At 42.6% G+C, this 57,671-nt stretch carries 51 protein-coding genes (1 of these 51 running past the window's edge); 17 read left to right on the top strand and 34 right to left on the bottom strand.

The annotated features are described in order from the left end of the window. The first annotated feature begins 33 nt into the window (after positions 1–33). On the top strand, positions 34–702 hold the full coding sequence (locus tag C5749_RS10665; protein WP_245893715.1) for a peroxiredoxin family protein: 669 nt from the start codon (positions 34–36) through the stop codon (positions 700–702). 41 nt (positions 703–743) lie between these two features. Here the strand turns inward: C5749_RS10665 and C5749_RS10660 are convergent, their stop codons facing one another. Continuing rightward, positions 744–1,607 carry a DUF808 domain-containing protein gene (locus C5749_RS10660; RefSeq protein WP_105725880.1) on the bottom strand — a complete coding sequence of 288 codons (864 nt, stop codon included), beginning with the start codon at positions 1,605–1,607 and terminating at the stop codon, positions 744–746. Between the two features lie 153 nt (positions 1,608–1,760). Between C5749_RS10660 and C5749_RS10655 the strand changes: the two genes are divergently transcribed. Beyond that, on the top strand, positions 1,761–3,137 hold the full coding sequence (locus C5749_RS10655; RefSeq protein ID WP_245893714.1) for an arylsulfatase: 1,377 nt from the start codon (positions 1,761–1,763) through the stop codon (positions 3,135–3,137). Positions 3,138–3,186: 49 nt separating this feature from the next. Here C5749_RS10655 and radA read toward each other — a convergent pair whose 3' ends face one another. After that, the gene (gene radA, locus C5749_RS10650) at positions 3,187–4,572 is read right to left on the bottom strand and encodes a DNA repair protein RadA (protein WP_105725876.1); all 1,386 of its coding nucleotides are present in this window, start codon (positions 4,570–4,572) and stop codon (positions 3,187–3,189) included. Positions 4,573–4,663: 91 nt separating this feature from the next. Here radA and C5749_RS10645 point away from each other — a divergent pair, with 91 nt between their 5' ends. Together C5749_RS10645 and C5749_RS10640 are read left to right on the top strand one after the other, a co-directional pair. Then, complete coding sequence (locus C5749_RS10645) at positions 4,664–5,170, top strand: RNA polymerase sigma factor (RefSeq protein WP_105725874.1); 507 nt, start codon at positions 4,664–4,666, stop codon at positions 5,168–5,170. Beyond that, complete coding sequence (locus C5749_RS10640; RefSeq protein WP_105725872.1) at positions 5,170–5,796, top strand: hypothetical protein; 627 nt, start codon at positions 5,170–5,172, stop codon at positions 5,794–5,796. Before C5749_RS10645 ends, C5749_RS10640 begins: the two co-directional genes overlap by 1 nt. Positions 5,797–5,935: 139 nt before the next feature. Here C5749_RS10640 and C5749_RS10635 read toward each other — a convergent pair whose 3' ends face one another. The 5 genes from C5749_RS10635 to C5749_RS10615 form a co-directional block, all read right to left on the bottom strand. Then, positions 5,936–7,591, bottom strand: a complete 1,656-nt coding sequence (locus tag C5749_RS10635) for a RagB/SusD family nutrient uptake outer membrane protein (protein WP_219847963.1) — start codon at positions 7,589–7,591, stop codon at positions 5,936–5,938. A gap of 41 nt (positions 7,592–7,632) precedes the next feature. After that, positions 7,633–10,674, bottom strand: a complete 3,042-nt coding sequence (locus C5749_RS10630) for a SusC/RagA family TonB-linked outer membrane protein (protein ID WP_105725870.1) — start codon at positions 10,672–10,674, stop codon at positions 7,633–7,635. Between the two features lie 9 nt (positions 10,675–10,683). After that, on the bottom strand, positions 10,684–11,772 hold the full coding sequence (locus C5749_RS10625; RefSeq protein ID WP_105725868.1) for a FecR family protein: 1,089 nt from the start codon (positions 11,770–11,772) through the stop codon (positions 10,684–10,686). A 176-nt stretch (positions 11,773–11,948) separates the two neighbouring features. Beyond that, the gene (locus tag C5749_RS10620; RefSeq protein ID WP_105725866.1) at positions 11,949–12,473 is read right to left on the bottom strand and encodes an RNA polymerase sigma-70 factor; all 525 of its coding nucleotides are present in this window, start codon (positions 12,471–12,473) and stop codon (positions 11,949–11,951) included. Positions 12,474–12,523: 50 nt separating this feature from the next. Beyond that, complete coding sequence (locus C5749_RS10615) at positions 12,524–14,242, bottom strand: serine hydrolase domain-containing protein (RefSeq protein WP_105725864.1); 1,719 nt, start codon at positions 14,240–14,242, stop codon at positions 12,524–12,526. Between the two features lie 203 nt (positions 14,243–14,445). On the opposite strand from C5749_RS10615, the gene xseA reads away from it, so the two are divergent. Further along, positions 14,446–15,696 (top strand): exodeoxyribonuclease VII large subunit, encoded by a 1,251-nt coding sequence (gene xseA / locus C5749_RS10610; protein ID WP_105725862.1) that lies wholly within the window; start codon positions 14,446–14,448, stop codon positions 15,694–15,696. 17 nt (positions 15,697–15,713) lie between these two features. Beyond that, entirely contained in the window at positions 15,714–15,965 is a 252-nt protein-coding gene (gene xseB / locus C5749_RS10605; RefSeq protein WP_105725860.1) for an exodeoxyribonuclease VII small subunit, read from the top strand. A gap of 63 nt (positions 15,966–16,028) precedes the next feature. Here xseB and proB read toward each other — a convergent pair whose 3' ends face one another. The 8 genes from proB to flxA all read right to left on the bottom strand — a co-directional run bounded on the left by proB (position 16,029) and on the right by flxA (position 22,924). Continuing rightward, entirely contained in the window at positions 16,029–16,805 is a 777-nt protein-coding gene (gene proB, locus C5749_RS10600; protein ID WP_105725859.1) for a glutamate 5-kinase, read from the bottom strand. Then, a complete protein-coding gene (proC, locus tag C5749_RS10595) occupies positions 16,798–17,619 on the bottom strand; it encodes a pyrroline-5-carboxylate reductase (protein WP_105725857.1) in 822 nt (273 codons plus the stop codon). Before proC ends, proB begins: the two co-directional genes overlap by 8 nt. Positions 17,620–17,858: 239 nt before the next feature. Beyond that, positions 17,859–18,287, bottom strand: coding sequence for a hotdog family protein (locus C5749_RS10590; RefSeq protein WP_105725855.1), 429 nt, complete (start codon positions 18,285–18,287; stop codon positions 17,859–17,861). Then, positions 18,284–19,156 (bottom strand): lysophospholipid acyltransferase family protein, encoded by an 873-nt coding sequence (locus C5749_RS10585; protein WP_105725853.1) that lies wholly within the window; start codon positions 19,154–19,156, stop codon positions 18,284–18,286. Before C5749_RS10585 ends, C5749_RS10590 begins: the two co-directional genes overlap by 4 nt. Before the next feature lie 12 nt (positions 19,157–19,168). Continuing rightward, the gene (locus tag C5749_RS10580) at positions 19,169–19,420 is read right to left on the bottom strand and encodes an acyl carrier protein (RefSeq protein ID WP_105725851.1); all 252 of its coding nucleotides are present in this window, start codon (positions 19,418–19,420) and stop codon (positions 19,169–19,171) included. After that, positions 19,413–20,639: a beta-ketoacyl-[acyl-carrier-protein] synthase family protein gene (locus C5749_RS10575; RefSeq protein ID WP_105725849.1), complete on the bottom strand. Its 1,227-nt coding sequence runs from the start codon at positions 20,637–20,639 to the stop codon at positions 19,413–19,415. Before C5749_RS10575 ends, C5749_RS10580 begins: the two co-directional genes overlap by 8 nt. A gap of 9 nt (positions 20,640–20,648) precedes the next feature. Continuing rightward, positions 20,649–21,380, bottom strand: coding sequence for a flexirubin biosynthesis SDR family reductase FlxB (gene flxB, locus C5749_RS10570; RefSeq protein ID WP_105725847.1), 732 nt, complete (start codon positions 21,378–21,380; stop codon positions 20,649–20,651). 23 nt (positions 21,381–21,403) lie between these two features. Further along, positions 21,404–22,924, bottom strand: coding sequence for a flexirubin biosynthesis tyrosine ammonia-lyase FlxA (gene flxA / locus C5749_RS10565; RefSeq protein ID WP_105725845.1), 1,521 nt, complete (start codon positions 22,922–22,924; stop codon positions 21,404–21,406). A 136-nt stretch (positions 22,925–23,060) separates the two neighbouring features. On the opposite strand from flxA, the gene C5749_RS10560 reads away from it, so the two are divergent. Next, positions 23,061–24,296, top strand: a complete 1,236-nt coding sequence (locus tag C5749_RS10560) for an NAD(P)/FAD-dependent oxidoreductase (protein ID WP_105725843.1) — start codon at positions 23,061–23,063, stop codon at positions 24,294–24,296. A 33-nt stretch (positions 24,297–24,329) separates the two neighbouring features. Here the strand turns inward: C5749_RS10560 and C5749_RS10555 are convergent, their stop codons facing one another. The 3 genes from C5749_RS10555 to C5749_RS10545 are packed head-to-tail and all read right to left on the bottom strand — an operon-like array spanning position 24,330 to position 26,694. Then, the gene (locus C5749_RS10555) at positions 24,330–25,007 is read right to left on the bottom strand and encodes a hypothetical protein (RefSeq protein ID WP_105725841.1); all 678 of its coding nucleotides are present in this window, start codon (positions 25,005–25,007) and stop codon (positions 24,330–24,332) included. A 9-nt stretch (positions 25,008–25,016) separates the two neighbouring features. Next, positions 25,017–25,742, bottom strand: a complete 726-nt coding sequence (locus C5749_RS10550) for a YebC/PmpR family DNA-binding transcriptional regulator (RefSeq protein WP_105725839.1) — start codon at positions 25,740–25,742, stop codon at positions 25,017–25,019. A gap of 4 nt (positions 25,743–25,746) precedes the next feature. Continuing rightward, on the bottom strand, positions 25,747–26,694 hold the full coding sequence (locus C5749_RS10545; protein ID WP_105725837.1) for an NAD-dependent epimerase/dehydratase family protein: 948 nt from the start codon (positions 26,692–26,694) through the stop codon (positions 25,747–25,749). Between the two features lie 215 nt (positions 26,695–26,909). On the opposite strand from C5749_RS10545, the gene C5749_RS10540 reads away from it, so the two are divergent. Next, complete coding sequence (locus tag C5749_RS10540) at positions 26,910–27,899, top strand: aspartate-semialdehyde dehydrogenase (protein WP_105725835.1); 990 nt, start codon at positions 26,910–26,912, stop codon at positions 27,897–27,899. A gap of 380 nt (positions 27,900–28,279) precedes the next feature. Continuing rightward, complete coding sequence (locus tag C5749_RS10535; RefSeq protein ID WP_105725834.1) at positions 28,280–29,023, top strand: DeoR/GlpR family DNA-binding transcription regulator; 744 nt, start codon at positions 28,280–28,282, stop codon at positions 29,021–29,023. Positions 29,024–29,030: 7 nt separating this feature from the next. Here C5749_RS10535 and C5749_RS10530 read toward each other — a convergent pair whose 3' ends face one another. Both C5749_RS10530 and C5749_RS10525 read right to left on the bottom strand, forming a co-directional pair. After that, the gene (locus tag C5749_RS10530; RefSeq protein ID WP_105725832.1) at positions 29,031–30,398 is read right to left on the bottom strand and encodes an asparagine synthetase B family protein; all 1,368 of its coding nucleotides are present in this window, start codon (positions 30,396–30,398) and stop codon (positions 29,031–29,033) included. Beyond that, positions 30,395–31,849: a lipopolysaccharide biosynthesis protein gene (locus tag C5749_RS10525; protein ID WP_105725830.1), complete on the bottom strand. Its 1,455-nt coding sequence runs from the start codon at positions 31,847–31,849 to the stop codon at positions 30,395–30,397. Before C5749_RS10525 ends, C5749_RS10530 begins: the two co-directional genes overlap by 4 nt. A gap of 204 nt (positions 31,850–32,053) precedes the next feature. On the opposite strand from C5749_RS10525, the gene C5749_RS10520 reads away from it, so the two are divergent. The 6 genes from C5749_RS10520 (at position 32,054) to C5749_RS10495 (ending at position 38,341) form a co-directional block, all read left to right on the top strand. After that, positions 32,054–32,695: an O-methyltransferase gene (locus tag C5749_RS10520; protein WP_146113735.1), complete on the top strand. Its 642-nt coding sequence runs from the start codon at positions 32,054–32,056 to the stop codon at positions 32,693–32,695. Positions 32,696–32,749: 54 nt separating this feature from the next. Next, positions 32,750–33,658, top strand: a complete 909-nt coding sequence (locus tag C5749_RS10515; RefSeq protein ID WP_105725826.1) for a glycosyltransferase family protein — start codon at positions 32,750–32,752, stop codon at positions 33,656–33,658. 9 nt (positions 33,659–33,667) lie between these two features. Next, the gene (locus C5749_RS10510; protein ID WP_105725824.1) at positions 33,668–34,426 is read left to right on the top strand and encodes a glycosyltransferase family 2 protein; all 759 of its coding nucleotides are present in this window, start codon (positions 33,668–33,670) and stop codon (positions 34,424–34,426) included. After that, positions 34,407–34,643 (top strand): DUF3820 family protein, encoded by a 237-nt coding sequence (locus tag C5749_RS10505; RefSeq protein ID WP_105725822.1) that lies wholly within the window; start codon positions 34,407–34,409, stop codon positions 34,641–34,643. The genes C5749_RS10510 and C5749_RS10505 overlap by 20 nt, the downstream gene beginning before the upstream one ends. A gap of 442 nt (positions 34,644–35,085) precedes the next feature. Further along, positions 35,086–36,084, top strand: a complete 999-nt coding sequence (trhO, locus tag C5749_RS10500) for an oxygen-dependent tRNA uridine(34) hydroxylase TrhO (RefSeq protein ID WP_105726987.1) — start codon at positions 35,086–35,088, stop codon at positions 36,082–36,084. A gap of 148 nt (positions 36,085–36,232) precedes the next feature. Further along, on the top strand, positions 36,233–38,341 hold the full coding sequence (locus C5749_RS10495; protein ID WP_105725820.1) for an ATP-binding response regulator: 2,109 nt from the start codon (positions 36,233–36,235) through the stop codon (positions 38,339–38,341). A gap of 25 nt (positions 38,342–38,366) precedes the next feature. Here the strand turns inward: C5749_RS10495 and C5749_RS10490 are convergent, their stop codons facing one another. From C5749_RS10490 to C5749_RS10470, 5 genes are all read right to left on the bottom strand, one after another. After that, positions 38,367–39,131, bottom strand: coding sequence for an exodeoxyribonuclease III (locus C5749_RS10490; RefSeq protein ID WP_105725818.1), 765 nt, complete (start codon positions 39,129–39,131; stop codon positions 38,367–38,369). Next, a complete protein-coding gene (locus tag C5749_RS10485) occupies positions 39,131–39,895 on the bottom strand; it encodes a peptidylprolyl isomerase (RefSeq protein ID WP_181151354.1) in 765 nt (254 codons plus the stop codon). Before C5749_RS10485 ends, C5749_RS10490 begins: the two co-directional genes overlap by 1 nt. Before the next feature lie 9 nt (positions 39,896–39,904). Further along, positions 39,905–40,255 carry a hypothetical protein gene (locus C5749_RS10480; protein ID WP_105725814.1) on the bottom strand — a complete coding sequence of 117 codons (351 nt, stop codon included), beginning with the start codon at positions 40,253–40,255 and terminating at the stop codon, positions 39,905–39,907. A 20-nt stretch (positions 40,256–40,275) separates the two neighbouring features. Next, complete coding sequence (locus C5749_RS10475) at positions 40,276–40,713, bottom strand: low molecular weight protein-tyrosine-phosphatase (RefSeq protein WP_105725812.1); 438 nt, start codon at positions 40,711–40,713, stop codon at positions 40,276–40,278. Between the two features lie 78 nt (positions 40,714–40,791). Further along, the gene (locus C5749_RS10470; RefSeq protein ID WP_181151352.1) at positions 40,792–42,330 is read right to left on the bottom strand and encodes a Do family serine endopeptidase; all 1,539 of its coding nucleotides are present in this window, start codon (positions 42,328–42,330) and stop codon (positions 40,792–40,794) included. Between the two features lie 283 nt (positions 42,331–42,613). Here C5749_RS10470 and dapF point away from each other — a divergent pair, with 283 nt between their 5' ends. Continuing rightward, a complete protein-coding gene (gene dapF / locus C5749_RS10465) occupies positions 42,614–43,411 on the top strand; it encodes a diaminopimelate epimerase (RefSeq protein ID WP_105725808.1) in 798 nt (265 codons plus the stop codon). Positions 43,412–43,837: 426 nt separating this feature from the next. Next, complete coding sequence (locus C5749_RS10460; protein ID WP_105725806.1) at positions 43,838–46,714, top strand: DEAD/DEAH box helicase; 2,877 nt, start codon at positions 43,838–43,840, stop codon at positions 46,712–46,714. 418 nt (positions 46,715–47,132) lie between these two features. On the opposite strand, the gene flxY is transcribed toward C5749_RS10460, so the two are convergent. From flxY to C5749_RS10415, 9 genes are all read right to left on the bottom strand, one after another. Continuing rightward, positions 47,133–48,407: a flexirubin biosynthesis putative acyl-CoA ligase FlxY gene (flxY, locus tag C5749_RS10455; RefSeq protein WP_105725804.1), complete on the bottom strand. Its 1,275-nt coding sequence runs from the start codon at positions 48,405–48,407 to the stop codon at positions 47,133–47,135. 39 nt (positions 48,408–48,446) lie between these two features. Further along, positions 48,447–49,967 (bottom strand): phytoene desaturase family protein, encoded by a 1,521-nt coding sequence (locus tag C5749_RS10450; protein ID WP_105725802.1) that lies wholly within the window; start codon positions 49,965–49,967, stop codon positions 48,447–48,449. Continuing rightward, positions 49,964–53,614 carry an MMPL family transporter gene (locus tag C5749_RS10445; protein WP_105725800.1) on the bottom strand — a complete coding sequence of 1,217 codons (3,651 nt, stop codon included), beginning with the start codon at positions 53,612–53,614 and terminating at the stop codon, positions 49,964–49,966. Before C5749_RS10445 ends, C5749_RS10450 begins: the two co-directional genes overlap by 4 nt. After that, positions 53,614–54,798 carry a DUF2062 domain-containing protein gene (locus tag C5749_RS10440; protein WP_105725798.1) on the bottom strand — a complete coding sequence of 395 codons (1,185 nt, stop codon included), beginning with the start codon at positions 54,796–54,798 and terminating at the stop codon, positions 53,614–53,616. The genes C5749_RS10445 and C5749_RS10440 overlap by 1 nt, the downstream gene beginning before the upstream one ends. 122 nt (positions 54,799–54,920) lie before the next feature. Next, complete coding sequence (locus C5749_RS10435) at positions 54,921–55,298, bottom strand: ApeI family dehydratase (protein WP_219847962.1); 378 nt, start codon at positions 55,296–55,298, stop codon at positions 54,921–54,923. Between the two features lie 10 nt (positions 55,299–55,308). Further along, a complete protein-coding gene (gene lolB2 / locus C5749_RS10430; protein WP_105725796.1) occupies positions 55,309–55,938 on the bottom strand; it encodes a flexirubin biosynthesis protein LolB2 in 630 nt (209 codons plus the stop codon). Beyond that, positions 55,916–56,542, bottom strand: coding sequence for a flexirubin biosynthesis/transport protein LolA2 (gene lolA2, locus C5749_RS10425; protein ID WP_181151349.1), 627 nt, complete (start codon positions 56,540–56,542; stop codon positions 55,916–55,918). The genes lolB2 and lolA2 overlap by 23 nt, the downstream gene beginning before the upstream one ends. After that, entirely contained in the window at positions 56,532–57,269 is a 738-nt protein-coding gene (locus C5749_RS10420) for a polysaccharide deacetylase family protein (RefSeq protein ID WP_181151347.1), read from the bottom strand. The genes lolA2 and C5749_RS10420 overlap by 11 nt, the downstream gene beginning before the upstream one ends. Before the next feature lie 29 nt (positions 57,270–57,298). Further along, a protein-coding gene (locus tag C5749_RS10415; RefSeq protein ID WP_105725790.1) for a beta-ketoacyl synthase chain length factor crosses the window boundary here: on the bottom strand, positions 57,299–57,671 show its 3' portion. The gene runs 692 nt beyond the window's last position; the window shows 373 of its 1,065 coding nt (coding positions 693–1,065); its start codon lies off the right edge, out of view; the stop codon is at positions 57,299–57,301.

Here is a 57,671-nt window from a genome sequence, read left to right as displayed (position 1 = left end):
TCTTTACTTTTGATAAGATAAATGATATCAATAATGAAGAACTACATATTTACTTTCCTTTTAGCCATTCCGACGCTTCTTTTTGCGCAAACGAAGGAAGAACTAATCGCACAAGTCAAGGCCAACCCTTCCAGTGTTGAAACATTAAAAACAATACAGCGAGTAGGTGGATACGATCCCGATTATAAAGAACTGGAGACGTTATTTAAAGGCCTAGACAAGTCTGTGCGAAAATCTAAGCAGGGCAAGCAGTTTGGCTATTATCTCAAGCGACTGGAAAATTCTTCTGTGGGGAAAAAAGCACCTGCTATTACCCAACTCACTCCAGAAGGTGACCCTTTCTCTCTTTCGGATCTCCGAGGCAAATATGTGCTCATTGAATTTTGGGCGTCTTGGTGTCCAGATTGCCGTAAGGCAAATCCCGATTTAGTAAAAACATATGCCAAATTTAAAGATAAGAATTTTGAAATTCTAGGCGTTTCGTTTGACCGTAAGCTTGACGATTGGGTCGCTGCTATTGAAAAAGATAAATTAACCTGGAAACATATCTCTGATTTACAATCGTGGCAGAATGCAGCAGGAACGTTATACGGCGTGCGTGCGATTCCACAGAATATTCTAGTAGACCCCGAGGGCATTATAGTGGCACGGAACTTACATGGAGAAGAACTGGACTCAAAACTAGGGGAGCTATTGAAATAAGGAACAGGGGAAGGTTACACAAACGATACTACACGTATCAGTTAGCGCTCTTTCTTCAAAATGCCCTTAATCCCCTTTGCAATCGCAACCACCAATACCCCCGCAATCAACCCCACCATAAACTCCTTAATAATAGCGGGAACCGCTGGTAAAAGATGATGGATATAATCAATATTATGTACAAATATACCACCTGAAACCAGTATCAGTGCGATAGTACCGATAATCGCCAAAGTTTTAATAATCACTGGCAAGGATTTGACCAACAAATTTCCGACGTTGAAAAAGAATCCTCTACCGTTACTATACTTAATCAACCGGAACCCAGTATCATCCATACGAACAATAAGTGCAACAATACCATAAACACCTACTGTTGCTAACAGAGCCACGACAGAAACAGTCAGAATCTGTATGGTCAAGGTCCTATCGAGAACTGTTCCTAACGCGATGATAACAATCTCCACTGAAAGGATAAAATCGGTTGTTATCGCTGATCTGATTTTTGCTTTTTCCACGTCCAAACTTTCTCTCTCTTTTTCTTTCACGATGGCACCCGTATCTTTTGGCCGGTGAAAGAAATATTCGATAATCTTTTCCGCCCCCTCATAAGCAAGATAAAAACCGCCCAAAATTAAGGCGATCTTTATAGCGATTGGAAAAAAGGCGTTCAGCAATAAAGCTATTGGAACAATAATAAGCTTATTGATAAACGAGCCCTTTGTAATCGCCCAAAGCACTGGCAGTTCCCGAGAGGACAAGAAGCCTGTTGCTTTCTCTGCATTGACAGCCAAGTCGTCCCCCAGTATACCTGCGGTTTTACGGGTAGCGATCTTCGCCGTCACCGCTACATCGTCCATTAACGCCGCAATATCATCCAAAACCGCAAAAATACCTGATGCCATATTCTTCTGTTCTATATAATTAGGGAATAAAAATAGAAAATAATCTTATATTTAAGTTGTAGTTTTAGATTTTCAATTTTTTGTTTCGCGTTTAATAATTTCGATCATATGAATTTACAAACCGTTTCGTTAATTGTTCTATTATTAAGCTGTATGATGATATCTTCCACGGCACAACAACGGAAACCAAATATCGTCTTTATTCTAGCCGACGATCTGGGTATCGGCGACATCGGTTCTTACGGACAGGAAAAAATTAAAACACCTAACCTCGACAAACTCGCCAGCCGCGGTATACGATTTGAAAATTTCTACTCGGGCACCTCCGTATGTGCACCTTCTCGTTCCGCATTGATGACGGGACAACATACGGGGCATACCTACATTCGCGGAAACAAAGAAATCCAGCCGGAAGGACAGGAACCGCTGGCCGATAGTATCACAACGGTTGCCACATTGCTGAAAAAAGTCGGTTACACAACAGGTGCATTTGGTAAATGGGGATTGGGTATGGTCGGCACATCAGGAGATCCACTAAAAAAAGGGTTCGATGAGTTTTACGGCTACAATTGCCAACGTCAATCCCATCGCTACTACCCCACCCACTTATGGCATAATAATAAAAAGATCGTGTTGGAAGGCAATAATTTGCAACAAAAAATACACTATGCACCTGAGCTCATCCAGCAAAAAACACTAGCTTTTATTGAGGAAAACCAGCACGAACCTTTCTTCCTTTTTGTGCCTACTGTACTTCCGCACGCAGAATTGGCAGGACCTAACGATGAATTCTATCAACAATATAACGCTAGCTTTCCGGAGACGGCACATAAGGGAAATGATTATGGGCCAAATGCCTCGGTTCCCGGCTATGCTTCGGTCGAGAAACCTCGTGCTACATTTGCAGCAATGGTTAGTCGGTTAGACAACTACGTCGGTGAAATCGTCGACAAACTGGAACAATTGGGACTATCCGAGAACACCTTGATTATCTTCACCAGTGATAACGGCGCGCATCGGGAAGGCGGAGCTGATCCTCGATTTTTTAACAGCTCTATCGGATTAAAAGGCTACAAACGCGATCTCTACGAAGGTGGCATTAAAGTTCCTATGTTAGCGGTTTGGCCAGGCAATATAAGCCCTGCAAGTACGACGTCACTTCTCGCTGCTTTTTGGGATGTATTGCCGACGCTTGCGGAGGTCTCTCGCGTTTCAATACCCGATTTCACAGACGGGATTTCGATATTACCGACTCTCACTGGGAAAGGAAAACAACATAAACATCGGTATTTATACTGGGAGTTCCATGAAGACGGAGGAAGACAAGCTGTTCGCTCGGGCGACTGGAAATTGATAAGGCTCAACGTTAAAGATAGCAATCAAATCATCGAAGAACTATACAACTTGAAAGACGATCCGACAGAGAGCGATAATATCATCCGCAAGCATGGCAAAATAGCCAAAAAACTCGGAAAATATATCGATAAGGCCCATCGGGAGAGTCCTATTTTTCCTTTGATAAAGCAATAAAATAACTGTCGTTTATCTTCATGAAAGGTAAATGGCAGTTATTCATTTTTTAACCAAACAAAGCGCTAAATAAATTCTCTAATGTTGCTAACGGGCGAATAGCAATATCGTACTTCTTAGCATCTAGCCCTTTTGTGTTATATTTTGAAATAAAAATGCCGTCAAATCCCAACTTTTCAGCCTCTGTTATCCGTTGTTCGATACGATTTACAGCTCGAATTTCGCCGGACAGCCCTACTTCTCCCGCAAATGTAACCTGCGACGGCAATGGGATATCCTGTTGAGAGGATATTAATGCCGCAATAACCGCCAAATCGATAGCAGGGTCTTCTACACGCAATCCGCCAGCAATATTTAAGAAGACATCCTGTGCGCTGAGCCGGAAACCAAAACGCTTTTCCAAAACAGCCAATAGCATACTTAGACGTTTCGTATCGAATCCTGTAGAGGTTCGTTGTGGCGTTCCAAAGGCCGAATTGCTTACCAAAGCTTGTACTTCAATCATCAATGGACGCACCCCTTCTAACATAGCAGCGATGGCAACCCCGCTTACCGGTTCATCTCGCTGTGAAATCATGATTTCAGAAGGGTTGGAAACTTCCCGGAGCCCCGAGCCCTGCATCTCATATATCCCTAACTCGGACGACGAACCAAAACGATTCTTAACGGCGCGCAGGATTCGATACACATGGTTGCGATCACCTTCAAACTGCAACACCGTATCGACCATATGTTCTAATACTTTGGGTCCCGCAATAGAGCCGTCTTTGGTAATATGGCCTACGATAAATACTGGTGTACTTGTCTCTTTTGCAAAACGCAGGAGTTCCGCCGTGCATTCACGTACCTGGGAAACCGAGCCTGGAGCCGATTCGATCTGTGACGAATGTAAAGTCTGTATAGAGTCAATGACAACGATATCAGGTTGCACAGTTTCTATTTGCTTAAATATCTGCTGGGTAGAAGTTTCTGTCAAGATGTAGCAATTTGCTTTTGAGCTCTGTGACAGCCTTTCCGCACGCATTTTAATTTGTTGTTCGCTTTCTTCTCCTGAGATATAAAGCGTTTTTACTTTCGGTATACCCAGCGCTAATTGCAACATCAGCGTCGATTTTCCGATTCCAGGTTCGCCACCGATCAACACGAGCGAGCCTGGCACAATCCCTCCGCCAAGCACCCGGTTAAATTCGGTGTCGGGAGTAGCTAATCGCTGTTCGTCCTGATAAACGATTTCGTTGATAATCGCGGCTTTATTCGATCGTCGTGATGTGGTTGGTGTGGACGTACTACGCCATTCGGGAACTTTAGAACTCCCCTTTTCTACCACCTCTTCGACAAAGGTATTCCACTGTTTACACGATGGGCACTGCCCTAGCCACTTGGCTGATTCGTATCCACACTGCTGACAGAAATATGTTGATTTTGCTTTAGCCATTGAACGAAATTAAGAAAAACAAAAAAACTTTTGCCAAAATAAATTCTCCATTTTGTAACATCTTCTCGTTATCTTCGACATATAGGGTATCATGACCAAACATTTGGAATCAAGCTTCGTCAATCTCCTAGAGGAAAATCAAAATATCCTCCATAAAATCTGTTCGCTTTATACCGATGACAAGGAAGCACACAAAGACCTATTTCAAGAAATGGTGATTCAATTGTGGCGATCCTATCCTAAGTTCACAGGTGATTCAAAATTTTCGACATGGGCTTATCGCGTTTGCTTAAACACGGCAATCTCTTTATACCGAAACAGAAAGAAAACCATATCCACCGTAGAGTGGGACTGTTCTTTACACTATATACGTTATGAGGAATATGATCCGCAGTATGAGGAACGGTTGAAACATCTCTATATATCTGTCAGACGTCTCAATGATATCGAAAAAGCGATCGTATATATGTATCTAGAAGATAAAGGTTATCAGGAGATAGCGATTACACTGGGAATTACCGAAGGAAATGCCCGTGTAAAAATGAATCGTATAAAAGCAAAATTAAAAAATATTTTAAATCAAAAAGGAGGGTTATAATGCACGGATTAGATTTATTGAAACAACATTGGAATAACGACGGCAACTTCTTAAAAATAAACAAAGACGAAATAAAACATATGCTATACCGGCGGTCTTCCACCATAATAAAATGGATTTTTATCATTAGCGTTATCGAGTTGTCCGTCGGCGTATTACTGGGCTTTTTCCTGCCTATAGACCAAGAGCCTACGTCATCCCTCGAGTCCTTATTAGAACTGATTTTTGGCATAGCCTTTAAAGCAATCATTCTTTTCTTTATTTACAATTTCTTTAGAAACTACAGAAAAATAACAAACACTGCTGATACAAAGACGCTTCTAAAAACAATATTAAAGGCACGTCGATATGTGGATTATTATATTAAGTTCCATATCTACACTTTCGTGATTTACATGACGTTACGGGGGCTAAAACATATCATCACAGTTTTTGTCGATAAGTCGATTGGCGAAGGAATCTTGGTGACCTTTATCGTCGTTATTGTCACTACCCCGATTATATTTATCGTTCTTTACCTAATGAAACTTTATTATCAAATTCTGTATCGCAGACTGATCAATAAGTTAGACAAGAACTATGAAGAGTTAATTCGCGTCGAAAAAAAGACGGCGGAGGTTTTCTAAAATTATCTCCCCTCGAAACGATAAAATGTAAATCGTAGTTATTTTTAAGTGCTAAACCCACAAAGAAACAGTCGAAAGTTCAGCACCTCGGGCTGTGCCCAAGGTGCTTTTCATAAAATCCCTTCTTTTCCTATATCCCTTAATTCGGATAACCGGGATTCTGTGTCCAGTGTGTGTTCACATCAAGAACGGTTGTCGGCACCGGAAATATACGACGGAAGCGCTCGGAGTAACCGGCAGGATATAGCGATTTGAAGCCCCAATCATCTTCAAACTTGCCAAAACGGATCAGATCGTTACGACGCCAAGATTCGTCAGAAAACTCACGGGCACGCTCATCCAACAATTCGCTTAACGTAGGTGCTGTTGTCAATTCTGGTGCATTAACATAAGTCCGGATTTGGTTAATAAGCGATTGCGGAGAATCACCGTTGGTTGCTGCTGCTCCACGAAGGATGGCTTCTGCTTTCATTAAAAGCACATCAGCATAACGAAAAATCGGCACATCATTACTTTGGTTACGCGCATTCGCCGACGTTACAGCTACGTCCATGTAGAATTTAATCGATCGATAGCCCATGGAGCGCCCTTTAAGATCGTTACCTACGTTCAAAGTAGCCTCGCCACCCGGGCGCAACTCAATCTCGCGCACGGTTTCTAGTTGCCAGTCAAACTGATCGTCTGCATCAGGGCCATCATAGTCCTGATCAATACCTCGTTTAGATGTGCGGATTAAGAAAGGGCGATCGAGATCTTCGGTATAGTTAGACCAATAATACTGCAAGCCACCAATATAAGACGCATTGCGCTCATCGCCTTCTAAATTAAACTTATCCAAGTAGCTCGGTAGTGCGCGAAACGTTCCTCCCACACTCTGCGGAAGTGGCCCAAACTGGTTCTGAGCACTACGGTGAATCCAGAAACGCGTGTAAGTCATCCCGTGTTGCCGTTCGCGATCATAAGGCATCGCAAAAATGAAGTCCCGAATATGCGCGCCGTTATCGGGACGAAATTTCTCCAGAAAGCGATGGCTATCCACATTAAATTGACCGGAATTAATGATTTCGTCGCACATGGCAACCACCTGATCCAGTTTCTCATTGCTAGCTGCGGGTGTATAGCTGCTGACATCTCCGGATGTATACACTGCCCAGTTCAAGTAGAGTTTAGCAAGTAAAGCCTCTGCCATATACTTGGTAGCCTTTCCATACGTCGCTGGGGTCACTTGGTTCGGCAACTCGTCCTTAACTTCCAACAGCTCCTGTTCAATAAATTCCGCAATTCCAGCTCGGTTTGTCCGCTGCGGCACCTCATCTACCGGCTCCGTGAGCAGCGGTACATCACCAAAATTATCCATTAGGACAAAGTAGTAATAAGCGCGGATCGCACGAGCCGGCGCGGTTAAGTCCGGGTTTGTTTCGTTCAGCAAAGCAATCGCATTGTTTGCCAGCGTAATGCCGGTGATTGCTGAATTCCACATGCCGGGTAGCAAGCCATTGTCGGCTGTCCAGTTATGCACATGAAACTCCCGATAACGGCCTCCGTCAAACCAGTCGGTTCCCATAGATACGCTCACCGCTTCATCTCCCGAAAGTGTTTGCGCCATCCAGTGATCGCGTCCTAAGGCACCGCGATACGCGGCATACACGTCGGCCATAATGGCCTCGGCGGCGCGCTCAGAATCCGGAAATTCCGTAAGCTGCGACTTAATATCTACATCCAGATCCGTGCACGATACCAGCGCCAAGCTTAGTGCAGACATCGAAAAAAATCGTTTTACTATTTTTGCGTTCATCTCTTTATTTTTTTGCTAATTCAGTATAAATCCTTCTCGGATTACAAATTAAAGTTCAGTCCAAACATGAGTGTTCGTGTACGTGGGTAAGTCTGCCGGTTATCAATACCCGGCGTCAGCCCACCTAAACCTACTTCCGGGTCATTTCCCGAGTAGTTGGTAATCACAAATGCATTATTCACGGTAGCGTAAACCTTTAGGTTTTTGATCGGAAGGTTTCGAACCGGCACCTTATAGCCCAAAGTAATATAGGCCAAGCGCATAAAGCTTCCGTTCTCCAAATAACGATCCGATAAGTAATGTGCGTTTCTGTCTGTCATCAGTTCTGTATCGAGCACGCTTGCTAATACATTTTTCTCGCCGGCGTTGCCCACGATATTGGAATGTCGTGCGCGAGTACCGTTCATTATTTTTTGTCCGAATGCACCTTGGAACATCATATTCAAGGAGAAATCCTTATAACGGAAGCTATTGTTCCAGCCCATGACAAGTTTCGGTTGCGGACTTCCGGTTACAGCCTGATCTTTACGTTCCGGCGTGTCGGTTGTCTCGCCCGTACGTTCACCGGTTTCGGCATCGCGCACGTAGAACACGGAGACGCCTTCGTCATTATATCCGGCCCACTCCCAAGTGTAGAACTGCCCGATTGGAGCACCCGGTGTCAAGCGTTGCTGGAAGATATTCGTCTGTCCGGCTCCACCGAGATCCGATAATTCAATAAAATCACGCGTAAATTCTCCCTTGGAGATGCTGACCACCTCATTCTTATTATGTGATAAAACAATGCCGGTATTCCATCCAAAATCAGGCTGAGCTATCGCCTTGGCATCCAAGGTAAACTCTATACCCCGATTCTTGATTTCGCCCACATTAGCGGTTAACATGGCGTGACGATAACGGGCAGTACTCACCGCATAGTCGTAAATCAAATCGGTTGTTTTCTTTTCATAAACTTCTACGGAACCGGACAAACGGCTATTCAGCAGGGCGAAATCTACACCGAGGTTCAACATGGCTGTTGTTTCCCACTTCAGGTCTGGATTGGCGTTTCGTAGCGCCGTCAAGGTACGTAACTCCCGTACAGAACCATCGGCAGTTATATAGTCGAAAAATGAAGAAGTAGTGCCGTATACCGGTTGCGCGATGAACGCATCAAAGCCCAACGAGTTTCCGCTGACACCAAAACCTGCACGCAGTTTCAGATCGTTCACTACGGTTGATCCGCTCAGAAAATTCTCCTCCGACAGGCGCCACGCAGCAGATACTGACGGGAACGTTGCCCAACGGTGGTTTTCTCCGAAAGCGGAGGAACCATCGCGGCGAACGGTAGCCTGAATCAAATACTTATTATCGTATCCGTAGTTCACCCGACCGTATACGGAAATCATCCGCAAAGTAGACAGAAAATGTCCGCCTGTCGCCAAACGATCGATTACATTCGCCATACTTGGGTTGTAGTAGCCCAGGTCATCGTTATAGTAATCGTTTGTAACCAACTGAAAACCATCACCATTATTATTCTCTTCCCAAGAATAACCCGCCAAAGCGGAGAACTTATGCAAACCGTTGAAGGTTTTGTCATAACTCAGATTCATCTCCATCACGCGGCGTTCATCCTCTGAGGAAGAGCGCAGTGCACGCCCATTTTGATTACGAGCCGCCATGGATAAACTGGAAAAATATTCCGCATTATTGTATTGCGTATTTTGTAGTGACAAATCGATGTTGTAGGTCAAGCTTGGTAAAATCTGATACCCCACTTTTGCATGCGCTTGCAAGACCTTTGATTTTCTTACATTCTGCGCCTCTTCGATCAAGGAAACGGGGTTAGCATACTGCGAGCGGTCTGGAACTTCAAACCACGACCCATCAGCGTTACGTATAGGCGACACCGGCAAGTAGTAATACATCGCATCATATACACTCAAGCCTTCCCCCCAAGCCAATACATCGTTCCGTTTGGTCATACTCGCGTTGATATTAAAAGAAGCTGTCAAACGGTCGTCTAAAGCCTTCGTCTGTAAAAAGCCTCGTCCGATCTGACGTCCCATATCGGTACCCTTGATGACCCCATTATTTTGAATGGTGTTCAGACTGGCGTGGTATTGCGTTTTTTCTGTTCCACCTACAATAGAAATATTATGATTGTTTGAATTTCCGGTACGTTCTACTGCCCGCTGCCAATCCGTATCTGCACCGGTATCATCCGTGGGCTGCATCGAGAACTCGGCATTATCCGCGATCAATTTACGGTACTGATCGCCGTTCATCATGTCATAATGATTAGCCACCTTATCCATCGCGACGTAGCCGTTGTAGGAAATATCGGACTGCCCTGTTCGGCCACTTTTTGTGGTCACTATAATCACCCCGTTGGCCGCTTTAGATCCGTATATCGCTGTTGCTGAAGCGTCACGAAGCACATCAATCGATTCAATATCATCCGGGGCAATCAAGTTGAGCGATGCTCCCGGCACGCCGTCGATGACATAATAAGGCTCCATCGCTGCACCGGAGCGCAAAGTAGATGCCCCACGCAAGCTCACTGCTGGGCCCGCATTCGGATTACTATTGTTCGTGGAAATCGTCAGACCTGGAACTTTCCCTTGTAACATCTGCGCGGGCGAGGTAAACACGCCCACATTCATATCTTCTGCCTTCACCGTGGTGATGGAACTGGTTACATCTTTTCTCGAAACGCGACCGTATCCGATAACCACTTCTTCCAATGCGGTGCTTATGGGCTGCAGCTTTACGCTCAAAGCCAGTGGTTGCCCTGCTTGAATTCTATAGCCAGAAAGTGTATCGGGCTGGAAGCCGACATAACTGAAAATAAACTGATAGGGGCCGCCTTCGGGCAAACCGTTGAAGCTGAACAATCCCCTGTCAGAGGAGCTGGTAGTGAAACTTTTTCCGGATGTTCCGTGAACAGCTTTGATACTTACTCCAGAAAGAAATTCGCCGGATTGGTCCTGGGTCGCGCCCTTTACTTGCTCTTGCTGTGCTTGTGCCGAAGCTAAACCAGCCAAGAGCAGCGCAAAGCAAAGCACGCTTTTTTTTCTCAATTGATACGTGTTAAACATGGTTTTTTATTATGGATTAATTTTATGCGTATGATTTTCTTGATTCTGCCGGTAAACGTTATAAGAACCATCAGGTTTTTCTTCAAACCGGAGATCGTTAATTAGGCAAATGACGGTTAAGACATCGTTGATAGCTTCGCGTTGCGGATCAATAACGCCCGTATAAAGGATATCGTTGATGTTATTATCTCGGATCCGTATGGTCGTTTGATAAACTTCTTGTAACATCACAAACACATCCTGCAATGGGATGTTGTCTAATTGCAGCAGGTTTTTATTCGTTGCCACCGCTTTAATCTGCGTTGATTTTTCAAATTCTGACGCGTCACCTTTGCGGTGTTGAACAACTCGCATGTCGGCGTCAAATAAGAGATTAGCACCTTTACGATCCAATAACACACTTTCAAAAGCCGGTATACCGGCCGTGGAAGCTACCAGAACCTTTCCCGTATGAAGCGCTACGCTGGTATGTCGATTTTCGACATACGTATCGATAGTAAAGGAAGTACCGAGCGCTGTAGTTTTTGTTTCTCCCGCAAATACGCTAAACGGCCTTTTTGCATCATTTTCTACATCAAAAAAAGCTTTGCCATCCAGGTGTATTTCACGTGTCGCTTCCGAAAAATCGGATAAATATCGGATACTGCTCTTCTCATATAAGTGTACGGTAGAACGGTCAGGTAGCCGAATGGTGTCCACGCGTATAGACTCGTTAGTAATGACTACCCACTCTGGCTGTGATGTGGTATCCCGGAATACCAAAACCGATTTGTCAGATGGAAGGGATGCTTCCCAGAAATGAAACGAGATAAACAGCAGTAGAGCCGCCGCGATACCTACCTGTACTATTCGATTGGAACGCCGAAGATGGTGTTCCCGTTTTAGGATTCTTGCATTTTCACGTAATATCTCTTCATCGATGTGCTGTGCCATTTTTCGAGACGGCACATGATCACGTGTCGTACCATCATATTGCTGCCATTCGGCATCCTTAAAGATGTCTTCGATAATCGTAGGATCTTCCCAGATTTTTCTACGTGCCTGTTGCTTTGCTTCAGACATGCGGCCTTTACCACCTCGTTTTCTTCCGAACTTCATATTAGTATTACGTCGCCCGAAGAGGTATCCCTAGTGACTTAATAATTATTTAATAATGGCAACCGTAATTCTTATTGGATTAGTTCGATCAAATGAGGCATGGCAGCCCCATGAAGACAGCGCTCCCGCGAGATAATCGCGATTCTTCTTGATAAACAGACAAATACTTTTCACAATTACAACATCACCGAGTAGAGATGCTGTTTTAACTGCAAAAGGGCTTTACTGATATGGTATTCAACAGCTTTGGGCGAAATGGAAAACATATGGGCAATTTCTCTGTGGGATAAGCCCTGTTTGCGGCTTAACTCAAAGACCAGCCGTCTCATTTTAGGCATATTCTCAATGTCCTTTTCCATAATCTGCAACAGATCTTTGCTTTCTATCGCTTCGACCAGACTGTCGGTAAGGGGTGTTTCAGCGGACTCTCCTTCATATTTAAAGCGGGTAGCTTCTTTCCGTAGCACGTCAATCATCACCTGCCGGGCCATACCAAACAATTGCACATCGATACCCAGCTTCTCGCTGAGTATCCCACGTTGCTTCCACAGTTTGATAAAGGTGAGCTGGGTAACCTCTTCAGCCACATATGCCGACTTCGTACGTTGCAATATAAAGCCGTAAATCTGCGGATGATAACGGTTAAAAACATGCTGGAACGCGTGTTGATCGTCCTTTTTTATTGCCTTGATATGCTCCATAAAGTGCACAAATTTAGTCGGTTTACAAGTAGCACATGGTTAATCTGATGTTACATTTTTATGAATTCATAAATAACATCCTGTATTCGGCTTCTTATATTTAAATCCAGTAGTCTTGTTGAGACCTGAGGATGAACCCTATTGGACAAGAAAATATATACCAGCTGATTTTTTGGATCGATCCAGACACAGGTTCCGGTATAACCGGTATGCCCAAACACGGACGCATTTGCCAACCGGGATGGGTATTCTTTTTTCTTATCCGGATCTGTACGATCAAACCCTAGCCCACGTCTGCTACTTGACGACTGCCTAGAGGTGAATAAATCGATCGTCTCCGGTCTAAAATACCGAATTCCCCCATATTCACCTCTATTTAACAATAATTGACCGTAGATAGCCAGATCATTTGCTGTACCAAAAAGCCCCGCATGCCCAGCCACACCACCGGCCATTGCCGCTCCCTCATCGTGTACATATCCTTGCAATAGCTCTTTTCGAAAAACGGTATCGTGCTGCGTTGGTACGATCCGGCCCTTTGCAAACCGCTGACGCGGATTGTAGCCTGCGGTTTTCATGCCTATAGGCTGATAAAGCAGCTCCTGTACGTAGTCCTCCATGGGCTTAGACGTCATACGTTCCGCAATTTCTTTCATCACGTACATACTGATATCGCTATATACATAGTTACCAGCAGGTTTTACGGGAGATTCCATCATTTGCGGCCACATGACATCTCTGTAATAGTTGTTCCGGAGGTAGGCTCTATCCGCCACACGTACTTGATGAGCTGTATCTGGTTCATAAACTAAATCCCCCGGTTTCAGATTTCGATAAAATGGGATAAAAGGCGTAAACCCTGCTTCATGCAACAGCACGCTGCGAAGTGGAATATTCTTTTTATTGGTTTCTTGAGCCTGTCCCAGATAGCACCCCAGTGTGCTGTCTAGACTAATGATATCCCGCTCCTGTAAATGCATCACCACCGGAGTCGTTCCTGCTATTTTACTGACGGACGCGAGATCGAATATATCCGAAGTTTTCGTCGTTACGTTTCCGTGATAGGTATGTGTACCATACGCTTTATCGAAAATAACTTGCCCATTTTTCACCGCCATAACGACTAGCCCTGGTGTCGCACGCTTCCGAATAGCCTCCGTGGCAATGGCGTCAATCTTTTTCGTCATATTTTCAAGATCCAATCCGCAGGAACTTTCCGTAGCATACTGTAAGCGAGTCTGTTCGGTTTTATTCTGCCCTTGCGTAATGGCTAGCCCACCGAAAATCGACATTGCGGCATACTGCTGCGCTTCCTTATTAAATTCGGGGTAAACCAATTCCGAAAACTTACCTTGCAAACGATCAGGCGACCAGCTGGAAGTTGTTTTCCTATTTTCAAACCGCACGACAATAATCTGCTTTTTGTGCACCATCGATTGCTGAACCATCAATAATAAGTCGTTTCGAAGATCTTCTCGCGTACCGACTACAATGATGGTATTGTGATATTTCGTGTGCTCTTCATATTGGTTAAAATCAAAGCTTTTTACATCAGCATAACGTTCTACCATGTTCACAAAGTGAGCATATTTATTTGGAAAAGCCGTAACTACCGCTATACGATGTCTATCCAAACGTTTGAGAGGCACTAACCCTCCCGCATTTTGGATCATAGTCACTTTATTAACAACGGGCTGTTTATATTGAGCGACACTACGCGACGTATATAATAATAGTAATAAGCAAAAATAAGTTAGTAGACTTTTCATTTCATTACTGATTTAAACCATAAATGTATAAAAATATACGCAAGATTTGTACCTTCCCCTCATTTACATTAAAGGTCGCCTCCGGATATTTGAGTCATGTAGAAACATTCCTTAGCACTATCCCTTATTTTAAATATCCGCAGCGACGATTTTTTGGTTCTTTTCTGAGGTAAAAAAGAACCAAAAAATTCTATATTTGATTTATGCCTGAAGTAATAGACAATAAGACTATTTTTTCTCTTTTGGAGGTATCCCGTAGTATTCAAAAAACCATCGCGGAACGATACAAAAGTCTATATTGGATCAAGGCCGAGATGAACAAGTTAAACCATTACAGCCATTCGGGCCACTGTTATCCAGAACTGGTCGAGAAAAGAGAGGGTAAGGTGGTAGCAGAAATGCGTTCTATACTTTGGAAAGCTGATTATCACCGTATCAACGATCAGTTTCGTTCGCTGTTAAATGAACCATTACGGGATGGCATCACCATTTTATTCCAAGCAGCCATTTCTTACGACCCATTATATGGATTTAGCCTTAAAATCGTAGACATAGATCCTACATTTGTGTTGGGCGAATTGGAAAGGGAGAAACGAGAAAGTATCCGGAAGCTTCAGACAGAGGGCATATTCAGTGCAAATAGAAATTTACGTTTTCCTCGCCTGCCCAAACGTCTTGCCATCATCTCCGTGGAAACAAGCAAAGGGCTGTCCGATTTTTTTAAAATCATTGATCGCAACCCATGGAAGTACAAATTTGAATACACATTGTTCCCCGCACTATTGCAGGGTGACAAATCCGTTCCATCTATTATTAGACAATTGGCAAACATTGCCGAGAAAACCGAGGAATTTGATACCGTAGCAATTATTCGTGGTGGCGGAGGAGACGTGGGCCTTTCCTCATACAACAACTATCAACTGGCCAAGGCTATCGCTATTTTTCCGATTCCAGTTATTACGGGTATCGGCCATTCCACCAATGAGACAGTAAGTGAAATGGTTGCGCACCAAAACGCCATTACTCCTAGTGAACTAGCCGATTTCTTGATACAAAAATTTCATCAATTTGCTATTCCGGTTGATGAAGTGCAAAACCGTATTATACAAGCTTCGAAAAGGCTATTTGAACAGGAAGAGCGTTTGTTAACGCAATTCAGTCAATCCTTATCCTGGAACGCTAAAACTGTACTTACTACCCAACAGCACAAATTGACGACATTAATGAACCATTTACAACTTTTTAGTATGCAATTGCTGAAAGACCGGCAGACAGCCATTAACAACATACAGCGGTTAATGCAATTAGCAGATCCAAAGCAACTGTTAAAAAAAGGATTCAGTATTACTAAAATTAACGGTCATGCCATTACACAAGATACTGCTGTGAAAGCGGGCGACGAAATCGAAACCACCCTATACGAAGGAACAGTGCGCAGTAAAGTAACGAGATAAAATTATGTCCCAGCAATATGACGGAAAATACATACACCTATAACGATGCATTCGAAGAGCTTCAATTAATTGTCTCGGAAATTGAATCTGGACAAACTAATGTTGACGAGCTTACAGAAAAGATACGTCGAGCATCCCAATTAATAGCCATTTGTAAGGCCAAGCTGACGTCCTCTGAAGAGGAAGTAGAAAAATTGTTGGCGAAACTGGCAGAAACCACAGTAGACAGCACCGGCCAAGAAGTCACGGGGAGTCATGAAGAGGAATAAACAGATTAAAACATAGCCCAATGAGGTGTCCTAGTGTTGGGCTATGTTTAATGGATAATAAATTTATACCGTGACTTTAGTTCCGACAGGCTTGCCCGCTATGATATCTAAGATAACGCGATCTTTCTTGCCGTTGGCAATATATGTTGGTATACCTTTGGCTGCTGTATTCTTCGCAACTTTAAGTTTGGATTTCATTCCACCACGACCGGAAGTCTCTCCTTTATTTGTCTTAGCGACATATTGCTCTACTTGTTGATCAACCTTGATTTCGCTGATGAGTTCCGAACCTTCATCTGCCGGATGCCCTGTATAAAATCCGTCAATATCGGTTAATATGATGAGCATATCAGCATGGATTAATTCCGCAATTAGACTGGCCAGCTCATCATTGTCCGAAAACATAGAATGTGATACGGATACGGCATCATCCTCGTTTGCTATTGGGATAACGCCTTCTGCCATCAATCCCTCATAGCAATTAATCATATTAGTACGGTGTTCCCCCGGATTAAAATCGCGTTTAGTGGCTAATACCTGCGCACATCGCATACCGTAATTCTGAAAAAGCGTATAGTAATGTCGCATTAGCCGAGGTTGGCCTATAGCCGAATAAACCTGTCTGCGCTGGGATTTATCTTCTATCACGCTATCGCCTAAAATCTCCCGGCCGGCATTTACCGAACCGGATGAGACCAATACCGTCATAATATCTTCTTCGTATAATTCCGCTACTTGATCAACCAATTTATTCAGCGCCGGTTGCATAATACGATTGTCCCGATTGGTCATGACACTTGTCCCTATCTTAACGACAATTCTCTTTTTATACTTATGCATGTTGTTTATTATTCTCCTTCCCCAGCTGTACGGCCCGGTCGAACGCGGCATAAGCTGCATCTTTAATTAATTCTTTGACATTATTTTCTTCCATGGAATCCAGCGCTGCACGAGTTGTACCGCCTTTGGATGCGACCCTATCCATCCATGCAGTAGGATTTATGTCTGAACTGTTGAACAACTCAACGGCTCCTTGGAATGTCTGTGCAACCATCAAACGTGCATCTTTCTCACAAAAGCCCATTTTTACAGCAGCCTCCATCATCGATTCCATAAAATAGAATACATAAGCCGGTCCTGAACCGGATATCCCTGTGGATTTATCAATTTCCATTTCGTTGGCAAGCTTAATAGACCGTCCTGTGGTATCAATCAACTTTTCCACGGTCAATAACTCCAATCGTGAAACTTCTTTAGAGCCTACAAAGGACGTGAATCCATGTCCTACCTGCGCAGCAAGATTAGGCATTGCACGGACTACCTTCTTTATGCCCATAGCTTCCTGCATGGTCTTTATCGTAACACCCGCCATAATAGACACGAAAATTTGGTCCGGTTTTTTGTGCTCTTTAATTGCTTCAAAAACTTCGTCACTGTGGTAAGGTTTCACAGCAATAAATACGATGTCTGCTTTCGGCAAACAATCTGCTAGTCTCTCGTAGACATCGAACGTGCCTTCCGCCCGTAATTCGGCAATTTTTTCTGCCGAATTGTCTAAAATCATCAAATCTTTTTCTTTCAATAAGTCTGATTGGGCCATCCCTTGAGCATACGTTAGCCCCATGTTTCCGGCGCCAATTACTAGAATCTTCATTTAATTATTTTTTTAATAGATAACATTAGTTCGCTAATAACCCCACAAGGAACGTGCTGAAAATTAAGATGATGCAAAATCAGCAGATATATTCTTTAAAATAAACTGTACAAAGCGCTGTTAAGTAGGGGCTTAACCTACTTCGAAACTTTTTTCACATTTTTTCCAATATAACAAATGTCAGTCCTGTCAAAATGACCAGAAAAGCCGACACATTTTGGCATGAAGAGAATATGTACTTATCTTGCCAGCACCGTTTTCATGCGAGCGCGGGCTATAACTTTGTTTTCAAGTTTTGTTTCTATTTCTACCAGCGTAACACCCATGAATTCTTGTAGGATCGTTATGGTAGAAAAAACCGTTTCTCCTATTTTGGGCAGCCCATGAATCGCTACATTCTGCATAGAACCGATATAGCCCATCGGTGCGTTTTCGCCCTTCAGAAAATGGCTATATCCCGTGTGTAAAGCAACCGACTGCGCCATATGCTCAAGCAAACCGCTTTCGGCTAATTTTTCATCATCGACGAACACGCCGCCTGCTTTTACAAAAAACGTCGATTCCAATCCGCTATCGTAATAACTTTCTAAACTCGAAACCATCACAATAGGTGCTCGTTGGGGAATGAGTTTTAATAATGCTTCGTCTGAAATAGGAAGAGACATCATTTCCAAAAATCAAAAAAGTTAAACCATTGTAGTGGATATTTCTGCAAGATACGTTCCACACTGTTTGTATAGGCCGCAAGAAACGAATGAGGGTCGCGCTGTTTTACATCTAAAGCTCTACGCGCATAAAGATGATAACGAAGTCCGGGCTCGCGCATTACATAGACAAAAATAACGGGAGCAGCTAAGCGCGAAGCGATACGAAAAGGTCCTGCAGGAAAATACGCTTCTTTACCAAGTAAGGGAGCAGTCAGCGTCTTAGTGCCATCAAAATACCGATCCCCTGTGAAACAGATAAGTTCATTATTCGACAAGGCTTCGTTTATCGCAAAGACGTGGGACATATCTTCTTGAATATGGATGAATTTAACACCGGGTTTTTCAGAAATACTTTCGATATATTCTTTGATAATTGTGCGCTCTTGGTCAACCGTTACCAAATTGATCTGAAGGTCCAGATCAATATCAGCAAAAAATTTATCCGCAATTTCAAAATTGCCCACATGTGCCGATATAAGTACCCCCCCATTTTTATTCGTCAAAACTTCTTTTAAGATGTCTATTCCATCAAATTCATAAGTAAACCGATCCCGCAAGCCGGAAGAAATCGCGACTTTATCGATGATGGTCTGGCCGAATACAAAATAGGTTTGATAAACTTTCCAAAATGCTTTCCAAGCACCGTAACCCTGCCGTTGACGCAAGTAATAATAAATAGCTCGAAAACTTATAGGAGAGAAAAGAAAATAGTAAAATGCTACAAAAACGAGTAAACTATAGGCCGCACGGACACCTAGTTTTTTGATTAAAAAGACAAATATCCTGTAGCCAAGGACTGTTCCTTTTGATTTTCCGTCCCATTGGCTCATGTCCCCCCCTATTTAGTTCCTTACCACCATTTTTTGTTCTACAACATTATAGAAATCCTGGAAAGTAACCACGCTTTCGAAATCTGCTTCCACTAATTTAACACCGAAGTTGGATTCGATAATAACAACCAAGTCCACATAGTCTAAACTATCTAGGTCAAGAGATTCTTTTAAAGACGCTTCCGGACTGATAATCTCCTCATCTACCTCAAACTCATCCACCAAGATTTCATTTATCTTTTGATATATACTCGCTTTATCCATCGTTAAATTTCTTGACCACCAATGCGGAATTGGTCCCACCAAATCCGAAAGAATTAGACAAATATATATCAAATTCTTGTTTTATGGCATGAGAAACAAAATTTAATTCCTTGATATCATCATCTGGCTCATCCAAATTAATGTTGGGCGCTATAAATCCATGCTGCATCATCAGGGTAGAATATACGATTTCCGACGCTCCTGCCATCCAACATTCGTGTCCCGTCATGGATTTTGTAGAACTGACATACGGTTTATTCCCAAATACCTCTAAAATTGCTTTAGCTTCATTTGCGTCACCAATCGGTGTCGACGTCGCATGAGCATTGATATAGGCAATATCCTCTGCTCGTATATTGGCCTGCGCAAGTGCTCGTCGCATGGCTTTTGCCGGTCCTTGGATATTAGGGGTTGATATATGGCCGCCATTAGAAGAAAAACCGTAGCCTATTATTTCTGCGATGATTGGCGCGCCTCTATTTATGGCTGATTCATAACTTTCCAGTATTACCGTTGCTGCCCCTCCACTAGGAACCAAACCAGTACGTCTTTTATCGAAAGGCCTTGAAGCCTGTTGTGGGTGGCCAATTTCCGTTGCAAAGACTCCCAGACCATCAAAACTCGCCATGGCATAGGGGTTAATTTCCTGCGCACCACCACAGATAATCATATCCTGCAGCCCTTGCTGAATAAACATGTAGCCTAGACCAATGGCGTGCGAGCCGCTAGCACAAGCAGCACTAATCGTCATGTTAATCCCAGATAATCCAAAAATAGTAGCCAAATTCATGGTTACGGTAGAATTCATGGATTTGAAGATAGCTCCAGAGCCGATAAGCTGGGTATCTTTCTTCTCGCGTACAATATCCGTTGCTTCAATAACCGCCTTAGAGACACTGTCGTTGCCGAACAAAATACCCACCTCTCGTTTACTCAGATCATCTGCCAGTAATCGGGCTTGCACGAGTGCTTCTACGGTTGCCATATAAGCATACTCAGACTCTTCGCCCATACTTATACGTTGACGTCTATTGAGCGCTTTCTTTAGATCTGGCGCGGGTACAGAGCCTGTTAATGGAGATTGAAACCCAAAAGCTAACCGTTCCTTATCCATCACAATACCCGATCTCCCCTCAAAGAGTGATTGTTTAACTTCTCCTAAATTTGTACCGATGCAGGAATAGATACCCATCCCCGTAATGACCACACGTTTACTCATCCGACAATCTTACGTATAAATTCCACCATTTATATTGATTACTTCCCCCGTGATATAACCAGCTTTCCTTGATGCAAGAAAACAGACTAAATCAGCGACCTCTTCTACTTCCCCAAATCGGTTTGCCGGAATAAGCGTCTTCAATTCCTTTTCGTCCATTCCTACCGTCATATCCGAACGTATAAATCCTGGAGCAACTGCGTTAACCGTAACGTTTCTCTTCGCAATTTCTTGTGCCAATGCTTTTGTAGCCCCCACAACACCAGCCTTTGCCGCCGAGTAATTGACCTGCCCCGCCGTTCCTTTGACACCCGAAACTGAAACGATATTAATGATTCGTCCGTACCGTTGACGCAATAGCTTTTGGATGAAAAAGTGGGTTACGTTATAAAAGCCCTGTAAAGAAACGTCCATCACAGAAGACCAGTCTTCCGGACGCATCCACATAAATAGACTATCCTTCGTGATACCGGCATTATTAACGAGGACTTCTACGATCGCTTCAGGGTGACGCTCACTCCATATATTTAGTACCTCTTTTACTTCGGTTGCATTTCCAACGTCGAACTTGATGATTTCGCCAGTTGCGCCCTCGTCTTGTAACGCGGCCAACGTTTGTTTAGCCGCTTCTTCATTTCCTTGATAATTAATCAGCACATGATATCCCAATTCGCCAGCTAATTTTTTACAGATTGCCCGCCCTATACCTCTCGATCCGCCTGTTACTAGAGCACATTTCATATTCTATAATCCGTTAATAACGTCTATTTCTTCATCAAATATTCCTTGACCTGCTGAATGGCAGGATAAAGTGGTTTGTCGTCCGAAAAGGCCGGAATAATTGCACTAATTTCATCATACACCGCTTTTGTTTTTGAAGATACAAAATTTTGATAATTTAAAATATCAATTGCTTGTCGCACAGCTATAATTTGTACCGCCAGTACTTCAAATGCGTTGACGATGACACGATTCGCTATTACCGCAGCATTTGCCCCCATACTCACAATATCTTGGTTATCGTTGTTATTTGGAATACTGTGTACATACATGGAGGCAGAAAGCGTTTGATTTTCAGCAGTGGTGGATGTAGCCGTAAATTGTGCTCCCTGCATCCCAAAATTAAAACCAAGCTTACCCATATTTACAAACGGGGGCAGCAACTCATTGATTTTAGCATTCATGAGATAGTTTAATTGCCGTTCCGACAACATAGTAAGTCGTGTAATCGCCAACTTTAATTTATCCATTTCCAAGGAGATATAATCGCCATGAAAGTTCCCTCCATGATAAACGTTTTGGTCTTCCACCGAAATAATAGGATTGTCACTAACTGAGTTCAGTTCATCTTCGAGTACTTTCCCCGTATGCTGAATAGTCTCCAAAATCGGTCCTAAAATCTGTGGAACACAGCGCAGGGAATAGTATTCCTGCACCTTATCTTTAAAAATGTCTTCTTGATTATTACCGGAATACAAATCTTCCTCACGCTTTTTTATCAGGGCACTATCTATTAAATGTTCCCGCATACGAGCGGCAACCTGATTTTGTCCAACATGCAACTTTACCGTATTCAAACTTACCGAATAATGATCGTCATGCGCCTTTACAATTTCATTCATCGCGCAAGAAAGCCAAATCGACCAGTCCAGCAACTTAGCTGCATAGAAGTAATTGACAATGCCTATGCCTGTCATCACAGACGTGCCATTGATCAATGCCAGCCCTTCACGTACCACGACATCAATGGGCTTTAATTTTTCTTCCTCAAAAACGGCTGCGGTAGACCTGCGTTCATTTTTATAAATAACCTCCCCTTCTCCGATTAACACAAGGGCCAGATGCGCCAGTTGTACCAAATCGCCACTTGCCCCCACGCCACCATGAGCAAAGATCACGGGCGTAATATTTCGGTTGATCAATTCTTTGAGTAGCTCAATAACACTCGAATGAATACCGGACTTCCCTTTAGAGAGGTTTGTCAAACGTGTCAGCATGGTTGCCTTTACATGGAGAGAGGACAAGATATCGCCAGTACCGGCAGCATGGCTACGGATCAAGTTGTATTGTAACTGATTCGTATCCGCATCTTGTATACGGTACTGTGCCATAGGTCCAAACCCCGTATTCACGCCATAGATCACTCTATTGGCGGCAAATTCTTTTAGGAAAGTGTGACTTTCTTCGATCGCTCGGAGCACCTCCTGTTCTACGCCAAGAGGCTCATCCTTAAATACAACCGCATAAAATTGAGACAGTGTTAATTCTTTATCTACCGAAATCATTATATTTCTGTATTCGTGCTATTTTTTGTTTCCCACAGAAAAGCACAGATTTTACTGTTATTTTTGCGGGGCAGGATCATATTGAACCATTGCAAAAATACTATAATTTAATTTTATTCGCTTAATTCATCAAATTATGAATGTCGAGGAAGTAGACATTTTAATTATCGGCGCCGGTCCATCGGGCTGCGTGGCCGCTGGGTATCTAGAACAACAGGGTGTTCGCATCAAGGTTATCGAGAAATCCAAGTTTCCTCGTCTGGTTGTAGGAGAGAGTCTCATTCCTCGCGTAATGGATCACTTTAAAGAAGCCGGACTGTTGCCCGCATTAGAAGCGCAAAATTTTCAAAAAAAGCCTGGCGCACGTTTTATTCGAGGCGAAGTCGTTAGTATTTTTGATTTTGGCGATAAATTTGGAGAAGGATGGGATTGGACCTGGCAAGTGCCACGTGCAGACTTTGATTACGCCATGACACAAGCGCTGCAGCGAAGGCAGGTCGACATTGCTTTTGAGACAACCGTTTCGGCGATCGAATTTGAGGGTACTAACTCTTTAACCACCGTTCAAGATAAGGAAGGAAACCGCTCACAAATAAAAGCGAAATTTGTTATCGATGCCAGCGGATATGGACGGGTCCTTCCACGTCTATTGCGCTTAGACAAGCCATCAGCACTAAATCCGCATTCCGCCATCTTTTCCCATGTTAAGGATATAAATCGCCCCGAAGGTATAGAAGGTACTCAAATTTCATTTGACGTATTAGATCGAGAAGTGTGGCTATGGGTCATTCCTTTTTCCAATGGAATGACAAGTCTAGGCATTGTTGCGCATACTGATTTTATCGAACAATTGAAAGGAGACGACGGTACCGCGAAAGCCTTAGAAAGAGCGATTAAGCTATCCGATTTCTATGTCAAGCGTTTTGCAAATGCCGCCTTTGAATTTGAACCTATTCATCTTAAAAACTATGCTGCAGCTGTCTCTAAAATGTTCGGAGATGGATTTGCATTAACGGGCAATAGTGCCGAGTTCCTAGATCCCGTATTTTCTTCAGGCGTATGTTTTGCAACTGAATCGGGTATTCTTTCTGCAAAACTAGCCTACCGACAGTTGCAAGGGGAGAAAATTGATTGGCAGGTGGAATATGCCGACTATATGGAATACGGCATCAGTGTCTTCACGACCTATGTGAAAGAATGGTATACAGGCAACCTCCAAACGCTTTTTTTCCATCGTCCCGAAAACCTGGATGTAAAGCGTAAGATATGTGCGGTACTGGCGGGCTATGTCTGGAATAAAGAGAATCCATTTGTCAAAAAGCATGATCGGGTAATCCGCACCTTGGCTTATATGTTGGGGGGTGATAAGTGATGAATTATAAGTGAGAAGTGATAAGTGCGGAAACTATTCATCTTCTGATTTCGGTGGTGGTGTTTTGGTTATACCTGCCTTGAATCTTGGCTTGAAACCCGCTGGCTTGCTTGATGGAGTTGCCGGCTCTGCTGGTTTGTCCTCCTCGTCCTTAGGTTTTTCCGGCTCGACCGCTTTTGTTGCACCAGCTTTAAACCTTGGCTTGAAACCCGCCGGCTTGCTTGATGGAGTTGCCGGCTCTGCTGGTTTGTCCTCCCCCTCCTTAGGTTTTTCCGGCTCGACCGCTTTTGTTGCACCAGCTTTAAACCTTGGCTTGAAACCCGCCGGCTTGCTTGATGGAGTTGCCGGCTCCGCTGGTTTATCTTCCCCCTCCTTAGGTTTTTCCAGCTCGACCGCTTTTGTTGCACCAGCTTTAAACCTTGGCTTGAAACCCGCCGGCTTGCTTGATGGAGTCTCGGCTTCTCTTGAGCGTGGAGACAGTTCTTCCAATATCTCCACTGCAACAGATTGATCTTTGACAGCAGTTTCCTCTTCCTCAATCAACGCGTACTGCTTTCTTAGTTTATTAAACCAATATTTCTTGGTATGGTCAAAACTTTTTTCCCCCATTTGAGTATAATGCTGCCTAAACTCGTCATACAACACGCGATTATCGCCCCGTAGCTGTGACAAGTCTATTTTCTTCTTGGCAAAAAAATCCTCAAATGTCATCACGAATAATTACTCCATATTATGATACACCGCCTGTACATCGTCATCCTCTTCAATCTTATCGATCAGTTTGAGCACATCAGCAGCTTGTTCTTCATTTAATGCCGTATGAGATAAGGCGATACGCTCTAGTTTGGCAGACTTCACTTCGATCTCTTTTTCCTCTAAAAGGCTTTGCATATTTCCAAAATCCTCAAATGAAGTTTGAACCACAACAATATCATTACCTTCTTCATCAGCTTCTACATATAACTCTTCCAACCCTCCATCAATCAGCTCCAGTTCTAATTCTTCCACATCGAAGTCGTCTGCGGCCTCAAATCGGAAAATCGATTTCCGCTGAAAGATAAAGTCAAGTGACCCGGTCTTGCCCAATGAACCGCCCGATTTAGTAAAATAACTTCTAATATTGGCCACCGTGCGGTTGGTATTATCAGTTGCCGTTTCTATCAAAACTGGTACACCATGGGGGCCATATCCTTCATAAACATATTCTTCATATCCTTTCGCGTCCTTTTCAGAAGCCCTTTTAATAGCTGCTTCAACACGATCTTTTGGCATATTGACCGCTTTAGCATTTTGAATAGCCGTACGCAAACGAGAGTTGTTTTCCGGATGTGGACCGCCCTCTTTTACCGCGATGGCTATCTCTTTTCCTAAGCGTGTAAACTGCACGGCCATTTTGGCCCAACGTTTAAATTTTCTTTCTTTCCTAAATTCAAAGGCTCTGCCCATTGTTTTATACGTTTGTTTTGAGGTTCGCAATCATATCTTCTGTTATTGACGCCAAATCAAACTTTGGTTCCCAGCTCCAATCGTTACGCGCATAAGAATCATCGATGCTTGCAGGCCAACTGTCGGCAATCGCTTGACGGGGGTCATAATCAACATAAGACATCTCAAAATTAGGAAGAATTTTTTTAATTTCTTCGGCAATCTCCGCAGGAGTGAAAGATAATCCCGCGAGATTATAGCTTGAGCGGATGGAGATCTGTTCACTAGGAGCATCCATCAGTTCGATAGTTCCACGCACCGCGTCTTCCATATAGAGCATGGGCAAAGCTGTGTTGGCCGAAAGAAAACACGCATATTGACCATGCTTGAGCGCTTCTATAAAGATATCGATAGCGTAATCTGTTGTCCCACCTCCCGGTGCAGTTTTCCAGGAAATTATCCCCGGATAGCGAATACTCCGAATGTCCAGATCATATTTATGATGATAATATTCACAAAGTCTTTCGCCTGCCAGTTTACTGACGCCATAAATACTAACGGGATCCATCACACAATATTGATCCGTATTTTGTTTGGGAGAGTGCGGTCCAAAAACGGCGATGGAGCTGGGCCAAAAAATTTTCTTAATATCAAATTCCAACGCAAGGTCTAATACATTTAACAGACCATTTATGTTGAGATCCCAAGCTTTTTGTGGATATTTCTCACCAGTCGCCGAAAGCATCGCCGCAAGCAGGTAAACCTGTGTGGGTTTATATTTCTCAAACAACCTCTTTAATGCAGATTTGTCCAATACGTTGATGATCTCAAAAATTTCATCTTCTCTTGATGCATGTGGTTCCCGAATGTCTGAAGTGATGACATTTTCGGCACCGAATCTACTGCGAAGCGCTGTTGCCAGCTCTGATCCAATTTGACCATTCGCGCCAATCATTATTATACGCTCTTTCATTGTGACAAAGTTAGCGCATTTTTTAGGCAAAATTGGACAGCAATCGATTGCTTAGTTTGTCCTTTTTCTATAGAAAAAACCAGAATTACAAATCTTTAAATATTCAGAGGAAAACATTACACGGTATTTAATAAATTGCAAAATATCTTTTTATTTTCGTACTTTTATGGGCTAGATTTATCGCAAAAAATTTAACATTTTAAACAAATTCAATTATGAAAGTTGCAGTAGTAGGCGCAACAGGCCTTGTAGGGTCAGAGATTTTGACCGTTTTAGCGGAACGTAATTTCCCGGTAACAGAGTTGATTCCTGTAGCATCGGAACGGAGCAAGGGTAAGGAAATCGAGTTTAAGGGAAAGAAGTACAAGGTCGTTACGCCAGCCGAAGCTATTGCTCTCCACCCTGATGTAGCTCTGTTTTCCGCAGGAGGCGAAACTTCAACAGCATATGCGCCACAATTCGCGGAAGCGGGTATTACGGTTGTTGACAACTCGTCGGCATGGCGTATGGACCCGACGAAAAAATTGGTTGTTCCAGAAGTGAACGGCGAAGTATTGTCCGCAGCGGATAAAATTATCGCAAACCCAAATTGTTCTACTATCCAAATGGTGGTGGTGCTTCAACCGCTACATGCGAAGTATAAAATTAAACGCGTGGTCGTATCTACCTATCAGTCTGTTACCGGAACGGGTGTAAAAGCCGTTAATCAATTGATGGATGAACGAGCAGGAAAAGATGGTGAAAAAGCGTATCCATATCAAATCGACTTAAACGTTATCCCTCATATTGATGTATTCCAAGACAATGGGTACACAAAAGAGGAAATGAAAATGATCAAGGAGACGAATAAGATCATGGGTGACGACTCCATCCGTGTTACAGCAACGACGGTCCGTATTCCGGTTATGGGAGGGCATTCGGAGGCTGTGAACATAGAATTTGAAAATGATTTTGACTTGGCTGAAGTACGTCAATTGCTAGCAGAACAAGAGGGTGTCATAGTGATCGATGATCCTGCAAATCTCCAATATCCTATGCCAAAAGATGCGCATGGTAAAGATGAGGTTCTAGTAGGTCGTATCCGTCGTGATGAGTCGCAAGATAAAACATTAAATCTTTGGGTTGTGGCAGATAACCTTAGAAAAGGAGCGGCAACTAACGCGGTACAAATCGCGGAATTGCTTCATAAAAAAGGATTAATATAATTTTTATGTTCTTTTTCCCCGTGAAAAAGAACCAAAACCGAACAAAGTGAGTTCATGGATACTAATAAAATAAACACGAATCCATAAACCTCGTCGCTTCAGATATTTGAGATAGTGGATAGTACGAAGAATGAGTTTCTACATACCTCAAATATCTGGATGCGACCGAAAAAGTTAAGGAGGGGGCAATGCAATTGTATTGTCCCTTCCTTAACACTTAAATGCCGCATGACAAAATTTTGATAACTGTAGAAAAAATATTCCGACACTACCCCATCCTATCAAAATTTTTAAGCGGCGAGTTTTTTTGCATACTTTTTTTGCGGAAAAAAAAGTATGAGCCAGTCGCGGCTTGAGCGACATGAAAAACCGTTTGGAATATGCTAAAAGAAGAAAGACAAGCCTATATCATTCATCAGATAAACCTACACAACAAGGTATTATCATCTGACTTAAGTGTACAGCTCAACGTGTCTGAAGATACGATACGACGCGATTTGAATGAGCTAGCCGAGAACGGACAGGTACTAAAAGTTTATGGAGGTGCTTTATCCAAATCTTTTCAATTCCCTTTTCAGGAGGGAAACGTGTATGCTAAGGAATCAAAAAAAGAAATCGCCCACAAGGCCATTGGCTTGATACAGAGCGGAATGACGGTATTGGTAGGCGGTGGAACAACCATGATTGAATTGGCGCGATCAGTCCCCAATGATCTGCAGTGTACGTTCTTTACCATCAGCCCGCTCGTTGCACTGGAGTTAGCGGAGAAAGATAACATTGATGTTATTCTTATTGGAGGGAAATTATCTCGAAACACAAATATTGTATCTGGTGCACAGGTCATCAATGAGCTCTCTGATCTACGGGTAGATCTATGTTTGTTGGGTACAAACAGTTTGTCCCTAGACGAAGGTATCACAGATTCGGACTGGGAAGTTGTCCAGATTAAACGGGCAATGATCAAATGTTCTAAGAACCTCGCTATCCTCAGTATTGCAGAGAAATTGAACTCTAATCAGAAAATGCGCGTTGCTCCGTTACGGGACGTCACCTACCTCGTTACGGACCTTGATCCCAAACACCCTAAATTAACGGAATTTGCTCATCAGATCGAAGTAAAGTAAATGTTTTTTAAGACGCATTGCGTTTTAATAATAGCATTTCGACTGGCTTGATGGTTATATACGCAAAATAGGCTTGCAATAACTTATTTTTAAAGCCCAGTAACTTAAGCCCTTCTTTTACCTTCGGTGTGTGCATGAGGGTTTGAAAAACGCGCTCCCGCCAATTCATACGCGCCAATGTGGTATTAATCCATTCTAAGTAGGCCGGGCGGATCACTTCGCGCAGCACTGAAACATTCAACGGCTCCAGCGGGTGGTTAAGAAGAGCGTCATAATTAAGGGAATTTTGATAGGTATATTGATGCTTTTCGTCTTCGAACAACAAATTATGTTTCTTGAAGAAATCCCGCTGCCATTGTCTGTTAGCCCTTCTTTCAGGAGCTAAGTTCAACATCGCTATGGCAATATCCTGGTCCAGAAAAGGAGAATATGCTTCGAAACCATAATGCTTCGGCAATGTAATCAAAAATTGCAACATCATCATCTTCGTTCGCATCGTGGCCAGTATTCGGTATTCTGGAACTTTCAAAAGTTCCTTTTGTTTTTCGAAGCGTGGCGCGACCAACGCTTCTTTATATCCTACACCCATTGCCGCTGCTGCATCCGCGCTCATGCCATGTGTATGACCAAGCTTGCGATATGATTCTAGTGTGTTTATTTCTGGGATAGCAACAGCACCAGCCCATGCATCCCCTATAATCCCACTTAACAGATGTAGTTTCGTGTTATTTTCGATGTTGGCGATCTGGTCAAAGAATTCCATGTGATACGTACCGGAAGCAGCTATAGACACACCATATAGAGCATACCATTCGGATATGTAGGTATTGAACTTACCGAGGTCTATCCTTCGCCAATGCGTACCCAGTCGCTCCGAAAGTGCTTTAGCATAGACAACCTCTCTGGATAGGTCTTGATTGTAGGAGGTTCCATAGGTATAGGCGTGAATCCTGTTCCGCTCCTTTAACAACACATTTAGTAAACGGGAATCAAACCCACCACTGGTCGGAATCAAAATATCTTCTTGAAATGATGATGCCCAGGTATTCACCCGCTCTTCCATCAGGTCGAGCACATCTTCCTCGTTGGTTTGCTTCCCCAAATTATCCACGATACGGTCTTCATACTCCTCCACCAGAATTTTACCGTCCACTACTCGCAACGTCTCATTAGGCAACAGGAACTTCACATGCTTAACAGGTGTACGTCCAAATACAGCATAACCATAATCTAGATAGGCTGCAAGTCCATGCGTATCAATTTCCAGATTAGCGTAGTCAACAACATCCTCTATGGAGGGACCAACAGCCCCTGTTTTTTCATGATAGAATACCGCTCCGCATCCTACCCAATTCCCTTTTATTGTTTCTATCATTTCCACTTCGATAATTTACGCTTCCCTATCTCCAGAAGCTCCAACCATACCACATTGCGGATTAGGTGACTACCTAGCAGATAGACCACTACAAATATACCACTTTGTAACAACAGCCTGACCAGATAGGATGTATCCCCTATAAAATAGGCCAATGTCCACACCACAGCAAAAGCGACCAGACTCATCATAAATGAAGGGCCTATATCCCTAAGCTGTTTGAACAAGCCGTATCCATATACCTTACTACTGGCCCACGTATTGATGCCATATAACACCAATCGTACACCAATCTGACCATAGATGATGCTCAAGATACCAAACGGATAGGTTAGCCATAAAACCAGTAGCGCCAATATTAGCTGACTTAGTTCCAACCATAGGGTATAATCGGCTTTTCCTTTTACATTTAAGAAGTTTGTATTTAAATCGATCAGCGAAAAAAATATACCGGCTAGACATAACAGTTGGAAATAGGGCACAGAAGGCAACCATTTGTCGGTCAACACGAGCACAAAGGCCGGTTCAGCAATAGCAATAGCACAAAAAACAGCCGGAAACAGTACGAAAGCCAATGTTTGCATCGATTTTCTACAGGCGTTAAGAAAACGCGGATAATCGTTTTGTATCGATGTCAACGTCGTCAATGTCGTCCCCTGTATAATGGAAGAAATTAGCGTACTAGGCGTCCCCCCCCATCTATTTGCCTGCGAATAATATCCCCTCTGTTGTAACGGAAAATGTTTCCCGATAACGGAATTATATACCTCCGAGAAGGATCTGCTCAATATCCTTCCCAACATAAAGGAAGAGGAGAATTTTAAATGTTGGCGTAGGATACTTGCTGAAAAGAAAAAGTTCAATTGCCAGTCGCCCCATATCCATAACATAACGGTACGGAAGCAGGAGTAAAGGAGAGTCTGGAATAACAAAGCCCAGACCCCAAATCCCAACAGTGCTAATGAAACGACTAATATACCCGAAAATAGGATAGCTAAGACGTTGATGCGCGCAGTCTCCTTGAATGCGAAACGCCGCAACAACTTCACATACTGTACGAGGCCAAGCGAATGTGTCAATATTTGCAGGAAAAGCACACGGGCATATAAGGCGAGATTATCGGTATGGTAGAAACGCTCTATCGCCGGCGCTGAAAAGAAAAGAAGGAGATAAAGCAGGATACTGACCAGCAGATTAAAAGCAAACATGCTGGCATAGTCTTTTTCATCAACCTTAACAGAACGCACCAATGAAGTCGCCAGGCCGCTATCCACGATTGATGTGGCAATGGTTGTAAAGATCGTCAAAACCATTACTACACCAAAATCTTCTTCGGGGAGCACACGAGCGGTGATTATACCTACTAATGTTATCGCCAATTGGTTTCCAAACCGGTCGATAGCATTCCAAAACAATCCTTTAAGGGTATTTTGCTTGATATTTTCGCTCATGCAAAGACATTGAAGTCACAAAGTTAGCAAGATTTCTGTACAAATTGGAGAAATTCTTCTATATGCGAACACAATTATATTGCCTATAAAAAAGAATTACTCATCATATTTTTTTTTAGGAATTCGTGAATGCGAAGCATTTTATTTAAGTTTGGTTTGAAGGCGTTGTTACAACTGCCTGCTAATAAAAAAATAAGCTCAGATATGCAAAAAGAAGGTTCCTATTCCACACTTTTAAAACCTAGAATACTTCGAGGATTACTTTCATTGAGCGTAAAAGGGTATTTCGTACAAAAGGGTTGGCTAAACGCTTATTTGACGAAGCAGGCGATATCTGCTGACGGAGAACCTATTCCTTGGTTGACGTATTCTTTCCTTGATTTTCTAGATGGACGGCTGAACAAAGCGTTATCATTATTTGAATATGGTTCTGGTAATTCCACCTTGTTTTTTGCAAAACAGATCCAGTTTGTCCGGTCTATTGAACACGATGAAAAATGGTACAATAAGATAAAATCAGCACTTCCATCTAATGCAGAAATCAGCTATGTCCCACTGGAAAACCAGCAATATGAAACGGTCATTTTACAAGAAGAGAAGCATTATGATATTGTCCTTGTTGACGGAAGAGAGCGTTTAAAATGCTTAAAAAATGCTGTTCAACGCTTGACGCCACAAGGTGTTATTCTTTTAGATGATGCCGAGCGCTCTAAATATGAAGAGGCTTTCTCTTTCATGAAAAGCTTAGGTTTTAAATATATTCCTTTTTCCGGAATCGCTATCGGAGCCATTCACGATAAACAGACGGTGGTATTTTATAAAGAAGAGAATTGCTTAGGAATTTGAGGCCAAATAAATATTAGCACGGTTTTTGAATCATTCTTCGTTCTTTTGTAATGCATGCAAACACTGGCTCCTATCATACTATTCGTATACAATCGCCCTAAGCACACCAGACGGGCGCTCGCGGCTTTGGAGAAGAACCTATTAGCCAAAGATTCGCTGCTATACATTATTTCTGATGCCGCAAAAAACGCAGATGCCGTCGAAAATGTCAATCAGGTACGCGCCATTATCCGCGAACCGTGGGATTTTAAGCATATTACGATTATCGAGCGCCAGAGGAACTGGGGACTTGCCGAAAACGTGATCGATGGCGTCACCAAAATCATCAATGAACACGATAAAGCCATCGTACTGGAAGATGACTTGGAGACCTCTCCCTATGCACTAACTTATTTTAATGACGCGCTCCATCGCTATGAGCATGAGAAACGGGTCATGGAAATCAGCGGTTATATGTATCCGGTGGAACATCCGAAACGCTTGCCAAAATCGTTCTTTTTTCGGGTGGCAAATAGTTGGGGATGGGCTACCTGGAAAAGGGCATGGAACCACTTCAACCCAAATATCGACGCCCTGACAGCACATTTCAAGCGGAAAGATATCAGACGTTTTAGTATAGACGGAACAGAAAATTTCTGGAAGCAAGTTAAGGAATTTAAAGCTGGAAAGATCAATTCCTGGGCTATTCGATGGTATCTTTCCGTCTTCAATCAGGATGGGCTGATACTATACCCGCGTCAATCCATGATACAAAATATCGGAACGGACGGCTCCGGCACCCATTCAGATCTCGACGATGTTTATCGCGTGGAATTGGCAACGCAAAAAGTAAAATATTTCCCTAAGGAAATCGTAGAGAACGATAAGGCCTATGAAGCTATTAAATATTTTTACGCACATCGCAAGGGAAATATCGTCGAACGCTTAATCCGGTTCTTAATTAAAAAGTTCGGACGAAAATAAATACGAAATATGAACAAGCTTTTACCCAAAGTTTCCGTTATAACAGTCGTGTACAACGATGTTCAGGGCATTGAATACACCATTCGATCGGTCATGAAACAGACGTATGCTGAATTAGAATATATTATTGTAGACGGGCTTTCTACCGACGGCACACTCGATGTAATAAATCAATACAGAGAAGAGGTCTCCAAGCTTATTTCGGAAAAAGATAACGGCATTTACGATGCAATGAATAAGGGATTAGCTGCCGCCACTGGTGACTATGTGCTGTTTCTCAATTCCGGAGACGAGCTATACGAAGATATGACGCTGGAAAAAGTCTTTTCTTCGGCGGAAAATGCCGATATCTATTATGGAGAAACGCTATTAATAGACGAAGAGCGCAACATTCTAGGCAATCGCCGCCATAGCGTACCACCACGTTTCAACTGGAAATCATTTCGGTACGGCATGAATATCTGCCATCAAGCAATTTACGTAAAACGAAGTCTTGCTGAACCTTATGACCTACAATACCAACTCAGCGCAGATGTTGATTGGGTAATTCGCGCTGCAAAAAAGGCGAACAAAATAAAAAATGTGAACCAACATGTAGCTAAATACCTTGTTGGCGGAATGACTCAAAAACGTCACAGACAGAGTTTGAATGAGCGGTATACGATTTTCAAAAAGCATTATGGCACGTTCCCCAATATTGTCAATCACGGCGTTATGGCCGCTCGTCTTATCCTATACCGATTAAAGCATGGAAAAACAAGAGAATAACCTATTTAACCCCGAAATATTGATCGAGTTGGCGAATACCAAAATGCCCTTTGGCAAATACCAAGGTTGGTTATTATGCAATCTGCCTGAACCTTACCTGACCTGGTTCCACCGAAAAGGCTTTCCCAAGGGCAAATTGGGGATGCAACTGGCAACGCTTTATGAGATTAAGCTGAACGGTTTGGAGTATTTACTCAAACCGCTTGTTAAGAAATAGGAAAGTTTTTACTCTTCATTTTTTCCTTGATGAAAAAACGAAGCAAAAAAATCAAGACCGAATATGGTTCTGCTTTTTTACTCGTCTATTCCTAAACAGCATACAACTCGCTACCGCTCAAACAGTATGCTGATTTTAACGGAATAGCCTTCATAAAAATGACCGCAGAACAATATAAGGTCGTTTTATTCCGCTTAATCACTATCCTAAGTGACCGTTTTTGATCCCGCTATTGCACCATCCCTCCTTAACCTTTAGAGGTTTATGGATTCGTGTTCATCTTGGTATCTATGAGCTCACTTCGTTCGGTTTTGCTTCTTTTCACGGGGAAAAAGAAGGTAAAAATGACCTCCGTCAATTTTTATCTGACAATTTTCAGTAAATTTGCACACGAAAATCATTCTTTAAACATTAAACGCCGTTTGCAGCGGTATCAATGAATATGGCAAAATATCAAACATTACTGTACTATTGTTACAGTCCAATCGAAAATGCAGCACAATTTGCTGCGGAACATCTTGAATTCTGTAAGTCACTTGGTCTCGTAGGGCGTATCATCGTCGCCGACGAGGGATTAAACGGCACCGTTTCCGGAACACCGGAGGCTTGTCAAGCCTATATGGAAGCTGTACACGCCGACGCGCGATTCAAAAAAACGGATTTTAAGATTGATGAGGTCGATGAACCATCTTTTATCAAGATGCACTGTCGATACAAACCTGAAATCGTCCATTCCGGCTTACGAAATCCAACGGTAATAGATCCGAACAAAGAAACGGGAAAACACTTGGAGCCAAAAGACTTCATGGAGATGAAGGATCAAGAAGACGTCGTGGTTTTGGACGTACGTTCCAATTACGAACACGCTGTAGGGCGGTTCAAAAATGCCGTGACTTTAGATATAGAGAATTTCCGCGAATTTCCGGAAAAGATCAAAGAACTGGAGCAATTTAAAGACAAAAAGATACTGACTTATTGTACTGGTGGAATCAAATGTGAAAAAGCTTCTGCACTATTGCTAAAAGAAGGATTTAAAGATGTTTACCAACTCCATGGCGGTATAATTAAATACGGCAAAGAAGTGAACGGTGAAGATTTCGAAGGTCAGTGTTATGTATTTGACAACCGGGTTACGGTCGATGTTAACAAAGTGAACCCAAAGATCGTTTCCACCTGTAGAAATTGCGGGAAAGTAACGCCTAAGATGATTAACTGTGCCAACCCCGAATGCAACGAGCATTTCACACAATGTGATGCGTGTGGCTGGGAATTGGACGGCTGTTGCTCTACAACTTGCATGGAACACCCTCGTAAACGGCCTTATGACGGTACCGGTTATTATGTGAAGCTACCACAGCCAGTCAACGAAGAAAAAATTAGCAAAAGAAAACATAAGTATTTTCCACCAAAGGAAAAATCGACTCTTTTAGATAGCGAATAATAGCATTTAAAGTCCCTCAATGGCAAACAATAGATAAATAAAGCACGAAATATTATTTAGTGTTTGCCATTTTAATTATCTTTGATCATCATCAACTAATTGTTTCCGAGAAATTTAACGGTTAAATTTCAAACTAAATCAACTAGCCGTGCCAAAAAGCAAGAAAACATTTTTACTGCGAAAAGTACTTATAGGTACAATTATCGCCATTTTCGCATACCTCAGTATTGTCTTTATTTATCAGTATATAGCCTATCAGAAAGTAAAGGAGCGTTTAGACGCCGCATACGCTTTAGGCTTACAACAATCGTCTGCATTCTATCGCTTGTTCTCCGTCTACGGAGAAGCGGACAATCTTTTCCGGCAATATACCGTAGATTTCAACCAAAACACCTACGAGGAATATCGAATTAAGCTCGACACTATTAAATATTATATTGATTCGCTATCGACACTTCCTAACGCAAACAATTTATTACAACAGAGCAACACGGACATTCAAAAAAGAGACCTGCTTGCGGGTGAATTTGCAACACTTAAAAAGACAATTGACGATCTTGTATTCATGGCGCAGGATTCTCTTCCGATATTGACTTCACAGACCCAACGGGTAACTACGCCACATTATATATCCGCAGATTCGGCGATTAGTAAAATCTTAAATGACACAGCGCTTAACGAAATAGATACGGTAGTACGAAAAAAACAGAACCTGTTCAATCGTATTTTCAACGCCAAGAACGATACGCTATTAGCTAATACCACACAACAATTCAATGTTCAGCAAATTGATGTCTTACAACGGAACGTCGAGAACCTCATTGTCCAGAATGAGACGATATACAATAGAAGCCTGCGTAATTTACGGCGAAATTTCACCGCATTGAGACAAAAAGAAAGAGCGCTCATCCAAGCGAATTATTTTCTGTTGAACAATTTAAAAATCGGTGTTGATAATATTAGAGAACTTGAACGAGCGGCTGTACGCGAAGCGGAGGCAAGAGATTTAATTATCTACAAAGAAAATTCCAAGCGACTCGGAAATCAGCTTATCGTCTCCTTATCTGTCATGTTGTTCATGATTCTGTTTATTCTTTACTATCAATCCAAAGCCACTACATACGAAAAGAGACTAGAAGAAGAAAAAGACTATGCGGCAAAAGTCGCAGAAGAAAAGACGAGTGTTTTAGCCAACATAAGTCATGAAGTACGATCGCCTATAAATTCACTTATGGGCATTATCGATATCCTGCGGAAGAACGGCAGCAAGGATATGATCCAGCCGGAATACCTCGATTCAGCAGCACATGAAATATCCGTCATCAATAGCACGGTAAACGATATCTTGAATCTTAGCAAACTAGAAGTAGGCGCATTGGAGGTGAAAAACGAATACCTCTCCCCACATCGATTACTGTTAGACATTATCAACCTTCATACCTATCAAGCGCAAAAAAAGAGTTTATCCTTAACGAAGCAAATTGATATTGATCCTAAACTGGAAATTTATAGCAGCTCCTTCCGGATACGACAAATCGTCTCCAACTTGATTAGCAATGCTATAAAATATACGCCTAAAGGGACGATAAGCATAAAAGCTTATACAAGAAAAGTAGGTAGCAAGGATACACTTTTTGTTGAAGTAAAAGACACGGGACTAGGAATTGCTCCCGAACACCAATCTCAGATTTTCCGTCAATATTACATGACTGACAACAAGAGTAAAACTAAAGGTTTTGGTCTTGGACTTTACATTTCTAAATTGTTATCGGAACAATTGCAAGGCGATATTACGGTGGACAGCACGGTCGGAAAAGGTTCTACCTTTACCCTATCGGTCCCCATTAAGCAAAAGCGTATTGAAGACGCCATGCCTAGAACGTATACATTAGCCGATCTACCCAAAGATTTACAATTGGTGCTGATCGATGACAACCGCATTAACATTCTTTATTTAAAACATTACTTCAAAGATTTCCCAAACATGCATACGTTTGAGAAGGCTTCGGATGCTTTAGCGTTTATACAACAACATCCAGTGGATGCCGTAATCACGGACATCTCTATGCCTGAGATCGACGGTTGGGACGTACTCCGGGAAATTCGGAATAATAGCGAAAAGCAGGAGACTAAAGTGTTTGCGTTCACCGCAGACACCATGCACCTTGAGGTAGAGAAAAATCAAGCATATATGTTCGACTGTATTTTAAGCAAACCGCTGGATGAGCACCAGTTGGTAGCCTGTATTGTCGGGTAATCATTTTCTCGGTGTTCCTAACGATTTATTGAAGCTCCAGCAATACGGGACAGTGGTCGGAATGTACAGCGGAAGGAATAATCTCCGCAGCGACGATTCTATCCTCCAATGGCTTGGACACCATATTATAGTCGATCCGCCAACCGAGATTTCTTGCTCGCGCCCCTGCGCGATAGCTCCACCAGGTGTAGTGGTGTGGCTCGGGGTTCAGATGACGGAAAGAGTCCACGTATCCAGAATTGATAAAATTCTCCATCCATTCACGTTCTGCTGGCAAAAAGCCGGAGCTATTCGCGTTAGATTTCGGATTATGAATATCAATAGCGCGATGACATATGTTATAATCGCCCGAAATCACCAAATTTGGTCTTTCTTGAAGGAGCTTATCACTGTACAGCTGAAAATCATCCAAAAAACGATATTTGAAGTCTTGTCGTATGTCGCCTGTTGTTCCCGAAGGAAAGTATACACTCATAACAGAGACGTCGTTAAAATCGGCACGGATAGTGCGTCCCTCAAAATCATAATCTTCATGTCCACAGCCGTATTCCACATGTTTTGGCGTAATCTTGGTAAAAATAGCCGTACCGCTATACCCCTTCTTTTGTGCCGGATACCAATAATGCTCATATCCCATCTGTTCCAGTAGGAGAATTTCGGGGACCTGATCTTGGGTAGCTTTAATTTCCTGCAAACACACGACATCCGCATTCACCGCCTTCATCCAGCCTAACCAATCTTTTTTGAGTGCAGCTCGTATGCCATTTACGTTATAGGTGATAATCTTCATTAATAATACCTGGAATAAAAAATATCTAGAACCTTGGTTAAAAAGCCCGTTTTAGGAGGCAGCCCCTCCATTTCCCGCTCGAGATTCAAGGCCTCTCTTCTGGTCAACAATTTCATAGACATTCGTATGTCTTCTAAGGGGCGATCCCGTTCGTCTGTTTCCACTACAGCTATCTTATCAATCGTTTCCACCCCATTCAGTAACTCTCCAAACACGGTGTAATTTCCGTCTAAATGCGGGGCCCCGCCGATGGTTTGATATACCTCTCTTTGTTGAGCGGTCAGTTTCTTCCCTTTCAATCTAAACTGTTCTAAGGAATCTAACGCCGCTGATGTAAATATGCGCCCTTGTACCAGATAAAACTGAGAAGCCGAAGACTGCTTCGCTGGGTTGTCATCCCGCGCCGCACCGATCGTGCCTTTTTTATGGATAAGGCCTTCTTGAATCTCCGCCGGAATCTTATAATCGGGTCCACCTTCGCCAAGTGGCTGTTTTTGCGCAGCATAACGTGAATTCGGATCACCTCCCTGCACCATAAAATTATGAATAACCCGATGAAACATCAATCCTTCATAATATCCTTCTTTAACCAATTTGACAAAGTTGTCCCGGTGTTTGGGCGTTTCGTTATAAAGCCTTAATAAACAGTCCCCATTATCGGTTTTTATCGATACATAATGATATTTAGGTGTCTTCGCCCAAGCTAGCGTAACCAAAAGCATGCTGCATATAAGCAGGCCTATTTTCTTCAAATTTGTTTTCATAAATATGTGCTACGATAAGGTGTAGGTATCTTGGAAATAGTCTATCATTAATGATTTGAGAATCATTTCCTGTTCTAACAGTGTATAGTTAGGAATAGGCTTCACTAAATCCCAATGTGGCCACCCCTCTTCGTCCAGTCCCTTCAGTTCATAGAAACCCATAGCGCTGAACAAACGACAATTAGCGATGTGCATAAGTTCTTCCTTTTGCCGTTTGGAAAATTGCTGCGGGCCCTTTCCTAGTTCTTGGACACCAATCAGAAAAAGCATAACCTTGATATCAGGAAGTTCCATGTCGAAGTCGCTTGCGACAACGCGTTGCAACTCAGCCCATTTTTTGTTAATTTCCGATGCTTTCATACCCTAACAAAGGTAAGGAATTATTTACGCAGTTCACGAATAAGTTCGTGACAGCGCTTTTCGATCATCTGGTACACCGGTTCAAACTGACCTTCATCGAGATAGGGATCCGGCACGATATCTTGGGACAAAAACATACGTACTTTCGCTATATCTTCTTCGCTTCTTGCCAGCGCCATAACGTCTCGAAAGTTGTTGTTATCCATGACATAAATGTAGTCGTAGCGTTCGAAAAAGTCCGGTTGGAAGCATTGAGCCCGTTGCTTTGTTATATCAACTCCATACTTCGTTGCTACAGCGATAGAACGTCTATCTGGCTGCTGCCCCACATGCCAATCGCCGGTACCTGCGGAATCTATTTCCCAATCCAACCCCTCCTGCTCCACAAGGTGCTGCATTATTCCATGCGCTAGTGGTGATCGACAGATATTACCTAAACAAACCATCAAAATCTTCATCTCATAAACTATTTGTTAAAAAAAGCGCCATCTACCCGGAAGGTAGATGACGCGTCTATATCTATATCATTATCTCAATTAGTATTGGATAGGGAAGTTGAATTCTACCGTTCCACTTTCTGAAACACCGGTAATACGAACAATATTTCGTCTAGTACTACCTAACGCAGCTTCCACATCATCTACATTATTCACGGGTTTACCGTTTACATGTGTGACGATTAAACCTTTTTCAACGCCAAAGTACTCAAACATGCCTCCACGATGTATCTGGGTGATGACAACACCCGAGTTTACGCCGAATTTTTTCTTCTGCGCATCGGAAGCAGGCGTAAAGCTTGCACCTAATTTGTTAAATATCTCGGTAGCACTTGCACTAGCTTCTTCATCGCCACTTGATTTTTTAGTATCTTGAGCCTTTAGGGTAACCGTTACATCACGCTCTTTCCCGTCCCGTTTGTAAGTAAGCTTCAGCTTATCACCCGGATTCAGTCGTGCTACTCTTTCTTGTAGGTCAGAAGAGGAATAAATTGTACGACCTTCTACTTTCGTGATCACGTCACCTTTCTTTATACCAGCTGTAGCTGCTGCGCCGTCTTTCACGACGTCAAACACATAGAGACCGTGAATATCATCAATTTTATACTCTTCTCTAATCGCGGCGTCCACTTCACGGAAGTTTACACCAACATATCCGCGTTGTACGGTACCAAACTCTTTAAAGTCGTCTACAATCTTCTTCACGAGGTTGACAGGAATAGCAAACCCATAACCAGCATAAACACCTGTAGGTGAAGCTATAGCAGCATTAATACCGATCAATTCGCCCCGTGTATTTACTAAGGCACCCCCACTATTCCCCTTGTTAATAACCGCATCCGTTTGAATAAACGATTCGACAGCTGTACGCACGATGGGTTCTTGCGGCTGTCCGTAACCATAGGGCGATCCTTGGCCTTGTTCACCTAAGATACCAATTTGACGACCCTTAGCACTCACAATCCCTGCTGTCACAGTAGACTGCAAGCTCAAGGGATAACCAACAGCCAATACCCATTCGCCAATTCGTACATTATCCGAATCGCCAAATTTAACGAAAGGCAGTTTTGATGCATTTACCTTAAGTAATGCTAAGTCGAAGTCAGCATCTCTACCGATGACTTTCGCCTCATATGTACGCTGGTCGGTTAATTTTACTTCGATTTTATCGGCATCTTCTACCACATGATTATTTGTAACAATATAACCATCTGGCGAAATCAATACGCCAGATCCAGATGCTCTAGCTTGGCGAGGCTGCGCTTGACGCCGTTGCGGCATACCAAAAAATTCTTCAAACATATCGAAAGGAGAAGCACCGCCACCTCTAGAGCCCCGAGCAGTCATCGTCACATTAATATGTACGACACCGGGCGATACGGCTGCCGCAGCTTCCGTGAAATCCGGATTGCCTGTCGAAGACATGATTTCATTTCCCGGGTTATTTGCAAAATAAACTTTTTGTTGTTCTTCGAAGGTCATGCTCTCCATTTGTTTATTTTCGAAGAGCTTGTATCCTCCGATAGCGACTGCGCCTCCAACAGCGGCTATTAGTAAACTTATTCCTATTTTCTTCATTGCTATGGTTATCTATTATCTTTAAAAATATTTACTTTTACTTTGTTTTATGGCTTGTCCAAATGTAATACCATTAGGAATTGCTTGAGAAGTTTTGACAGTTAAAAAATGTTAATGGACGACGTTTGTATTTAGTTTTAACATGATTTAACAATGCTGTTTAACTTTGTAACAAGAATATTAATTTTTCATTAGCATAAATTGTTTTTAGCGGAAAATGAAACATGCATCAATAATTTTCCTTGAATATAGCAATTACACAGGTCTTATCAAATAATCAACAATGGATAGTAAAATAAAGTTTTCAAAATATCAGGGTGCAGGCAACGATTTTATTCTTATCGACAATAGAACCGGTTTTTTGGACCGTAATAACGATGACTTAATCCGATCGTTATGCGACAGAAGGTTCGGAATTGGCGCAGACGGTTTAATGCTTCTTCAAGATAATAAAAATTTTGATTTTGAAATGGTGTATTACAATGCTGATGGCGGAGAAGCTAGCATGTGCGGGAATGGGGGACGATGCATTGTTGCATTTGCACGCGATTTAGGTATCATTGCTGACAAAACTGTCTTTTTGGCAGTGGATGGCAAACACGAAGCCCTAATTCATGAAAATCAAGTGGATTTGGGGATGATCGACGTATCCTCCGTGACACGAGATGGAGACGCTTACGTTTTAAACACCGGCTCTCCCCATTACATCGCTTGGGCAAATGACCTCCATAACATGGATGTATATCAAATCGGATCTTCCATTCGTAATAATGACACTTATCAAAAAGAAGGCATCAATGTAAATTTCGTTGAACGAGAAGAAGCGGGATATTTCGTTCGCACGTTTGAACGTGGTGTAGAAGATGAAACGCTCGCTTGCGGCACGGGAGCTACCGCCGCTGCTATGGCTATTGCCCTTCATGACGGTTTAGATGGGCAATTAGAAATCCCGATCCGTGTGCTTGGCGGTCAATTGTATATTAGTTTTCATAAAGATGGACATCATTTTACGCAGGTACGTCTTAAAGGCCCGGCTCAGTTTGTATTCAAAGGGACGTTTCTTTCCCCTTTTTCTAGATAAAAAGGGGACAAAAATCACGACTTGTATAGTTCCTCGACCTTTTCTTGCCTATTTCTAAACAAAATAAAACTCACTTCGTTCAAACATTATTTTGTTTTTAACGAAATAGCCTGCGAAAAGCTGGCCGTGGAACAATACTATGTCGATTCAGCCCGTATCTTTGCAAGCAACCTTTGATCGCTTTTAATTACGTCGTGCAGTATCCCTACTTAACACATAAATGTGGCATCCGGATATTTGAGGTATCTAGAAACTCATCCTTAGTACTATCCCTTATCTCTAATATCCGAAGCGACGAGGTTTATGGATTCATGTTTATTTTGGTATCCATGAGCTCACTTCGTTCAGTTTTGCTTCTTTTTTACGGAAAAAAGAAGAGAGAAATCCTTATATTAGAGCCTTTTTTAAAAGGCTCCAGAATTTTTAATGCAACAGGTCGATAGCAAATTACCATTCAAGTTAATATACTCTTTAGGACAGCACCCCTATTTAGGTTATCTGATAGAACCCCACATCGTTCAATTGAACCCTAATGGATCTTATTCGTTGAGTTATAAACGTATTTTTAGCAATACCATTGGTGATTTTGCTCCTGCATTGGACGAAATCGACTATCAGCTTATTAAATTGCTGGACGAGATCGAGCAAACACACATTATCAAGATATTCAACAAAAAAGCCATACGTCCTGTCGATTTTTTCGGAAAAGTTTTCGATGATAAAATTTATGACAGGATTCGTCCCAAGATCGAACAAAAGATGCTTACCGCATTAAATCAATTGCGAGGAAAACCTCTTTTTTTAATGAGCAAGGACGGTTATCCTGCCGATCAGGAGATACATATTGCCGGGGAGCCGACATCTATCCTATTTCACTTTCGTCGTAACGAAACCGAGACGCGCTATTTCCCTACTTTAAAACACAAGGGTCATCGACTGGATTTTATGTATAAGGGCGCACAAGTTATTATAAATAGAGAAGCCTGGTTACTACTGGAGAATACACTTTATTATTTCGAGCAAGACATAGATGGTAAAAAACTCAGTCCGTTTCTGAACAAACGTTACATCAGCGTGGCACGTAACACCGAAAAACGATACTTTGAAACTTTTGTGAGCGGGCTGATAGAAAAATACCATGTTTATGCAGAGGGTTTTGACATCAGGACTCATAAGGAAAATGCGGCCCCCATTGTTAAGCTATTCTACGTTCCCAACGGCCAGTCCTTTTTACAGCTATCTTTTGCTTATGGTCCTTATGAATTTTCGGGGAGTACAGATCACCCTGTTACCGTACGGCTAGTTTACGACCAGGAAACAGATTATTATATTTTTCATCGAATAAAACGTTCATTATCCTGGGAGAAGAAACAAGGACTCTATCTAGAAGAACTAGGACTCCGCAAGAGAGATTTGTTATTTGCTAACTATATACTCGACGCAGAACAGGAATCTATTGTTGAGTGGTTAAATAGAAACCAGTCCGCACTTTTGGAGAAAGGGTTTATCATCACGCAAGCAAAAGGCGACCGTCGTATCTTCATCGGTAAAACTTCATTGGAAATGGCCATTGAAGAGGGGAATGATTGGTTTGACATACAAGCAGTAGCTCATTTTGGTCCCTATGAAATTCCGTTCATAACATTACGGGAGCATATTTTAAATAAGATTAAGGAATTTACATTGCCGAGTGGAGAAATCGCGATTATTCCAGAGGAATGGTTTTCCCAGTACGAACACTTGTTCCTTTTTACCGCAGACAAGCATAGCTTAAGGCTAAATAAAACCCATATTGGCTTATTATACGAAATATCGGAACACACCGAACGTTCCTTTCATCGCAAGCTGGAACAATTATTAAACTTCGACAGTATCAATGAGGCACCTATCCCAACAGGATTTCTAGGCGATCTTCGTCCTTATCAACGCGCTGGGTATAATTGGTTTCACTTTCTTCAAGAATATAAGTTTGGCGGGTGCCTTGCTGACGATATGGGATTAGGAAAAACCGTACAGACACTCGCTTTGCTACAACAGCAGAAAGAGCATGTAAAAGGAACAGATCATGCAAAAACATCCCTTCTGATACTACCGACGTCACTCTTATACAACTGGCAGAAAGAAGCAGAAAAATTTGCACCTGGACTTCGGATTCATCTCCATACGGGTTCCAATCGATTGAAAGATACTTTTGGTTTTTCCCACTTTGATTTAGTCGTAACAACTTATGGAATTGTGCGTAGCGACGCGGACCTGTTAAGCAAGTTTTTCTTCAACTACATTATCCTAGATGAAAGTCAACACATCAAAAACCCCACTTCCAAATCATTTAAGGCCATTAAAGGCTTAAAAAGTCGGTATAAATTGGCATTGAGCGGTACCCCGATAGAAAATTCTGTGGCGGATATATGGTCGCAAATGCATTTCGCGAATCCTGGTTTGCTTGGCTCGTACAGCTATTTTCAGAAAGAGTTTGTGGTGCCTATCGAAAAAAAGAAAGACGAAGAAAAAGCAGCTCGTTTACAGGCGATCATCAAGCCCTTCATTCTCCGTCGTACCAAAGATCAGGTAGCAAAAGAACTTCCCCCTAAAACAGAGCAGACTATTTATTGTGAAATGACGGAGGAACAGACTAAGTTATACGAACGTATTAAATCAGAATATCGGAATGCTTTGTTGGACAACCAATTACAAAGAAACGGACAGGGCAACCAAATTATGCTATTACAAGGCCTCACAAAGCTTAGGCAGATAGCGAACCACCCCACCATGGTGGAAGAAAATGAAGTCTTTTCTTCCGGTAAATTTGACACGGTTATGGAAATGTTGCAATCCATCATCGCAGAGCATCACAAAGTACTTATCTTTTCCCAGTTTGTAAAGCATTTGCAGTTGTTCCGCGATGTATTCGAACGCGAAAAAATAGCCTATGCCTATTTGGATGGGAATACAAAAAAACGATCGGAAGCGGTTAACCTATTTAAAGAACGGGAAGACACACAAATCTTCTTAATCTCCATTAAAGCCGGGGGTGTAGGACTTAACCTTACCGAAGCTGATTACGTCTTTATCTTAGACCCGTGGTGGAATCCGGCAGTAGAACAACAAGCTATCGACCGTTCACACCGTATTGGACAAACAAAAAATGTATTTATCTACAAGTTCATTAGTAAGGATACCGTAGAGGAAAAGATCATAGCACTTCAAAGTCAAAAGAAAGCGTTGTCCTCTGCACTCATTACCACCGAAGAAAGCTTCATCAAGTCGTTATCCACGGAGGATATACAGGAGTTGTTACGGTAAGCTTTCTTCATTTTTTTGTCTTGACACAAAAAAACGAAGCAAAAAAAAGTCAAGACTTGCATTGTTCCGCTACCTTTACTTGTCTATTCCTAAACAGCATGAAACTCCCTCCGATCAAACAACATGCTGTTTTTACGGAATAGTCTGCGTAAAGCTGGCCGCGGAACAATGCTATGTCGTCTCAACCCGCGTCATCGCAATTAATCATGGATCGCACGATTTACGCACACATGTAGCTTCCTAAAATTAACGGCTAAATAGTTAGAATTCACGCAATGCACTACCCCTTCCTTAACGCTGAATGTCACATACGGATTTTTGACAATTGTAGAAACCTATCCTTAGCACTTACCCTCCCTGTCAAACATCCGAAGTGACGATTTTTTTGGTTCCTTTTTTTCTAAAAAAAAGAACAAACCTACCTCTTATCAATAAAAGTAATCGGTTTACGGCTCAGCGGATTAAAAATAATACGCTGTAACTCTTCCGACGATCGTCTTTCCACACGGGGTGTCACCCGTAGTTTTGCCCGAAAATGATCTTTAATCTGCAACAGAAATTCTGCTGTCGACTCTTTTGTACTGACATAAATGACAATTTCATCGGTTCCTATGTCGTTATGGGATATTTCAATGACGTGGTGTTCAATTTCGGGGAAGCCCGCAAGTAGGTCGTGCAGGGCAGGCGGATACAGCGTTGTCCCTTTGTATTTTACCATTTGCTGCTTTCTTCCTTCTACGGGACCAATACGGTAGGTATTACGTCCACAACTACAAGGAGCAACGTGTTTTCGGACAATGTCTCCTGTTTTAAATCGCAACAGTGGCACACCTTGCACCCCTAAGGTCGTGACGACGAGCTCGCCGCTTTCACCGTCGGGCACAGGATGTTCATCCTCGTCCAATACTTCGGCGATAACAAGATCCTCGTGAACATGTCCCCCTTGAAAAGCTTCACATTCGGTGAACGCCGCTCCCATTTCTGTAGATGCATACGTGGAATACAGTTTCAATGGCCACTTTTCACGTATACGTCTCGTGAGTACGGAATCGTTTAGAGAGGCGTCCCGTAAAGACTCTCCTATACACAACACCGCCTCTATACCCGCGTTGCGATAATCGATATCATGTTGTTCGGCATATTCAATCAGCTTTAATAAAAAAGACGGTACGGCAATCAGAAATCGAGGTTTATGCTGTAAAATAACATCCCATTGTAATTGTGGAATTCCCGATCCCACACGCAAAATCCCTGCTCCAAGCTTCCGTAGACCGAGAAAGTACGCTAGGCCAGCCATAAACCGCCTGTCCATCGTGGTCATCAATTGGACCACATCGCCCGGTTTTACACCAATTGTCTGAAATGAACGCATCTCATTATACGCTAAACGCTCCAAGTCTTTTTCCGTAAGTCCAAACGTTACCGGCTTGCCTAACGTTCCCGATGTAGAACAGTAGTCTATAATCTCCTCGCGTCCGACACAGAAAAAATCCTCATTATGCGCTTGAATGTCGTCTTTGCTTGTGGTAGGTATATGCACTAAATCTGCTATAGTCTCAATCATATCGATGTCGATACCCTGCTTTTCAAATAATTGTTTATAGTATGGCGAGTGTTCGCGCAAATAAACCAATTGCCTTCGCAAAAGCTCTTCTTGATAAGCCTTAATTTCCTGAGATGATTGTTTCTCCATGTTTTAGTATTTAGTACAAAGTACGGCTCTTATGCAAAATCACGCTCGACGAATCTTCTCCAATAAATACGATTTTCCCAATATTTCGGAACAGGTCGCTATGGCCCCTATCGTTACTCCTAAAATACCGTGCATATATATACCATGTCCTGTTAAGTACAAGTTTTCTATTTTCGTTTTCGGTGGAATAAATGTCTCCAGGGGTTTACTGGCATCTTTTATATGGCCATACAGATTACCCCGATACGTGCCAATATAATCCCGGTACGATAAGGGAGTCGATACATACGTTCGATTGACGGCGTCCACCAAGTCTGGAAAACAGGGCTTCACCTTCGCCAACAATTGCTCCGTTTTAGCGGCTTTAAATGTTTCATACGCCGGTCCTCTGTCTCCCGGATGAACTGCCGTATTCAGCGTACCTTCCCAAGCATCCACCTCCTCAAAATGCATATACGTTAGCACGGTAAAGGTGTCCGCATAACCTGGATGTCGCGGATCCTCCGTCATAGACAGCATAAACATATTTGCCCAGTCACTTTTTTTATATGTCGTTGCGTGCCAAACGGAATGCGCATTTTGGTGCCAGTACATGTTGTGGCCTTCGTACCTTACCTTCGCTGGTTGCAAAATGCCATGCAAACTAAACGAAGATGTTGTAACGGGTAATGCTTGGATACGGTCATAAAAGGCCTTTCGAAAATGTTCTTTTCCGACCAGTTGCAGCGCCCTTTTCGGGTCAACGTTCATAATAAACAGATCGCCCCTCACCTGGCGGTCGTTGTCTGTTGTTGCACTGCAGACCTTTCCGTCCTCGATTTCCAGTTTCACCACTTCTTCACGTTTGTATGCCTCCCCCCCTAAATTACGCAGTTCACGAATAAGGAGTTTACTGATTTGACTACCGCCGAGTATACATTTGTAAGCACTTTGGATATAGGAATTTACAGCAAGTGCATGCACATAAAAAGGCGTCGTATCATCTTCGCCAGCGTATAAAAAATTATTCCCAATCAATACCGCACGCAAACGTTCATTGTCCGTTAACCCTGTAAAATAATCCTTAACACTTAGGCTAATAACTTCCGACGCATACCCCTCTCCATCTTCCGCATAATATAATGGGAAAGCTCTACAAGTATATTGCAGATCAGCCACATACGTTGTCAATGCTGAACGTTCGGCCGGGAAATACGCAGACAAACAATCAACAAAGGCATCATAGCCCTGTGCAATAGGGTAACAGATTTTATCGTCACCAAAACAAATCTGATCGAAAACTGCAGGCATAGGTTCTAGCCGAAGATGGGGCATAATCCCCACATAGGAAAAATAACGGTGTAAATTCTGCCCTTCCCCCAGACCTCCAATATAATGCACCCCCGTATCAAACACTTTCTTATTGCGGGAAAACGTCTGCAAATTCCCTCCAAACTGATTGTTTTTTTCCAACACGCAAACACGTAGCCCTTCCTTTGCCAGTATAACTGCCGATACCAAGCCGCCCAGTCCGCTACCCACGATAACGACATCGTATTGTTTACGTGTTCCTTCGGTCATTTAGTATAGCAAATTAGGGTGGCAGTCAACTCCTCTTCCTTCCATCCTAAGGTCAGTAATGGCTGCGCTCTCTCAAAGATATAGATTTCTTGAAAGCCCTCCAAAAATGAACTCGGTACGCAACTGAATTCAACGGACGGATGGATAACCAGTATTGGACAAGAAACATTCAATTCTGAAGCAAAGCGTACTTGGCGGTGTTTTCTCCAGTAAATACTTTCCGCTACCGCACGCTTCTCGGCATTGTTGATGATGCCCACCATCTTCCGGCTCCCACTTTGTAAGGACAAAAGATAGTCAAATTCGCCGTAGGTGTCCGATAAATGTGCGACGTGAACCTTCTCACCGAGGTATAGATTCAGCTCGTGGTAATAGCGGAGACCTTGCGCTAGGTTTTTCTTGACATCCGCCACGATATCTTCATCTTTATAATAATAGGCAAGCTGTATTTTCGCTCGAAAATACAGCATGTCTTCCTCTTGTCGCCGATACCCGCTATACGTTTTTCGAAAGTGCCGCATCACCCGCTTGGTACGCTCCAGATACCCCTCACCAAAAGCGGGGTCCTCGATACGAATGCGCTCTCCGATAACCTGTGTCATGGCACCTCCAAAAATAAGCACATCGCCTTTGGGCAACACATCGCCATTCCCCAAAAGATAGATTGGTAGGATATCCAGCTGCAACTGTTCCGCAAGATAAAACGCACCCTTATGAAAACGCTTTATAACGTTATCGTAGGAACGGGAGCCTTCCGGAAACACAATCAGCGAATAACCTTGCGCCACTTTCTCTCGAAGTATAGCTATTCCGTTTTCCAACCCTTGACTAACGGGATAAAAACCTAATGCTTTTACTGCCCGTCCGAAAATAGGGGAATTCCAGACCCAATCGTTTACGAGAAAAATGCCTTTTGGAACAAGCATACCGAGCGATAACGTGTCGAGAAAAGAACTATGGTTGGCAATAATAATGGCGGGTTTATCGAATGTTTCGCCATGCAAATTTATCGTCTGATGTCTTGTTTGCGGATGAAGATATAGCACGGACTTCATAAATGCAGCCATTGTCTTCCTAAAAAGTGTGTCTTTCTTTTCTTTCGGTAGCGGGAAAACAGCCAATAACACGCGTCCGAAAAAAGAAACCAATAAACTCCCCAAGCCATAATAAGCAAAAAACAACAAAGACAATAGAAGGATGGTTATTGTAAAGGGAGATTTTCCTTGCTTCGCACGATTTGAAATAAAGAAATAGAACAAAATCGGATAGAATACGAAGGTAATGATGACGGCGGCAAACACACCAATCAGCGAAACGGCTGCAATGGATAACAACGCGGGGTGTTTAGCAAAAACCAGTGCGCCAATGGCCAGCACCGTAGTCAATACAGCCAGCAATATCGATGTGCGATACGTTTGCAAGGTGTCCTTGCCTGTGCTATATTGTTTTTGCAAGGCGGCTGTCATAAATATGCTAAAATCCACCCCATGTCCAAAAACCAAGGTACACACGATGGCACTAAATATATTAAGCTCTAATCCGAAAAAACCCATGAGCCCTGCGGTGACCAATCCGGTAAGACCGATCGGGATCGCACTCAATAAAACCAACTCTATGCGACGGAAAAACACCCACAGTATAAAAAGTACCGCAAAAAACGAATAGCTCACCAAACGGTTGAAATCAGCGCGCAACTGCCCTAAAAAGGTTTCGTTCAGCTGTTGCCGGTCAACAACGAAGACGTCTGGCTTCGCACCCATAGCCCGGACGAAATTTTCACGCCCAGCGTCATCCAGTTTCACCAAAATCGAGACGGTAAAGAAGCCATCACGCTCCGCCACAAAATCCGATAATCGCAACGCGCGTTGCGATTGGAGATCATGCCATGCTAATGGTTCCCGTCTTTCCTTTAATAACGCGTAAAAATCGGCGTGCGTTTCCGCTTCAAAACCATATTTTTCTCCTTCCTTTTGTAGGCGGAAGATCAGCTTATCCGAGTGTTGATTCTCCCAAAACGTATTCCATGCGCCAATCTTCTCTTGCTGTAAAGTTGTTGATAAGGGAATGATCGGTAGCCCCTGGTAATCCACAATTTCTTTTCTGGCTTTCGCCTCATGTAGATACGACATTAAACGATCGCTTTTTTGTGCTGCGTCTTCAAAGCTGTTTCCAGTAGATACTAAATAAATTGATTTCGAAGATGCATTCGTGAGCTTATCCAATTTATGCTCCACCTGCCGCAAAGCTGTCGGTACAAAATTTAGATCAGCAAGATTATTGTTATAGCCTACTCGTTCGCTAGTAAAACAGCTGATAACCAAAAGCACGAGACAAATAGTAATCAATATCTTGCTCCGCTCAAACGGAAATGCGGCCAATTTGTCCAGCACCGTATGATGTCGAAGTTCCCGCTTGGGGCGATAAAGGTGTGGAACAATAAGTAACGTAAAAACAGCGGAGACAAAAATGCTTATCGATGCAAAAATACCTAAATCCACTAATGCTTCTGCATTTACAAACAATAGGCACAAAAATACGACCGCAGTAGTCGCGCCGCTCATCAACAATGGCCGGGTCAGTTCACGGTAAAGCTCTCGCACATCTCCTGATTTTTTATAATGGGTCAGTATATGTAAAGTGTAATCGATGGTAATACCAATTAAAACCGCTGCGACACTAAGCGATATGGCTGAGATAACGGGTTTATAAAGGTAAAGGCAGGCCATTCCAAACAAAGCAGCGAAAACAGTAGGTATAAAGACCAGTAGGGGAATGTATATCCTGCGATAGAAAAGGATAAGTAGCAGCATGAGTACGGACATCGAAATCAGTACCGTTGTTAAAATGTCTATCTTTATCTGTTTGGCATTCGCCACCGCAATAAAAGCCGCTCCGTAATAAGAAATCGTGACTTTCTGTTCAGCATGTTGCTGTAATCGCGCTTGCAAACGATAAAGGTGTTCTACGAGCAAGGTATTATGCTCCGTATCCGCGCCTTGAAAAGTCGGGTCCAGAAAAAGTAACAATTGGCTTGTATCTGTAGTCGTTATAAACCCGTCGTAAAGCATAAAATCTTCACCCACCGTATGCTGCTGCATCTTCTGCAAACCTATTAGCGCCAACCCCAAAGGATCTTTTTGGATAAAGCTTCGCATAACAAGACCGGTAGGCGAAATTAACGTACGGTAATTTTGCAATACCCGCTCCGAAATAGAATCCGGTTGTAACCGCTCGGTTATCGTCCGATAATCTCCTGCATCTAAAAAAAGTGGTAGATTTTGATAGACAAAATCATACACACCTTCCATCTCTTCCTGTTCAATCCTGCCCGTAACTTCACGAATATATAGGCTATCCGTTTTAATAGAATCGAGAAATGCATCCGCAGCTGCCGTTAAGGCGCTTGCTTGGGTCTCTCCGTTCTTTTCGATCAAAACCGCTATTTTGTCGGCGAAATTAATTTGGCTTAGTACTTTTGAAAATTTATCTGTCCGCTCGTTTTTGGGAATAATTTGGGTGATATCTTCTTCAAAACGCAGCTTGGAAGCTAGCAGCCCACAGCTTGTCAGAAACAATAATGCCACGACAGTGGCAAGGGGCTTATTGCGCTGTACCCAAACATAGATATGATAGAAAATCTTCTCCATTATTGAGCAGAAACAGGCTTTTGCCGATATAGTTTGATAAAAAAGTAGCTGAAAGAACCAATCAACACTGCCATTGCACTAGCAAGTATAAAACTGCCTATAATGTATTGCCAAATATGTGATTGAACGGTTTCCAATGAAACGCCATCAAGCTGAACAGTAGTTGAAGACGGATACGCTAGGCTGCCCACTACTAAAGAAGCATATATCACCAATGGAATGAGTGGAGCGAAGCTAATATTGGAAGAAATGAAAGCAAGTACCTTGTTCAAGCGCAGGAAAACCGCTAGCGTAATCGTAATCGCCGTCTGAAATCCCCAAAAAGGCGCAATACCCATAAAAACGCCTAAACCGATAGATAGGGCTTTCTTTAGCGGGGAGTCGGTACTTCCCAATATATTTTCCTTCACGAAGTCAGACCATCTTTTTTTTTTGAAACTCCAAAAAAAATTACGTGGCAGGATATAGAAAAACGTCAAAAAAACCAACACCGTGTTTAAAATGCTGATGCGTGTAAAATCTTTAAATGGACGAAAATGGGATACACGTTCCTGCGGATCGTACAATACTTGAATAGGAATATTCTGAACGTCAACGCCACGCCAAGCCGCACGGACGATGATTTCAATCTCAAATTCAAACTTGCGGGTATAGTATTTTTGGGGTATTACTCGTAAGGGGTATGCCCGGAATCCCGATTGCGTATCAGTCAGCTTAATTCCGGTTTCAAACCAATACCAAAAATTCGAGAATTTGTTGCCAAAACTGCTCTTCCGCGGTACAGCATCCTGATCCATGTTACGGCTTCCAATCAGCAATATCGGATGGCTCGCTTGAGCAATAGCGTCCACAAACGCTGGAATATCAGACGGATAGTGCTGGCCGTCGGAATCAATAGTAATCGCATACTGGAAATGTCGAGCTCTCGCCCACTTTATTCCCCTTCGCAGCGCCATCCCTTTTCCTTGATTGCGCGCTGATGTGATAACTTCTATTTGTGGATATTGCTTTAAGATCGTTGGCGTGGTATCAGTAGACCCGTCGTTGACCACAATAACATCGGCGGTGTATAGGAGCACACCATCCAATACCCGTTTTAAGGTTTTTTCATTATTATACGTCGGTATAATAACAACAATGCCCAAACGTTCTATTTCTCCTGCTATCGTCTCGTGTTCAACCATTTTTTACGCAAACCGTCTCTACAAAAATACTGATTTTTTAAGAATGGGATAATACAATTGCATGAACCCTCCATTAACTTTTAAGGGAAAAAGGCAATCGTTGAGGCTCGAACGCCAAAAAATCATGAAATCAACTTATATACTACTGACAGTTTCAACGCTACTATATCGCCAAAGGTCGTCGTACTCTTTACTTTCACCTGCTCCTGGTCATCATACGAGATTTCAAGCGCAAACTGCAAAATCGGATTTTCATTGGGATTGATCAAAGCAGTGAACTTTACATTCGAAGCGTATACTAAAAACAGTTCTTTTTGCTCGATTTCTTCCATCAACTCTTTCAATATCTGCATCATACACACTCCCGGAGCAACCGGATTACCGGGAAAATGGCCCTCAAAGATCGCGTGAACAGGGTTCAAATGTACCTCAGCAATATGTATATTATTTGATCGAGACGTGATATTCGCTACGTGATAGAAATCTGGCAACAAGGTCATATCACTCGTTTTAAAAGGTAGATTGATCTACATCCAATGTAAGATCTATTGTTAAAGGAAACTTTTTATGTTCAGCCACTATCCTTGTCGGTATATCTTCTTCGCTCCATTCACCATACAGAATAGTTAAATGTTCTTTAGCTCTTTTAACCTGTTGGATGCGTTCCACCCTGCGTTCTTTTACCACATAATAACAGTTGTCAACTACATATACCGGATAATAATGCTGTTGATTTGCAAACATCACAGCCGATGTGGCATGACGTTGTTCTGTCATCGTACGGAATATGTTGACGATTTCCTTCACAACCATTCGTTTATTTAAATCATGCATGGTATAGTGCAATTTATGCTCACTAGGCGATATCGTGACATCAAACAACGTTTGCCCGAAGTCACTTATCAATGCAACACGATGTTCATTACGCGCTAAAGTTTTCACTAACAAGCTTCCATTAATATGCTTCTTAAAAGCATCTAACTTCGCCCGATACACGAAAGTCTGAGCAGTATCGATATAATAATTATTTAATTCCTTTGGTGCTGATTCTCGTATCCCAGAAGCATTTGGATATTGATATGTGCCACAGGAAACAAAAAAGACTAACAGGAAAAAACTACAGATTAAAAATCGAATCATCAATCGTTGCATTTACTTTTCTATTCTTGATAACAAAACGTGTATAGTCGTTAGAGGGCTCGACAAGTTTTACCTCTTCTACGTATTTATTCGCCGGTGAAAATAACAGGACAATCTCCTTAATATACTTTTTCGCGCCAGCTAACTTTGGTGTCAAACGCACCATATCGGCTTCACCACGCTTTAAATAGGAAACCGCAAATTCTTTTTCATCGTATTGGCCGCCCCGCATACTAGACGAAACCAACGTACTTATTTTTTCAAATTGCTTGTTGTTTCCGATATCAATCGTCTGTTTCTTTCCTTGATCATCGATAAAAATCTTACTGTCTTTAAACACCATTTTGTACTGAAAAGGAGCTGTATATGCCCAGCTAAGTTTATCCGGATGTTCTAAATACAGTTTCCCAGAAGATTCCACCGGTTTTTTCATAAAACTAAGATGTTTGTACTGTACAAAATCTGCTGATATCGTCTTGATTTCCACAAGTTTCTGCAAGGATTTTTGAAAACTGGCCCGCTCGTTCGCCGTCATCTCCCTCGTCTGTGCCCATGCACAATAAGGCAACAAAAAAATCAAAAAATAAAGCAGTTTATTGTTCATACGCATGCAAATTTAACAAATCATCTACAGAAACCGATATGTATCCGTTTTTCTGCAAGTAAGGCAACAACCGCTTTAGGACATTTACGGTGCGTTGTGAGGTGTCGTGGAAAAGTATAATATCTCCTGGTTTCAGCTTCTTACATACCCGTTGATATATTTTGTCCTCTTCCCACGTTACCGTATCCAGCGAGCGGTTGCTCCACCCGATAATCTGCTGTTTCGTATGTTGGACTGCTTTGGCTACCGATGGATTAGTCACGCCAAAAGGAGGGCGAAAGAATTTAGGTTTTTTCCCCACCGATTGTTGGATAATCACATTGCATCGTTCCAGCTCCGTAACAACGTCCTTTTCTTTTAAAAAACCAAAACTTTGACGATGCGAGTACGTATGATTCCCGATAACATGTCCTTCGTCTATAATCTGTTTAGCCATATCGGGATGCGCCAACACCTGTTTTCCGATACAGAAAAAAGTAGCTTTAAACTGATAAGCTTTCAATAATCGTAAAACTTCCGCCGTATGAGGAGAAGGTCCATCGTCAAAAGTTAGGGCAATCCGTCCTTCCGCATGATATTTCTTCCGGAAAAAAGCATGCGCAAAATATCCCAAACGAATATCAAATGCGCCCCACGCCGTCATTCCTGCTGCCAAAAGCAAAATAGCAAAGAACCAGGCAAAAGAGCCACCAAAAATGCCGATGAGCAGGGCGATGCATCCTGCCACAAGAAACGAGGGGTATAGTATAGCGTGTTTTAACATGCCCGAACAACAACGAGAGAATGGTCTTTACCTTTATATTGATTATAGATCAGGATGTTTTTCCAAGTGGTGTTCGGTGGTATTTTTTCGTTCCAGTACAAAATAGAGGGAACGGTCTGTTGTTTTAACACAAAAGCAGCAACCATGAGTCCAAAAGCCGAACAGCTGTCATACTGGCCACTCAGATGTTTATAATATAAAGGTGTTGCCAAGGGAAGCTCCTGCCACAATGCATCGTAAAATAAGTCATCATTTTCGTCACCATTGTAACCCAGTATAACCGCATCGATATCTTCTGGATGTAAATCTTTTGTCGTCAGGAAATCTTGTAAAAAGGAACGCATTTGAGATCCCTCCAATTCATTT

This window comes from Sphingobacterium gobiense, assembly GCF_002980575.1.
GTDB classification, from domain to species: Bacteria; Bacteroidota; Bacteroidia; order Sphingobacteriales; family Sphingobacteriaceae; genus Sphingobacterium; species Sphingobacterium gobiense.
The sequence above is the reverse complement of the archived record's forward strand: the minus strand, read 5'-3'. Positions and strand labels throughout refer to the sequence as shown.

Bases quoted from the DNA above. Each gene is read 5' to 3' on its own strand.
- C5749_RS10435 (WP_219847962.1), bottom strand. From the start codon at position 55,298: ATGACCTTGTTGCCAGATTTCTATCACGTAGCGAATATCACGTCTCGA.
- C5749_RS10440 (WP_105725798.1), bottom strand. From the start codon at position 54,798: ATGGTTGAACACGAGACGATAGCAGGAGAAATAGAACGTTTGGGCATT.
- C5749_RS10540 (WP_105725835.1), top strand. From the start codon at position 26,910: ATGAAAGTTGCAGTAGTAGGCGCAACAGGCCTTGTAGGGTCAGAGATT.
- proB (WP_105725859.1), bottom strand. From the start codon at position 16,805: ATGCATAAGTATAAAAAGAGAATTGTCGTTAAGATAGGGACAAGTGTC.
- C5749_RS10450 (WP_105725802.1), bottom strand. From the start codon at position 49,967: ATGACCGAAGGAACACGTAAACAATACGATGTCGTTATCGTGGGTAGC.
- C5749_RS10520 (WP_146113735.1), top strand. From the start codon at position 32,054: ATGCAAAAAGAAGGTTCCTATTCCACACTTTTAAAACCTAGAATACTT.
- C5749_RS10645 (WP_105725874.1), top strand. From the start codon at position 4,664: ATGACCAAACATTTGGAATCAAGCTTCGTCAATCTCCTAGAGGAAAAT.
- flxB (WP_105725847.1), bottom strand. From the start codon at position 21,380: ATGAAATGTGCTCTAGTAACAGGCGGATCGAGAGGTATAGGGCGGGCA.
- xseA (WP_105725862.1), top strand. From the start codon at position 14,446: ATGCCTGAAGTAATAGACAATAAGACTATTTTTTCTCTTTTGGAGGTA.
- C5749_RS10655 (WP_245893714.1), top strand. From the start codon at position 1,761: ATGATGATATCTTCCACGGCACAACAACGGAAACCAAATATCGTCTTT.
- C5749_RS10560 (WP_105725843.1), top strand. From the start codon at position 23,061: ATGAATGTCGAGGAAGTAGACATTTTAATTATCGGCGCCGGTCCATCG.
- C5749_RS10490 (WP_105725818.1), bottom strand. From the start codon at position 39,131: ATGAAGATTATCACCTATAACGTAAATGGCATACGAGCTGCACTCAAA.
- C5749_RS10485 (WP_181151354.1), bottom strand. From the start codon at position 39,895: ATGAAAACAAATTTGAAGAAAATAGGCCTGCTTATATGCAGCATGCTT.
- C5749_RS10445 (WP_105725800.1), bottom strand. From the start codon at position 53,614: ATGGAGAAGATTTTCTATCATATCTATGTTTGGGTACAGCGCAATAAG.
- C5749_RS10615 (WP_105725864.1), bottom strand. From the start codon at position 14,242: ATGAAAAGTCTACTAACTTATTTTTGCTTATTACTATTATTATATACG.
- C5749_RS10460 (WP_105725806.1), top strand. From the start codon at position 43,838: ATGCAACAGGTCGATAGCAAATTACCATTCAAGTTAATATACTCTTTA.
- C5749_RS10535 (WP_105725834.1), top strand. From the start codon at position 28,280: ATGCTAAAAGAAGAAAGACAAGCCTATATCATTCATCAGATAAACCTA.
- C5749_RS10470 (WP_181151352.1), bottom strand. From the start codon at position 42,330: ATGAAGAAAATAGGAATAAGTTTACTAATAGCCGCTGTTGGAGGCGCA.
- C5749_RS10545 (WP_105725837.1), bottom strand. From the start codon at position 26,694: ATGAAAGAGCGTATAATAATGATTGGCGCGAATGGTCAAATTGGATCA.
- C5749_RS10480 (WP_105725814.1), bottom strand. From the start codon at position 40,255: ATGAAAGCATCGGAAATTAACAAAAAATGGGCTGAGTTGCAACGCGTT.
- lolA2 (WP_181151349.1), bottom strand. From the start codon at position 56,542: ATGAACAATAAACTGCTTTATTTTTTGATTTTTTTGTTGCCTTATTGT.
- C5749_RS10525 (WP_105725830.1), bottom strand. From the start codon at position 31,849: ATGAGCGAAAATATCAAGCAAAATACCCTTAAAGGATTGTTTTGGAAT.
- radA (WP_105725876.1), bottom strand. From the start codon at position 4,572: ATGGCTAAAGCAAAATCAACATATTTCTGTCAGCAGTGTGGATACGAA.
- C5749_RS10660 (WP_105725880.1), bottom strand. From the start codon at position 1,607: ATGGCATCAGGTATTTTTGCGGTTTTGGATGATATTGCGGCGTTAATG.
- C5749_RS10590 (WP_105725855.1), bottom strand. From the start codon at position 18,287: ATGATGTCTCTTCCTATTTCAGACGAAGCATTATTAAAACTCATTCCC.
- C5749_RS10585 (WP_105725853.1), bottom strand. From the start codon at position 19,156: ATGAGCCAATGGGACGGAAAATCAAAAGGAACAGTCCTTGGCTACAGG.
- C5749_RS10505 (WP_105725822.1), top strand. From the start codon at position 34,407: ATGGAAAAACAAGAGAATAACCTATTTAACCCCGAAATATTGATCGAG.
- C5749_RS10575 (WP_105725849.1), bottom strand. From the start codon at position 20,639: ATGAGTAAACGTGTGGTCATTACGGGGATGGGTATCTATTCCTGCATC.
- C5749_RS10530 (WP_105725832.1), bottom strand. From the start codon at position 30,398: ATGATAGAAACAATAAAAGGGAATTGGGTAGGATGCGGAGCGGTATTC.
- proC (WP_105725857.1), bottom strand. From the start codon at position 17,619: ATGAAGATTCTAGTAATTGGCGCCGGAAACATGGGGCTAACGTATGCT.
- C5749_RS10640 (WP_105725872.1), top strand. From the start codon at position 5,170: ATGCACGGATTAGATTTATTGAAACAACATTGGAATAACGACGGCAAC.
- C5749_RS10630 (WP_105725870.1), bottom strand. From the start codon at position 10,674: ATGTTTAACACGTATCAATTGAGAAAAAAAAGCGTGCTTTGCTTTGCG.
- C5749_RS10510 (WP_105725824.1), top strand. From the start codon at position 33,668: ATGAACAAGCTTTTACCCAAAGTTTCCGTTATAACAGTCGTGTACAAC.
- C5749_RS10620 (WP_105725866.1), bottom strand. From the start codon at position 12,473: ATGGAGCATATCAAGGCAATAAAAAAGGACGATCAACACGCGTTCCAG.
- lolB2 (WP_105725796.1), bottom strand. From the start codon at position 55,938: ATGATTCGATTTTTAATCTGTAGTTTTTTCCTGTTAGTCTTTTTTGTT.
- C5749_RS10475 (WP_105725812.1), bottom strand. From the start codon at position 40,713: ATGAAGATTTTGATGGTTTGTTTAGGTAATATCTGTCGATCACCACTA.
- C5749_RS10665 (WP_245893715.1), top strand. From the start codon at position 34: ATGAAGAACTACATATTTACTTTCCTTTTAGCCATTCCGACGCTTCTT.
- C5749_RS10580 (WP_105725851.1), bottom strand. From the start codon at position 19,420: ATGGATAAAGCGAGTATATATCAAAAGATAAATGAAATCTTGGTGGAT.
- C5749_RS10550 (WP_105725839.1), bottom strand. From the start codon at position 25,742: ATGGGCAGAGCCTTTGAATTTAGGAAAGAAAGAAAATTTAAACGTTGG.
- xseB (WP_105725860.1), top strand. From the start codon at position 15,714: ATGACGGAAAATACATACACCTATAACGATGCATTCGAAGAGCTTCAA.
- dapF (WP_105725808.1), top strand. From the start codon at position 42,614: ATGGATAGTAAAATAAAGTTTTCAAAATATCAGGGTGCAGGCAACGAT.
- flxA (WP_105725845.1), bottom strand. From the start codon at position 22,924: ATGATTTCGGTAGATAAAGAATTAACACTGTCTCAATTTTATGCGGTT.
- flxY (WP_105725804.1), bottom strand. From the start codon at position 48,407: ATGGAGAAACAATCATCTCAGGAAATTAAGGCTTATCAAGAAGAGCTT.
- C5749_RS10625 (WP_105725868.1), bottom strand. From the start codon at position 11,772: ATGAAGTTCGGAAGAAAACGAGGTGGTAAAGGCCGCATGTCTGAAGCA.
- C5749_RS10515 (WP_105725826.1), top strand. From the start codon at position 32,750: ATGCAAACACTGGCTCCTATCATACTATTCGTATACAATCGCCCTAAG.
- C5749_RS10555 (WP_105725841.1), bottom strand. From the start codon at position 25,007: ATGACATTTGAGGATTTTTTTGCCAAGAAGAAAATAGACTTGTCACAG.
- trhO (WP_105726987.1), top strand. From the start codon at position 35,086: ATGGCAAAATATCAAACATTACTGTACTATTGTTACAGTCCAATCGAA.
- C5749_RS10635 (WP_219847963.1), bottom strand. From the start codon at position 7,591: ATGAACGCAAAAATAGTAAAACGATTTTTTTCGATGTCTGCACTAAGC.